Origin of the sequence: Brevundimonas naejangsanensis (assembly GCF_000635915.2) — a bacterium.
GTDB lineage: Bacteria > Pseudomonadota > Alphaproteobacteria > Caulobacterales > Caulobacteraceae > Brevundimonas > Brevundimonas sanguinis.
The window spans coordinates 417,501-474,265 of sequence record NZ_CP015614.1; the positions used below are offsets into that span (position 1 = coordinate 417,501).

Below are 56,765 nucleotides of genomic sequence, written 5' to 3' on the forward strand. Positions count from 1 at the left end.
ACGCGTAACTTCGGAATAAGCGTGACTCACCCTGGGCAACCAGGGCTGAGTGGCACAAGCCAGGGGGTAGCGACTGTTTAGCAAAAACATAGGGCTCTGCGAAGCATCAATGCGACGTATAGGGTCTGACGCCTGCCCGGTGCCTGAAGGTTAAAGGGAGGAGTGAAAGCTCCGAACTGAAGCCCAGGTAAACGGCGGCCGTAACTATAACGGTCCTAAGGTAGCGAAATTCCTTGTCGGGTAAGTTCCGACCTGCACGAATGGCGTAACGACTTCCCCACTGTCTCCAGCACAGGCTCAGTGAAATTGAATTCCCCGTGAAGATGCGGGGTTCCCGCGGTCAGACGGAAAGACCCTATGAACCTTTACTATAGCTTCGCCTTGGCGTTAGCGACCGTATGTGTAGGATAGGTGGGAGGCTATGAAACCGGGGCGCCAGCTCTGGTGGAGCCATCCTTGAAATACCACCCTTACTGTCGTTGACGTCTAACCGAGGGCCGTTATCCGGTCCCGGGACATGGCGTGGTGGGTAGTTTGACTGGGGCGGTCGCCTCCCAAAGTGTAACGGAGGCGCGCGATGGTTAGCTCAGACCGGTCGGAAATCGGTCGTCGAGTGCAATGGCATAAGCTAGCCTGACTGCGAGACTGACAAGTCGAGCAGAGACGAAAGTCGGCCATAGTGATCCGGTGGTCCCGCGTGGAAGGGCCATCGCTCAACGGATAAAAGGTACTCTAGGGATAACAGGCTGATTTTGCCCAAGAGTCCATATCGACGGCAAAGTTTGGCACCTCGATGTCGGCTCATCACATCCTGGGGCTGGAGCAGGTCCCAAGGGTACGGCTGTTCGCCGTTTAAAGTGGTACGTGAGCTGGGTTCAGAACGTCGTGAGACAGTTTGGTCCCTATCTGCCGTGGGTGTTCGAAGCTTGAGAGGATCTGTCCCTAGTACGAGAGGACCGGGATGGACATACCTCTGGTGGACCTGTCGTGGCGCCAGCCGCGCAGCAGGGTAGCTAAGTATGGAATAGATAACCGCTGAAAGCATCTAAGCGGGAAACTAACCTCAAAACAAGGCTTCGCTGAGGATCGTGGAAGACTACCACGTTGATAGGCCAGGTGTGGAAGCGCGGTGACGTGTGAAGCTTACTGGTACTAATAATCCGATCGGCTTGATCGTTTCTCAGCAAAACTCATTCGATTTTTACGTGTCGAAAACAAAAAACGATATCTTCTCATTTCATTCGTGTGTGTCGGGTTGACCTGGTGGCTCTGTCGGAGGTTCCCCACCCGATCCCATTCCGAACTCGGTCGTTAAGCCCTCCAGAGCCGATGGTACTTCGTCTTAAGGCGCGGGAGAGTAGGTCGCCGCCGGGTCTACCCGACACACATGAATGATATCTCGAACCTTCTTCCTTTACACACCGCCTTGCCGCGGGATGGAGCAGCCCGGTAGCTCGTCAGGCTCATAACCTGAAGGTCGCAGGTTCAAATCCTGCTCCCGCACCCAAATACAGTAGTACAATCGTCGTCCTGGTTTCACCAGGGCGGCGATTTGTCCTTTTACGGTCAGCCCATACTGGCCCCATTCCGGCAGCGGCGTCACCACCACCGTCTCGATCAGCCGGCGCACCAAATCCCGGGCCTCAGCGGCTACTGGCAATCCATTCGGCAGAACTTCGTCAACGAGCTAGAAGACGCCAGCCAAGCTGGGCCGTCTCGCGCTATTCGTCGAGCTGGTGAACCACCAGCGCCGCGAGGTTCGAGACTCGAAGTCGGTCCAAGACGCCGAGAGCTTCGCGTTCCTGCAATCAAGTGGGGCGCAAAATTATACCGCCCCAAGAGTCGATACACTTCGCGACACGATCCTTGCCGAGGCCAGTCTCAAGGCGGACTGGCTCAAGTCGGCTCTCGTCGGGCCCTACCGATCCAACTTATTCGCGGACTCCGCGATCCTATCGCTCATCGGGGGTCCTAGCTTCGACAGCGAAGCCTGACCATAGCGTTCGGCTCAGGCTTAGACGAAGCGTCTCCCGCTCGGCTTGAAAGAGATTGGCAGTAAGTGCCGATGCCCTCTAGCGTGGCGTCGGGCTAGGGTCGCGTCTGGAAGTCTGCTTTGCGCGTAGGACTCAATGTCCGCTCGTGGCGCTTTGCGGACTGCCGAAGGGCTGAACCTGACTCAACGCGGTCTTTGGCGACGTCCGCTTTTGGGCAGGGTTCGGCCAGATACCGAGTGCGCAGGTCTGAATCATGGCGGATATCCTGTCCCGCCCGCCGGACGCCCCCCTCGGTTTTTGTCTGTTACCTTGATCGCTCCGCCTCATGCCTTTGGCGACGCGAACCTAGCGAAACAGGAATGCTTCTCCCAGACTACGAAAGGTTATCGGCTGTCTTCTTAGGATTGAAGTTCGCCCCAGCGAAAGGATGCTCCGGATGGATAACTATTTGATCTTCCACATGTGGCGCGGGGTGCGCGAGGGGTTGATCGAACGCCACGCGTTTTTTGTCAACGAGGCCAGGATGCGACTGCTGGCTCAGTTCACCGAGGAGTCGATGAAGGCTGACGCCGACCGGCACGCAGAGACCTGGCTTGCCGAAAGAGCGCAAAACTTCAATCCGGAGCGTGATGATCCGGGCTCGAACTACGAGGCCGCCCATGACGCGGGCGTCGGCTTCTACCTCAGCCTTGAGGATCTAAGGTCGGTAACCCAGCTTAGCATAGTCGCTGGTATGTATCACGAGTGGGAGAAACAGCTTCGGGACTGGCTGGTCCGTGAGCTCATGCGGATTGCGCGCGGAGAACATCTTCGGAAAGCAGTGTGGATGGCTACGGTCGATCAGATTTTCGAATTCCTGGAATCCTGGCAATGGCCGGTGAAGACGCGGGCCTATTACCGGGATTTGCGGCTCTGCCATCTGGTGGTCAATGTCTACAAGCACGGGGGCGGGACGTCGCTCACGGAACTGCGCAAACTGGCTCCTGAGATGCTTGGTCAGCGAGCTGACCAACCCCTCTATCTGACCTCTGTCCTCGACCACACCCATCTGACGCTGGACGACCAGAATATCGATCGGTTCTCCGAAGCGATCCTCGCCTTTTGGCACGATCTGCCGGAAACCGTTAGCGATGGGCAGATCACAAATCCGCCTAAGTGGTTGCTAGCGGCGCTTGGTAAGGATGCGAACGGCAGAAGCTTGCTGACGAGCGCCTCGGGGTGAGGGCGGCGGCGATCGTATTGCAACGGTCGCCATTTGAGAGGCGCGTGAATAGACTCTCGATGAGGGTGTGAGGACGCAGGTTTCGAGGTCTACACGCCCGGGGGCACTGGTATGTTCGAGCGTGCGAAACCGCGGACGAGATTGAAAAACGTCTGGCCGAAGGCGAGCGCAACGAATGGCTCGGTGTCGGACGATGCGATCCCGATCGTGCGAGATGGCGACATGCATCAGATGCGGTTGGCTTGGAACCTCGACTGGATCATGCTCCATCACGGCGAGATCGCCTATTGGATGGCCGCGCAGTACAAGGCGCAACCGTTCTCCGGTGAGGCGCGTGTCATTCTCGATGGCGGGCGGTCGCCGGGGCCGGGCACCGGCTTCTTTTCCGCTGTCGCTGTCAGGCCGCTGTCGCCAGGCGCTTGTAGGCACCGTCACAGGCCGTCTCATCAAGGTCACGGCCGTGAAGGGGGGGCGGACGGGAGCAGCAGTCAATAATCGTAGATGTCGTCGGAGGGGCCGTGCACCCCGACCTCGTCGTCGAGAATTCGGGCCTCCACCACCTGGCCGCTTGATCGGTCCAGATCGACAAGAACCTGGATCCGGACTTCTTCGTCGATCTCTGTCGCGGCCGATCGTGCGCCGTACCAGACGCCGTCCTCTCGATCGTATCGCGCGTCGTCTCGATCCTCAAACTGGATTTCAACCCTAGCGATAGCCATAACGCTGAGGATGAGGGTGATGCGGTTCTGGCTCAGGCCGACGACCGACCAGTCGTCGATGACTTCCACCGAAACCAGGGCACCCTCGTAGGCTTCGCCCTCTGGCAGGTCGCCTGAATAGATGAAGACGACTGCCTTCATCTCCTCGGTCAAGGCGTCGAGGAAGGAGTTGTCGAATCCCGGCAGGTTCAACGCACACCAGAAGAAGTGGCTCAATACCTGCGAGACTTCATCGAGGGCACTGGAGGCGAGTGGGATTGGGATGACTTCGCAAGCGTCACGATCAAGGATCAGGCTCTTGAAAGCATCCGCCATCGGGCTACTCGAGCTGAACCATTGAAGGCTGACATCGAGCAGCTTAGGAAACTATTGGCAGAAGCTGAAACGCTATGCGCTAAGCCTTCTAATGTCCGCTAAGGGTCGTGAAGAGAAGTTCGCCTAAGGGTGGAAAGCGGACTTCGCATTCCAGCGATTTTGCATCATCTTCGCAGAAATGGACCGGTCTCTTCGATGGCGAGCGTTTGTCCGACGGCATGATGTCGTCATGGATGTGGCTATCTGGAACGCAAGCGGCCTCACCTCTCTTCTGTGGGCATGTCTTCTCCCTTGGTCGCTTCTCGCTCGCCTTGGGCTGGGGACCATCGGAATTTTGGCAATAATGGTCGGCTGCAATATAGCTCGTATGCATCGGGCGCGTTGTCGGCGTATCCGATTGGCGGGTCATTCGCCACGCGCGTGGAGCGGCGCCGCTGGGAAACTCCACCCAAAGCATTGAGCCCCCAACGGGTCGCGAAGTGAAGTGCGCTTGAGGGTGGTTAGCGGACATCCGGAGCGATATGATGTCGGGTGACGGGAGACTGCCATGGTCCGCGCGCTTTCGATCATCGGCTTCTGGGCCTTGGCTGCGTGCTCGGGGTCGGGAAGTGATACCCAGTCGACCTGCAATCTGCCCACCACGAATGAATGGCTACGAGATAACCATCAAACCGATAGGATCGGTTGGAAGGACATAGACCCCTCGTTTGTGCAAACGGTTTCCAATGACATCCCGGCTGCAACTGCGCTGCTCGCGACCGAAGGCGCTGTTGGGCTAACTACCGAACAGGTGCGATGGTTCGCTGGCGAGCCCGCGCGGCCTCTTGGCTCTGAGACGGCACCCTACCTAATTCGTGCAGTGTATCCGACAGCGCACCCCAGCATTAGTGTCGGCTGGCATCGTAATGATCTCTATGTCTTCGCCGGTGGGCTGGGGTGCGCTCGATACGTCCAGCACCCAATCATCGTCTATCTAGATCGACCGCCAGCGTCCGTATTTGTGTCTGCGTCCGCCGCGCTTTGATTTCTTCGTGGGCGAGTTCCGCAATGGGTCGAAAGCTGACTTTGACGTTCGCCAGCGCTGAATGTCAGGTCTCGGGCGACGAGCCAATGTCTGCTGCTGGCGCATTGCTGACCGTTCCTAGGTGGTCGTCATGGGTGCCGAGATTCAGCGCCTTCGGGCTATGCAGGAATGTCCATTGTGCTGCTGATGCTATGGTGAGCGTTGCGAGCTCCCGCAGCCAAATACAAAAACCCCCGAAGCTCATGCTCCGGGGGTTTTTGCTGATCCATGCCCTCTCTAGACCAGACAGATTCGAACACAGGGCAGCGCCGCAGGGCTATTCCGCAGGCTGTCCCTGAAAAAGTTCGAACTGCGGTGAAGCCTGTCAGGGTGCAGCCGACCCCGGCCCGGCCTTATCTCGTCGTGGCCCGCTTGCTTAAGCAGGCCGCAGTCCGTCCTGTTGCTCACCCCACGCGGCCAGGCGTAACTAATCTAAGGACGGGCGCCGCTGAATGGAAACTCAGAGGCAAGTCGCTAGCAGATCAAATTCGGCACGGAGCGTGATTCCCTCTTCGTCAGCCAATGCGGCGTAGCGGAGGGCTGCTATGTCGTTCGCGGCGGGGGTGCTTGAGCGAATGAAGCCTAGGATTTTTGCGTAGCTGGACAGGCCGCGGTCGAAGGTCTCGCCATAGCCCTTGATGAGATTCTGGCATCGCGCGATTTCGAGAGCGACATCCGGTTGCGACGGCGCCCGAGCCTCGATTTCCGCGAGCCATTCCTCTACGCGCTGCTGCTCCTCCTGGTAGCGCAGGGAACTGCGACGCAACGGACGCATGGCGGCCAGCAGGCTTAGCATCAGGAACCAGCGCAGCCGCGTCGTCTCCACATGGCGGCCCTTGGTGAAGAAGCGTCCCAGCAGCTTTTCGGCGGCGGTGCTGTGCAGGAGGCGCCGCCCGATCGGGGCGGGCAGGGTTTCACAGATCTCGCGCAGACGGGGGTGCATGAACTCGGTGACGCTGAGGAGTTGGTCGTTCTTGACGCGTACTTCGCCGCGCACGCGAGCCGCGCGGGAGGCGCGCGTCTTGAGGTCGGCCACCCGGATGGTGTCGTCATAGGCCATCCAAAGCGCCAGGGCGGCGGCCGTCTCTGTGGTCAGGGCGTGCGGCGGCTGGTCCAGCGCCGCGATCCGCTCCAGCCGTTCCAGATAGAGGGCGGCGTAGGCCTGGTCCTGATAGTCCATCAGGCGCTGAACCCCCAGCAGGGCGTTCCTGTGCGCGACGGCGGGCAGTCGGGCGCGAATCCGCGCCGCCAGGGCCTGGCCGAAGGGCGTGGTCGGTTCAGGCGTCGGAACCGCTGGCTCGTCGGGCGCCGCGACCGGCTGACGGGCGGCGTCGAACCCCTCGGCGAAGCCCTTCAGGTTGCTGTCGACCGCGACGCCGCTGGCGCGGATGGCCTCCTCGAAGGCTTCGCGCGGGAAGGGCAGGGCGCCGCTGCCCGCCAAGGCGCCGAACATGATCGAGCTGATGACGCTGCCGGAGCGAGCGGAGGCGGCGTCCATGTCGAAGCCGACGAAGCGGCGCGCCCGCTTGGCGGCGGCTTCGAGAATCTTGCTGCTGTCGGCGCGTCCGTCGCCCATCGCCGACTTCTCGGAGATGGCGTAGATGCGATGGGTCGAGCCGATCAGCGTCGTGCGTTCGGCGCTGACGAAGCCGCGCACCATCGCGCGCCCGACCTCCATCAGCTCGGAGGCGATGACCACGTCGACGTCGCCGGGGGTCGGCATTTGCGCCAGGACAGGGGCGCGCCCGTCGGCGGGCATGGGCGCCAGTTCGACATAGTACACGGTCGAGCCCGTGCGCTGGGCCACGCCGGGGACCGAGGTGCCCTGGGCCAGTCGCCCCTGGCTGCGGGCGACGCTTTGAATCCAGTCGGCCAGCACGCCGCCGCCCTGTCCTCCGAGCGCCAGAATGGCGATGCAGAGACGATCTCTTTGCTGTGTCATGGTCTCAGAAAGCTCGTGCCGCCAGGCGGCGCTCGGCGCCGCGCTGGAGAGTCGTGATGATGCGTTGGCGCAGTTCGTTGACGAAGCGCTCCCAGCGTCCCGGGTTGGTCACCACCCGCGCCCGATAGAAGCTGGGGCACAGGATTGCGGCATGGCTGACCTCGCCGCACAGGCCGCAGCCGACGCAGGAGTTGTCGACATGGGCCACCGGGTCGCGCCGCAGCGGATCGGGATTGGGTTTGATCGACAGGGAGGGGCAGCCGGACAGCCGGATGCAGCTGTGATCGCCGGTGCAGGTGTCGGGGTCCACGCCGAAGCGGTCCTGAGAGACGCGCCGTCCCGCCTGGGCGGCCTTGCGCAGCAGGGGTTTCTCGCGCCGCTGCTTGTTCAGCATGCATTCGGACTGGGCGATGATGACCTTCGGGCCCTTTTCCGGGCTGGTCAGCGCCTCCTTCAGCGCGCCCTTCATGCGTTTCAGGTCGTAGGTGCGGTCGATGGAGCGCACCCATTCCACGCCGACGCCGCGCGCCGCCTTCTCGATCGGGTTGCGGGTGCTGCGCGCCTTGTTGTCGGCGCGCGAGGACAGCACGTCCTGGCCGCCGGTCGCGGCCGAATAGCCGTTGTCGACGACCAGGGTGACGGTGTCGTTCTTGTTGAACACGGCGTTGCCGACGCCTGAGGTCAGGCCGTTATGCCAGAAGCCTCCATCGCCCATGATGGCGATCGCGCGCTTGTCCTTCGGCTTGAAGGCCGAAGCCCCGGCGGCGCCCAGGCCGTAGCCCATCGTCGTATTGCCGATGTTGAACGGCGGCAGGATGGAGAACAGGTGGCAGCCGATGTCCGCCGACACGTGCGACGGGCCCAACTCGCGCTCGACCATCTTCATGGCGGTGAAGATCGGGCGCTCCGGACAGCCCGTGCAGAAGCCGGCGGGCCGGGCAGGGACCTCGGCGGCCAGACTTGTGACCGCCGCAGGCGCCGGGGCGGCGGAAACCGGTGCGGGCGCTGGAGCGTGTTTCGGGCTCCATTCCTCCAGGAAGCTCTTCAGCCCCTTCTGGATGACGTGGGCGGCGTATTCGCCCGCGCGCGGCAGAGGGCCCTTGCCGACGATGCGGGTCTCAAGACCTGCGCGCCGGATCAGGGTGTTCAGCTCATGCTCGATGAACTCGGGCTGGCCTTCCTCGATGATCAGCACCGCCTTCTTGCCGCGACAGAAATCCGTCACCTCTTCGGGGATCAGCGGATAGGTGACGTTGAGGCAGTAGATCGGCAGAGCGCTGTCGCCGAAGGCGTCGGCCAGGCCCAGCAGCTCCATCGCCCGGTTCAGGTTGTTGTAGAGGCCGCCCTGGACGATCAGGCCGACGTCGCCCTCGTTCGGGCCGAAGGTCTCGTTGAGTTTGTTGTCGCGCACGAAGGCGATGCCGGCGGGCCAGCGCTTTTCGACCTTCTCGACCTCATGCAGGAAGTTGGCGGGCGGCAGGACGATCCGCTCCACATCGCGCACGGGCGCGGCCGCCGCCTGGGCCACGGTCAGGGGCGGGCGGCGGTTGTCGCGGGCGACGAAGCTTCCGGTCATGTGGCAGGAGCGCACGCGCAGCTCCAGCATGACGGGCGTGTGCGAGGCCTCGGAAAGCTCGAAGCCCTTTTCGACCATGTCGACGATGCTGGTCAGATTGGGGCGCGGGTCGAGCAGCCACATCTGCGACTTCATGGCGAAGGCGTGGGTGCGCTCCTGCATGATGGAGGACCCTTCGCCATAGTCCTCGCCGACGATGATCATGGCGCCGCCCGTCACCCCGCCCGAGGCGACGTTGGACAGGGCGTCGGAGGCGACGTTCGTGCCCACGACCGACTTCCAGGCCACGGCGCCGCGCAGCGGATAGTTGACGGAGGCGGCCAGCATGGCCGCCGCCGTGGCTTCCGAGGCGCTGGCCTCGAAATGAACGTCAAGGCTTTCAAGCAGGTCGTTCGCATCGGCGAAGACGTCCATCAGGTGACTGATGGGCGAGCCCTGATAACCGCCGACATAGGCGACCCCGGATTGCAGCAGCGCCTTGGTCACGGCGAGGATGCCCTCGCCGTGAAAGACGTCGCCTTCACCGGCGGTCAGCTTGCGGACTTCCGACTTGAAGGAACGCTCGGCCATCTTGGATCAGCCCGCGACCAGAGCCAGAACGCGCAGAGGGCTGCCCGATCCATCACGGATCTTCAGCGGCGGCGCGATCACAACGGCGCCCGTAGGCGGCAGGGCGTCCAGGTTCTGTAGGCACTGCAGACCATAGCGGCCGGCCCCGTGGAAAAGGGCGTGGGCGGGGTAGGGCGGCTCCAGCAGGTGAGCCTGACCAGCGTCCGTGCCGATGGTTTCGACGCCGAAGCCCAGAGCGTCGCGCTCTTCGACCAGCAGGCGGACGGCGGCGGCCGACGGTCCGGGGGTGTGGGCGCCGTCTTCGCGGCGGTTCACATAGGCCTCTGGGTCACGCTTGGACCAGTCCGTGCGGAACAGGACCCAGCTGCGCGGCGGGATGCGGCCGTGAACGGCTTCCCACGCCTCGATGTGAGCGGGCTCCAGCAGGAAGTCGGGATCGGCGGCGGCCTCGGCGGAACAGTCGATGACGACGGCGGGGGCGATCAGGTCGGACGGCGGCACCACGTCCACGGTGCCGGCCGGCTGGTCCTTGCCGGTGACCCAGTGGGCGGGCGCGTCGAAATGGGTGCCCGTGTGCTCGCCGACGGTGAAATTGCTCCAGTACCAGGCGACGCCGCGCTCGTCGTAGCGGGATATTTCCTGGCGGCTGAACGGCGCGCATTGGCCGAACGGCGGCGGCAGCACCAGCGTCGGCGTGTCTTCCGACAGGGTTTGCGTCAGGTCGACGACCTTGACATCACCGCTGGCGATGCCTGCCGCGATTTGCGACAGAGCTTGTGCAGATACGGACATTCGTCCCTCCCCTTTTCTTTTTCCTCAGGATCAAGCCTTGCCGAAGAAACTTGCATCTGCAACTAATTTCTTGAGCGTCGACGCTGATCCGGCGTGGGCCCTGTGCGGGCAGGGACGGCGCCGTGGTTGAGCAAACGCGCCGGACAGGCGACCCCGGTTCGGAAGAGTTCCGTCTGGAGCGCTACCCTTTTTACCAGGTGAACAGGGTGCTTAGCCGCTACAACCTGATCATCGAGCGCGAACTGCGAAAGATCGACGTCGACATCCCGACATGGCGGGTGCTGATGATCCTGGGCGAGCAGGCGCCGCGTTCGATCGGTCAGATTTCGCGGGCGGGCGTGGTCAATCTGTCGACGATGATGCGGATCGTGGAGCGGATGACCAACGCCGGGCTGGTTTCGCGCAATACCAGCGCGGCGGACGCACGGGTGATCGACGTCAGTCTGACGCAGGCGGGCCGCGAGCGGTTGGCGCAGGCCCGGGTCCTGATGGCGCCCGTCTATCGTCAGGCGCTGGCGGGATTCTCCGAGCGGGATGCTGAGCGGCTGCTGACGCTGCTTGGACGACTGAACGCCAACCTGGAAGTCATGACGGACTAAGACGCTTCCGCGCGATCCGGCGCCGTGTCGGCGACGGAGATGAACCGCTTGCCTGCCGTCTTCATTTATTTTAGACCTAAAGCAACTGGAGGCGTCTCATGCGTGTTGCTTGTCTTGGCGGCGGTCCCGCCGGCATCTATTTCGCCATCTCGATGAAGCTTCGGAACCCGGAGCACGACATCCATGTCTTCGAGCGCAACCGGAGCGGAGACACCTTCGGCTGGGGCGTCGTCTTTTCGGACCAGACGCTGACCAATCTGACAGCGAACGACCCGGTCAGCGCGGATCGGATCCGGGATAGCTTTGCGCACTGGGACGACATCGCCGTGGCGCTGGATGGCCGCACGGAGGTGTCTTCCGGCCACGGTTTCATCGGCATAGGGCGCAAGCGGCTGTTGCAGATTCTGCAGGCTCGGGCGGCCGAGCTGGGCGTCGTTATGCATTTCGAGACCGAATTCGGCGATGACCTGGCGTCTTACGCCGACTTCGATCTGATCGTCGCCGCCGACGGGGTGAACAGCCGCATCCGCACCCGCTACGCCGACCGTTTCGATGTCGACATCCAGACGCGCCGGAACAAGTTCACCTGGCTGGGCACGCAGAAGCTGTTCGACGCCTTCGCCTTCATCTTCGAGAAGACCCCGGCGGGCTGGATCTGGGCTCACGCCTATCGGTTCGACGAAACCCATTCGACCTTCATCGTCGAATGCTCGCCTGAGACCTGGGCGGGATTGGGCTTCGAGGACATGAGCCAGGAAGAGACGCTGGCGGCGTGCGAACGGATCTTCGCGCGCCATCTGGACGGCCATCCGCTGCTGAGCAATTCGGCGCATCTGCGCGGCTCAGCGTCGTGGATCAACTTCCGCCGGGTGCTGTGCGGCCAGTGGTCTTTCGACAATGTGGTGCTGCTCGGCGACGCCGCGCACACGGCGCACTTCTCGATCGGATCGGGCACAAAGTTGGCCCTGGAGGATGCGATCAAGCTGGCCGAGGTGCTGGACCGGCCGGGCCTCGATAACCGACAGGCGCTGACGCAGGCGCTGAAGGACTATCGCGACGAGCGCCAGGTCGAGGTGCTGAAGATCCAGAACAGCGCGCGCAACTCGACCGAATGGTTCGAGAATATCGACCGCTATGCGGATTTCGACGCCGAGCAGTTCGCCTACGCCCTGCTGACCCGCAGCCAGAGGGTCAGCCACGAGAACCTGCGTGTGCGCGACGGCCGCTGGCTGGGCCGGATCGAGGACTGGTTCGCCGTTAAGGCGGGGGCAGGGGCGGGGACGCCGCCGATGTTCGCCCCCCTGCGCCTGCGCGAGGCGCAACTGTCCAACCGGATCGTCGTGGCTCCGATGCAGACCTATCAGGCCGATGCTCAGGGGCGGGCGACGGACTTCCACCTAGCCCACTATGGCGCGCGAGGGCTGGGCGGCGCGGGTCTGCTCATGACCGAAATGCTGGCCGTGTCCCCTGAGGGGCGGGTCACGCCGGGCTGCGCCGGTCTCTATGACGACGATCAGATTGCGGGCTGGGCGCGCATCAACGCCCTGATCCATGCGGGGGGAGAAACCCTCGTCGGCGCCCAGATCGGCCATGCGGGTCCGCGCGGAGCGTGCGCCGCGCCGCAGGGCGGCCGCCCGGCGACGACGCCTCTGGATCAGCCCTGGCCGCTTGTGGCGGCCTCGGATCGGCCCTGGGCCGAGGGCGGCCTCGTGCCCGCCGCACTGGACGAAGCCGGCATGAGCGCGGTTCGCGACGCCTTCGTCGCCGCGGCGCGCCGGGCGGAGACGGCGGGTTTCGACGTGCTCGAGATTCAGGCCGGGCACGGGACCCTGCTGTCCAGCTTCATCACTCCCCTGATGAACCATCGCCAGGACGCCTACGGCGGCGATCTGGACGGGCGGCTTCGCTTCCCGCTGTCGGTGGTGGAAGCGGTGCGCGCCGTCTGGCCTGAGGCCAAGCCGTTGCTGGTGCGGATATCGGCCGAGGACTGGATGGGGGAGGCCGGTCTGGCGCCGGATGAGGCGGTCGAGATCGCCCGGCGGCTGGCTGCGGCCGGGGCGGACCTGATCGACGTCTCGTCCGGCGAGACGCATCCAGACGCACGTCCTGTCACCGGGCGGATGTACCAGACGCCCCTGTCCGACCGCATCCGCAATGAGGCAGGCGTTCGCACCCTAGCGGTCGGCGCCATCACCGAGGCGGATCAGGCCAACGCCATCCTGGCGGCCGGGCGGGCGGACCTTGTCGCCCTGGGGCGCCCGCACCTTCTGGACCCGGCCTGGACTCTCAAGGCGGCGGCCGCCGCGGGCCGCCGCGAGCATCCGACGCCCAGCGTCTATCGCGCCGGTTTCGACCAGCTTGCGCGACAGGCCCGAAGCGCCGCAGATGGCGTGAGAGCCTGACCGGGGCGGCCGGGCGGTTCGCAGAGGAGTGGCGCGCCATGCGCGAGAAGCATGACGGCGGCGCGGGGCCGATCGACGTTCGGGCGTGGCTGCGGATGCTGAGCTGCACCATGACGATCGAAAAGAGCCTGCGGCGCGGCTTCGCAGAGCAATACGACACCACCCTGCCGCGTTTCGACGTCATGGCGGCGCTGGACCGTCATCCGCAGGGGCGGACGATGGGACAGCTGTCGCGCGCGCTTCTGGTGTCCAACGGCAACGTCACGGCCATCGTGCGCCAGCTTCAGGATGCAGGTCAGGTCGTGGTCAGTCCCGACCCCGAAGATCGCCGATCGTCCATCGTGCGGTTGAGCGCGGCCGGGCAGGCCCGCTTCAATGTACTGGCGAAGGCGCACCATGCGTGGATCCATCAGGCGCTGTCCGACGTGGCGCCCGATGATTTGGAACAGCTTCACGCCCTGTTGGCCAAGGTCAAGGCGTCGATCGGAGAGAACCTTCACACATGAGCTTCACGACGCGGAGCAAGGTGCGTTTCGCACACGTCGATGCGGCGGGCATCGTCTTCTACCCCCGCTATTTCGAGATGCTGAACGGGGCGGTCGAGGACTGGTTCGCCGAAGGCCTGGGCGTTGATTTCGCCGAACTGCACCTGACGCGCGGCCTGGGCGTGCCCACGGTCAGCCTGGACAGCCGGTTTGCGGCGCCCAGCCGCCTCGGCGACGAACTGGACATCACCATCGAGGTGAAATCGGTCGGCCGATCCAGCTGCGCCGTGGCCTATACGGTGGCCTGCGGCGACGAGGTGCGGATGACGGCGCAGGGCGTGCTGGTCTGCATGATCCTGGCTGAAGGGCGCTCGGCGCCCTGGCCGGATGACGTTCGCGACGGTCTGGCGAAGACCTGAGCCTCGCCCTGTTCCTGAAATGAAAAGCCCGCCCCGGCGCTGCGCCGGGGCGGGCTTTTGTCGTCAGGCGGCGACGACGGGGTGGCGCAGCTTGCCGATGCCGACGACCTCGGCCTCGACCGTATCGCCGGGCCACATCCATTCCTGCGGATCCATGCCGGCGCCGACGCCTGCAGGCGTGCCGGTGGCGATGATGTCGCCGGGCTCCAGGGTGATGCCCTTGCTGATGTCGGCGATCAGTTCATCGACCTTGAACAGCATATAGGCGGTGTTGCTGCTCTGCTTCTGGACGCCGTTCAGCGACAGGGTCAGGTCCAGCGTCTGCGGGTCGGGAATCTCGTCCGCCGTGACGATGCAGGGCCCCATCGGGGCGAAGCTGTCCTGGCCCTTGGAGTAGATCCACTGGCCGGCGCGGCGGCAGTCGCGGGCGCTGACGTCGATCAGCACCGTATAGCCGAACACGTGCTTGAGCGCGTCCTCGCGGCTGACGCCCTTGGCGGTCGAGCCGATCACCGCCGCCAGTTCGACTTCCCAGTCCAGCTGCTGGGTGATGGCGGCGTTGTGGACGATGGGGTCGCCCGGTCCGACCACGGTCGTCGGCGGCTTGGAGAAGATCACCGGCTCGCGCGGCAGGTCGGCCGACGTGTCCAGCGTCTTGGCCGATTCCGCGACGTGTTCCGTATAGTTCAGGCCGATGCCGAAGATGTTCTTGCGCGGGCGCGGAATGGGGGCCAGCAGTTTGGCGTTCGACAGAGGCGTGGCGACGCCGACCGGATACAGGCCCTTGGCCTCAGCCATCAGGGCCGACGCCGCCGACACCGCCTGAGGGCCCAGGTCGATGAAGGCCAGCATGGTCGACGGCAGGGCGACGCCGCGCGCCTGACCCAGTTTTTCAAGGTCGACGACCAGGTCGCCGTCGATGGCGCCCAGCCGGGCCTCGGCCTCGACGCTGGCGCGATAGGTAACAAGACGCATGGGTTTTAAGTCCTATTCGGAGAGGATGGGTTGGTGGCCGTCGTTCTCGGCCAGGGCTTCTTCGCGATAGAGGCCCAGGGCGCGCATGACCGGCAGGTCGTGGAAGGCGAACAGGCAGGCGTCCTCGGTGTCCGAGGCGTTGGCGTGCTCGTGATACATCCAGGCCGGGACGACGAAGATGTCCCGCTCGCGCCAGTCGAACCGGCGGCCGTTGATGATGGAATAGCCCTGCCCCTTGGCGCACTGATAGACGAAGCTGCCGGTCTGGCGGTGGGCCTTCGTCCGTTCGCCGGGGCGCAACATCTGCATCGAGGCGCCGATGGTCTGCATGACCGGCCCGCCCGTGTTCGGGTTGACGTAGTCCATATGGACGCCGTCGTAGGGGCTGCCGTCGGTGACGGCGGCGAAGCGTTGCAGGGTTTCGTAGGTCGGCCCCCACTCATACTTCAGCAGCGGCGAATAGGGCTTGTTCCAGGGCGTCGACGCCGGGCGCAGGGCCGCGCCCGCCCACGTCGCCGTGCTGTCGTCGACAGGGAAGGAGACCGCCTGGTTCAGGTCCGGGTGGACCTCGTAGAAGTTGGCCTCCAGCGCATTCATCATCGGGATGTCGAGGCCGTCCTGCCAGATGCAGATCTCGCCGTCCTCGGCCACGCCGTGCTCGTGCCAGGTCCCGTTGGGCGTCAGAACGAAGTCGTTCGGCCCCAGCGTCATCTTGTGCCCGTCGACGTTGGTGAAGGCGCCGCGCCCTTCCATGATGAAGCGCAGGGCCGAGGCGCTGTGGCGGTGACTGGAGGCGCATTCGCCGGGCTTCATCACCTGCAGGCCGGAATAGAGCCAGCCCACGGCCGCGACCACGTCGGCCCGCCCCTTGTTCTCCAGATAGACGACGCGACGCCCCGCCTGTTCCGGCGTGACCAGATCCAGGGCCTTCAGCACGTGGTCGCGCAGGTCGGCGTAGCGCCACAGCATGGGGACGGAGGTCGAGACCGGCTCCCAGGGCTCGATCTTGTTGGCCACCGTCCACAGGGCGCCGGTCCCCAGTTCCGAGAGGCGGCGATAGTAGTCCACCAGTTCGGGGGTGTCGGCGACGTTGGCGCGGCCGATGACGTCCTCGCGGTATTGGTCGAAACGGTTCGTCATGACCCCTCTCCTCCACTAATATTATAGACCTAAAATATCTTCCAATTGCTGTCAAACGCAACTAATCTGCGCTGAGGTTTCAGGGATGAAGAGGGGGCCGTGATGTCTCAGTCCTACAAGGCGGCCGTGGTGCAGGCGGCGTCGATTCCGGGCGATCCTGGGGCGTCGGCGACCAAGGCGGCGGACCTGATCCGTCAGGCCGCCGGCGAGGGGGCGCGGCTGATCGTCTTTCCCGAGGCCTTCCTGGGCGGCTATCCGAAAGGCGCCTCGTTCGGCACGCCCGTCGGGATGCGCAAGCCGTCGGGCCGCGAGGATTTTCGCCGCTACTACGAAGGCGCCATTGATCTCGACGGACCCGAGGTGGCGACCCTGGCCCAGGCGACGTCCGAGACCGGCGCCTTTTTGGTGATGGGCGTCATCGAGCGCGGCGGGGCGACGCTTTACTGCACAGTCCTGTTCTTCGACGGCGAGCGCGGCCTGATCGCCAAACACCGCAAGCTGATGCCGACGGGCGCCGAGCGGCTGATCTGGGGCTTCGGCGACGGCTCGACCATGCCGGTGATCGACACCTCGCTGGGCCGGATCGGGGCCGTCATCTGCTGGGAGAACTACATGCCCATGCTGCGCATGGCGATGTACGATCAGGGCATCGGCCTCTATTGCGCGCCGACGGCGGACGACCGCGACGGCTGGGCCGCCTCCATGCGCCATATCGCGCTGGAAGGCCGCTGCTTCGTGCTGTCCGCCTGCCAGCATATCCGGCGCGAGGCCTATCCGGCGGACTATGACTGCGCCCTCGGCGACGCGCCCGACACGGTGCTAATGCGCGGCGGCAGCATGATCGTCGCCCCTCTGGGCGAGGTGCTGGCTGGGCCCGACTATTCCGGCGAGACGATCCTCTATGCCGATATCGACCTGTCCGAGATCGCGCGCGCCAAATACGACTTCGACGTCGCGGGCCACTATGCGCGCCCCGACGTTTTCCAATTGAGCGTCAACACGGCGCCGCAGCGTCCGGTGCGCCGCATCGGGTCGGAGGACGACCTTGCTGTTTGACCTGTCGCAGCTGGAAGCGGGCGATCGCTACAAGCTGATGGCGTCGTCCATCACGCCCAGGCCGATCGCCTGGGTGACGACCCTGTCGCCGGACGGGGCGCGCAACGCCGCCCCCTACAGCTTCTTCAACATGATGGCGGCCGATCCGCCGCTGATCGCCCTTGGTCTGATGCGCAAGCCGAACGGTGATCGCAAGGACACCTGCGCCAACATCGTCGCGACAGGCGAATTCGTCGTCAATCTGGTGTCCGAGGACGATCTGGACGCCATGAACTGGACCTGCGCCGAGGCCCCGGCAGGCTATGACGAACTGGCCGCCGCCGGGGTGGCGACGGCGCCGTGCGCCGTGATCAGGCCGCCGCGCATCGCCTCGGCGCCCGTCAGCTTCGAATGTCGGGTCGTCGAGAGGCTGGACTTTGCGCCCGCGGCCACGGTGGTGATCGGACAGGTCTTGGCCCTGCACATGGACGACCGCTTCGTCGATCCCAAGCGTCTGCATGTCGATACGCCCGCCATGCAGCTGATGGCGCGCATGCATGGCGCCGGTTGGTACACCCGTTCGACTGACCGGATTCAGCGCGACCGTCCCAGTTTCGCGGATCTGCGCCGCAAGGCGACGGGTTGCGACGTAACCGCCTGATCTTTGATCTTCGTTGCCATGAGCGCAACAGACTGTATCAGCGAACCGCATTGTCACGCTTATCGCATTTCCTGACAGTGCGAGGCTCCGGCGCGCCCGGACTAGAGGGGATTTCACATGTACTCGCTTCGTCTTCCACGTTTCGCGTCTCTGATGGCGGCGGCATCGGCTGCGGCCCTGGCCGTTTTCGGCGCGCAGGCCGCCTTGGCTCAGGCGCAGCCGGACGGAGAGGTCACGGCTCTGGTGGGCGGCTCGGTGGTTTCGGTCGAGGACGGGCGGATCATTCCCGACGCGGTGGTCGTGGTCGAGGGCCAGCGCATCGTCCGGGTCGGTCCGCGCAGCGAGGTCCAGCCGCCGGTCGGCGCCCGCATCATCTCGACGGAGGGCCGTTGGCTGGCTCCGGGGCTGATGAATATGCACGTTCACTTCGGCCTGAAGCTGCCGGGGGCGGCGGGGGCCGAACTCCAGAATGAAACGGACGCCCAGCAGGTCCTGCGCATGGCGCACAACGCCGAGCGTTCGCTGCGCGCAGGCGTGACCAGCGTGCGCCTGGTGTCCGAACTGCATGGCAACGACTTCGCCCTGAAACGCGCCATCCAGCGCGGCGAAGCGATCGGCCCGCGCATCGAGACGGCGGGCGAGCTGATCGTGCCGACCGGCGGTCACGGTTTCCTCGAAGTCGACGGCCCCTACGCCTTCGCCCGCGCCGCGCGCGAACAGATCAAACAAGGCGCCTCCTGGATCAAGATCGCCATTTCGGGCGGCATTTCCGACACCCACGGCGACATCGCCGCCGCGCCGATGACCGATGAAGAGCTCTCTGTCCTGATCGACGTGGCCCATCGCAACGGCGTGCGCGTCACCGCGCACAACGGCTCGCCCCAGGCGGCCATGCAGGCGCTGGAATACGGCATCGACGCCTTCGAGCACGGCTATCACCTGACCGAGCCGGTGCTGCGCCGCATGGCCAAGGACGAGGCCTGGCTGATCCCGACCATCGTCGTCAGCCAGCCCGGCGCGCGCGCCTTCTACCAGCGGATCGGTTCGCCGGACTGGTATCTGGCGCGGGTCGACAGCGTGGGCAAGGATCACTGGGCCGTGCTGCAGCAGGCGATCCGTCTGGGCGTGCCGATCGCGCTGGGAACGGATCAGTTTCCGTTCGAGGACAATGAAGGCACGACCGCCACGGTGCGCGAAGCCGAGCTCTATGTCGATGCGGGCATGACGCCGCTTCAGGCGCTTCAGGCCGCCACCATCCAGCCCGCGCGCATGATGCGCCGCGACACCGATATCGGCAGCATCACGGTCGGCAAATACGCTGACATCGTCATCCTGGACGGCGACCCCACCAAGGACATCGGCGCCCTGCGCTCGCTTAGCTTCGTCATGAAGGGCGGAGCGGTCGTGCGCGATGACCACGGCCTGTCCGGCCAGGCGCGCTGAGCCTGCCGCGGAAATCTTGACCATGTCTCAGTACGCTTCGTTCCGCGCGATGCACCGGCGGTATGTTCACCGCTGGCTGCTCGTCATCCCCTTCATCTGGCAGATCGGCCTGACGCCGCTGGTCAATACGGCGTCGGTGCGGGTCTTCTCTCTGCCCCTGCCGATGGCGTGGCAGATGGCGGGCATCCTGGTCGCCACCGCCGTGATCGGCTTCGTCTTCTGGCGCGACGAGCGCATCGAGAAGGAACTGGGTCTGACCGATGATCGGGACGCGGAGGGTCTGTCGTGACCCTGGTTCTGACCTTCGGCATCGTGCTGGCGACCATGATCGGCGCCATGCTCTACGGACATCAGAAGTCCAAGGCCAAGACGGTGAGCGAATGGGCGGTCGGCGGCCGTAGCTTCGGCACCCTGATCTTCTGGTTCCTGAACGCGGGCGAGATCTACACGACCTTCGCCGTCTTGGGCATTTCGGGCTACGCCTGGGCCTATGGGGCGCCCGCCTATCTGGCCTTCACCTCCGTCTCCCTGGCGGCGACTCTGGGCTATTGGTTGATGCCGCGCATCTGGCAGGCGGGGCGTCAGGGCGGTTTCATCACCCAGGCGGACTTCTTCGCCGCCCGCTATAAGGCGACCTGGCTGGGGTGCCTGGTCGGTCTGGCGGGGATCGCCGCCATCGTCGTCTATGTGCAGATCCAGATCACGGCCCTGAGCCTGATCCTGCGCCTGACGCTGGGGACCGAGGTGTCGGGGACGGCGGCGGCGATCATCGCCGCAGGCATCATGCTGGCCTTCGTCTATGTGGCGGGGCTGCGCTCGGCCGCCTTTGCAGCCGGGGTCAAGGACGTGCTGATGATCGTTCTGGTCGTCGGCCTGAGCGCCACCGTCGCGGGCAAGGTCGGGGCCTCGTCCATTCTGGACGTGTTCGCGCGGGTTCAGGACCAGCATCCCGGCATCGGCGTCTTTCCGGGCATGGTCCCCGAAGCGGGCCTGACGGTGACCTGGATGATGACGGCGGCCCTGAACGTCGCCCTGGGCACCTGGATCTTCCCGCACATGTTCCAGCTCTGCTACGCGGCCGGCAGCCGTAAGGCCATCCGCCGCAATGCCGTGCTGCAGCCGATCTATTCCCTGTCTTTCTTCTTCATCATCCTGCTGGGCTTCGGCGCTCTGCTGGCCGGGGTTTCTCCGCCGGGCGGAGACGTCAACGCCGCCCTGCTGCAGTTCGTGTCAGACGCCTATCCGGCGTGGATGATCGGCCTGCTGGCCGGGACCGCCTGTCTGCTGGCGCTGGTGCCGGGTTCGGTGCTGCTGCTGACGGCGGGATCGATCTTCAGCCGCAACGTGGTCATGCCGCTCAAGCCGGACCTGAGCGACAGGGCCAGTCTGCTGGTGTCGCGGCTGTCGATGGTGGGCTTCGCGGCGGTGGCCGTGTGGCTGACGATCGGCGCGACCTCTTCCCTGGTCGAGATCGGCCTGGCCGCCTATGCCGCCATCGGCATGTTGGCACCTGGCGTCTTCCTGGCCTTCCTGTGGCCGCGCGCCAATGCGATCGGCGTGGCGGCGGGCATCGGCGCGGGCTATGCGGCCCTGCTGCTGCCGTCCGCCCAGTCCCTGTGGGCGGCGCTGCTGCCCGGGTGGGACAAGGGGCTGGTGGCCATGGGCGTCAACGCCATTGTCGCGATCATCGTCGTGCTGCTGACGACGCGTGGCCGCCCTGAGGAAGGCGGGCGTTAAGCCCGCCTCCAGTTCGCGTCAGTCGCGCCCTGTCTCGGTCTCGTTCCAGCCCTTGATGCGGGTTTCGAACGCGGCCAGCAGGCGGGCGGGCGCGCCGTCCAGCTGACGGCCCAGTCGGTGGATCAGGCTGATGGTCGTGTCTTCGAGGTTGGCCTCGTTGAGCGGGCGGACCACCAGGGTTCCTTCTTCCAGTTCGCTCGTCACCGCGATGCGCGGCAGCACGGTAACCATCCGGCCCGCCCGCGCCGCCTCGCGCATCACATACAGGGAGGTTGTGGTCAGGGCGGGCTCCAGCCACACCTGCTCACGCCGCTCGGCCTCGCGCAGGATCTGGCGGATTCTCAGGCCGATGTCCGGCAGGCACAGGTCGAAAGCGCTCAGCTGGGGCAGGGACACGCTTTTCAGCCGCGCGGCCGGGTGATCGGGGGCGCACACCACCATCAAGGGCTGGGCCGCCACGGCGCGCACGCGGATCTTGGGCTCGGCGCAGTCGTTGAAGATCAGGCCGAAGTGGGCGTTGTCGTCGAGAACCGCCCGGACGATTTCCGTCGTCGACTGCACCGACACGGACGCGGCGATGCCGGGGTGCTGGCCCTGGAATTCCTCAAGGACCTTGGAGAAGAAGCCGCCCAGAAAGCCCTCGCCGACAGCGATGCTGACCTTGCCCGCTTTCATCTGCCGATGCTCGTGAAGCCTGTTCATGAAGGCTTCTTCGTTGGCGACGCAGCCTTGATAGTATTCGTAGGCCAACTGGCCCGCCTCGGTCATGCGGATTGAGCGCCGTCCACGTTCGATCAGGGCCACGCCCATGTCGCGTTCCAGTTGTGCGATCTGACGACTGATGGAGGAGACGGCGACGCCGATCTTGTCGCTGGCCAGCCGCATCGAGCCCAGCCGCGCGGCCTCGTGAAAGTAATAAAGCGCGTTTCCCTGCATGGCGTCCTCCTAGGACGCAGAGGCTAGCGCGTGTTGCGTGAAACGCAATGATATTGATCATTTGTCCCGTATTGTGAGACCAAACGAAATGCTCGAGACAGGGCCATTCTGTCGCACAGTATTGATCTAGAGGTGTTTGTGACTGGCAAGAGAATGCGCGTCGGCTGGCGCGGCTACATCCCCGCGATCACGACGCCCTTCGACGTCGATGGACAGCTTGACCTGCCAGGCCTCGGGACGTTGCTGGAATGGCTGCACGCTGAGGGCATGCACGGTCTGGTGGTGGCCGGAACCACGGGTGAGTGGACCAGTCTGGCCCCTCAGGAGCGCAAGGCCCTGATCACCGCCGTCGGCAAACAGATGAAGGGCAAGATCTCTCTCATCGCCGGTTGCACCGCCTTTACCGCGCAGGAGGTTGTCGATTTCGCCGAGACCGCCCACGCCTGCGGTTACGAAGGCGTGCTGGTGACGCCTCCGCCCTATATTCGCCCGTCAGCCGATGAGATCGTCAGCTTCTATCAGACGGTGTCGGACGGGTCGGCCCTGCCGATCTGCGTCTACAACTGGCCTCCGGGCACGGGCGTCGACATGGACTTCGACCTGTTGCGCCGTCTGGCCAACATCGAGAACGTCGTCGCCATCAAGCAGTCGACGGGCGACCTGCGCCGCTTCGTCCAGACCTATTTCGGGCTGTGCGAGCAGATCCGCGTTTTCGGCCACAGCATGGACGACGGCGGTCTGGCCTTGTTAAGGGGCGGGGGCGGCGACGGCACCATGGGGGCCGGCGGCGTATTGGGGCGGACCCAGCCGGATTTCTACAATCACGTCTGGGCCGGGGATTTCGAGGCGGCGCGCGCCTGCGGCCGTCAGGACCGGGTCATCATGGACGCTTGGTATACCTCTGAGCTTGTCGGCCGCTTCGGGTCGGGGCCCGCCATTCTGAAGGCGGCGCTCAACATTCAGGGCCTGCCGGGCGGCTATGTGCGCCGTCCGCTGCTGGACGTGCGCCAAGCCGATCTGGAGCGCATTCGCGAGACCCTGGCGTCGCTCGGGCGCGCCTGATCAATGGAGCGTCTGGACGTCGTGGTGATCGGCGGCGGCCTGGTCGGCGCCGCTACGGCGTTCAGGCTCGCCCAGGCCGGGGCCTCGGTGGCCGTCGTGGAGGCGGGCTATCCTAATGTCGGCGCGTCCGGCGCCAATGCGGGGTCTCTGCATTTTCAGCTGGAGCGCCGCTTCCTGGAGAACGGCGAGGCGCTGGCCGATCAGGCCGCGCAGGTGTTGAGCCTCAACCGCCTCGCGATCGAGGAGTGGCAGGAGCTGGACGCCGAAATGGGGCCGGATCTTCATATCCACATGCGCGGGGGCCTGATGGTCGCCGAGACGGCGGACCAGGTCCGCACGCTGGAGCGCAAGGTCGCCCGCGAGGTCGAGGGCGGTCTGGACACCCGGCTGATCGACCGCGCCGAAGCGCGAAGCATTGCGCCGGGATTATCCGAAGCCGTGACGGCGGCGGCCTATCTCGCCTCGGAAGGCCATGCAGACCCGAAGGCCTTGACCCCGGCCTTCATGACGCGCGCCCAGTCGGCGGGCGTCCAACTGCTGCAGGGCGCGCGCCTGACGGCTGTCGGTTCGGATGCGCAGGGCTATCGGCTGACCGTGCGCCGCGGCGAGGCGGACATCGAACTTGCGACCCGCAAGGTGTTGATCGCGGCGGGCGCCTGGACCGGTCGGATCGGCGAACTGTTCAACCTGCATCTTCCCATCTATCCGGTCGCGCTGCTGATGAATGTGACGGAGCGCGCGCCGCCCATGCTGGAGCAGTTGATCCAGCACGTCGGTCAACGGCTGTCGATGAAGCAGGCGCACGCCGGAAACGTGCTGATCGGCGGGGGGTGGCCGTCTCGTATGCAACTGGACGCCATGGGCCGGTTCGACCTGGACCGACCGGCGGAGCTGCTGACGTCGTCGCTTGCGGGCAATCTGGGGGTCGCCTCGCGCATCTTTCCGCCGGTCGCCGAGCTCAATCTGATCCGCAGCTGGACCGGGATCACCGCCATCACTGCGGATCAGAGCCCGTTGGTCGGCGAAGTGCCTCAGGCGCCGGGCGTCTATGTGGCGGCGGGCGGTTCGGCCTTCACCCTGGGGCCGGTGTTCGCCCGTCTTCTCGCCAGACTGATCCTGGATGAGCGCGAGGATCGCCTGTCGATCTTCTCTCCGGCGCGCTTCGGCCACCTCAACAGCTTCATGGGAGGTAGGCTTGCGTAAGACCGAGGGCGTGTCGCGCGGGGAGCCCTTCGCCTTCAGCGTCGACGGCGACATGATCCGGGCCTATCCGGGAGAGACCATTGCGGCGGCCATGCTGGCCGCTGATGCGGTGGGGTTTCGGCGTGATCGATCGGCGCGCGCGCGCGGCCTGTTCTGCAACATGGGCGTCTGCGGCGAATGTCTGGTCCATGTGCGGGACGGCGACGTTTCGCGACGCCTTCGCGCCTGCCTGGTTCCGGCTGAACCCGGAATGACGGTCGAGACGGGGATCGGCGAATGAGTTCGTCCCTCAGCGGCGCGAGTCCAGATTACGACCTGGCCGTAATCGGCGCAGGACCGGCGGGGCAGGCGGCGTGCCTGAGCCTCAACGGGGCCTTGCGGATCGCCGTCATCGACGAACAGGCGCGGCCGGGCGGCCAGATTCTGCGTCAGCCGCCGCGCGCGTTTTCGGTCGCCGACTGGATGAGGGGCGGGGCCTATCGCGGACTGAAGGCGCGGCTGGCCGCCTTTGAGGCCTTATCGAACGTCGACTTCATGGGCGGGCGCTCGGTGCTTGGCCTGCGCGAGGCGGGCGGCGCGTGGACGCTGACCCTGTCCGGCGCCTCGGGCGTCGAAGAGGTTTCGGCGCGCCGGGTGCTGATCGCCGGCGGCTGCTACGATCTTGCCGCGCCCATCCCCGGCTGGACCCTGCCGGGCGTCATGAGCGCGGGCGGGACGCAGGCCTTCATCAAGAGCCAGCAACTGGTCCCCGGCAAGCGCCTGGCGTTCGCGGGCAGCCACCCGCTGCAACTGCTTGTGGCTGAGCAGGCTCTGGAGGCGGGCGGCGAGGTGGCCGTGGTCGCCTTCATCCAACCCTTCTCGACGCTCGTGCGGCGCGCCCTCGCCCGGCCCTGGACGGCTCTGACGCATTGGCCCGTTCTGCTCTCGGCGCTCGGCAGCGCCTGGCGCCTTCTCAGGGCGGGCGTTCCCCTGCGTTTCGGCCGAGCGGCGCTGAGCGTCGAGGGGCAGGGCAGGGTCGCCGCCCTGCGTCTGAGCGAGACGGAGCGGTTCGACTGCGATGCGGCCGCTCTCTGTTTCGGCTTCATGCCCCAGGCGGACCTTCCGCGCGCGGCGGGCCTGCAGGTGACGCCCGCCAGACCCGGGGGCTGGAAGACGAGCCACGACGAATGGATGCGGGCCTCGCGCCGGGGCGCCTATGTCGCGGGCGAGACCACAGGCGTGAAGGGCGCCGAAGCGGCGTCGGCCGAAGGCGCTCTGGCCGGTCTGGCGGTCGCCCTGGACGAAGGCCTTATCGATCAGGATGAAGCGCGTCGTCGCGCCCGGCCCTGGCGCAAGGCGCGCGAGGCGGCGATGCGGTTTTCGGCCCTGCTCGAGGCCGTCGCCGACCCGGGGCCGTTCAGCGCCCGCCTGCCTGATGCGGACACGATCATCTGCCGCTGCGAGGATGTGGTTCTGGGCGATCTGCAGGCCGCGCTGGCGCGCTGCGACGAGGTCGGTTCCGTCAAGCTGGCGACCCGATGCGGCATGGGCGCGTGCCAGGGCCGAAACTGCGAGCATAGCCTTTTGAGCCTGGCCGGAGAGCCGCATTCCGAACGCTCAGCGTTCACGGCGCGCTTTCCTGCAAGGCCTGTCAGAGTCGGCGATCTCGCCGCTCGTTGATTGCGTTCAGCGCAACGATTTTTCCAAAAGCAGTCATTGTTTGCGGCGGCAGAACGCCACAAAACTGTCTTCATCAAAAGTCGGAACACGTTGCAATGGAGGGGAGCGTGGCCGGAAATACTCGCGATGAGGGGAGGCCCTTGTTCACGGTGGACCATGTGTCCAGGACCGTGCCTGACCTCGATCAGGCGCTGGCGTTCTACTGCGGCGTTCTGGGGGCGGACGAGCTTTACCGCATGGGTCCGATGGACGCGGCTGAGATGCCGACGGGCCCGGATGGGCGCGACTGGATGGAGGCCCACGTGGGCGTCCGGGGCGCGCGTCTGACCCTGGCGATGATCGCCTTTACGGGCGGCGCCCGCGTCCAGCTGGTGCAATACGACAGCCCGGATGGGCGACGGATGGAGCCGCCGCTCAACTGCGACATCGGCGGGCATCACATCGCATTCCGGGTCGATGACGTTCCCGCCGCCGCCGCCTGGCTGGCGGAGCGGGGCTGCAAGCCGCTGGACCCCATCGAGATCGACGCCGGGCCGCTGGCGGGCAAGACCAACCTCTACATCCAGGATCCTTTCGGGCTGCAGCTCGAACTCGTCGACTAGCCGGGAGGGCGACATGGCGACCACGAAAATCAATCCATCAGAGCTCTACGACAGCACGCCTTTCGGCTTCTCTCATGCGGCCGTTCAGGACGGGGGCAGGGTGCTGCATCTCGCCGGCCAGGTCGCCTGGGACGCCGATTGCAATGTCGTGGGCGTCGGCGACTTCGCCGCCCAGGTCGACAAGGCGCTGGCCAACATCGCGGCGGTGCTCGCACATTCCGGTCTGGGTCCGTCGGATGTCGTGCGGCTGCGGACCTACATCGTCGATAACGACATGGAGCGCCTCGGCGCCGTAGTCGGCGCCCTGAAGCGCTTTTACGGCGACGAGACGCCGGCGCCCAACACGGTGGTCGGGGTGCAGTCCCTGGCCCTGCCGGACTTCCTCGTCGAGATCGAGGCCATCGCCCAGTTCCGCGATTAAGGCCGCGTCCGCGCGCGCCTGATCGCTCATTCCTTCACGCTAAATTCCCTTGGAGTTCCTTCGTTGACTTCTCCCAACACGCGTCAGTGTTTGCTGACATCCACTGTTATCGGCGGTGTCGCCGCCCTGACGGCCTTCGCCGCCCAGCCTGCCGCCGCCATGGTTCAGGACGAACCCACCTCGGTCAGCGAGATCGTCGTCACGGGTTCGCGGATTGTCCGAAAGGACTATAATTCGACCAGCCCCATCGTGACTGTCGGCCAGGAAGACCTGCAGGCGACCGGATCGGTGACGGTCGAAAGCCTGATGAACGATATGCCGCAGTTCATGCCCGGCAACAGCCACGGCTCGGTCAACCCGGGCAATGGCGGTCAGGCGAACCTGAACCTGCGCGGTCTGGGCAGCAACCGGACCCTCGTTCTGATGAACGGTCGCCGTATCGTGCCGTCGAACGCGGACGGCACGGTCGACGTCAACCTGATCCCGGCGGCCCTGATCAAGAACGTCGAAGTCATCTCGGGCGGCGCCTCGGCCACCTATGGCTCGGACGCCCTGGCCGGCGTGGCCAACTTCACCCTGAACGACAGCTTCTCCGGCGTTCAGATCGACGCCCAGTACGGTCAGACGGAACGCGGCGACGGCACGACCGAGAGCTTCACCATCACGATGGGCGGCAACCTGGACGACGGTCGCGGCAATGCGGTGCTGTCGATCGGCCGTTCGACCCGTTCGGCGATCATGAGCAATGCGCGCGGCTTCTCGCGTGTTTCGGGCCGCAACAGCGTCTCGCCGCTGGGCGTCACGACCTTCGACTCGACCAACCTGCCGAGCCAGGCCTTCATCAACAGCTATCTGAACTGCGCCAGCTGCGTCACCCCGACCGGCGAGTTCGGCTACAACACCGACGGTTCGCTGTTCAGCCACGTCGGCGCCTACAACTTCAAGAGCCCCGGCGGCGCCGAGTGGGACGCCTATCACCAGCCGGGCGTGGCCTGGGCCTACAACACCGGCGCGACCGGCATGCTCAGCATTCCGCTGGAGCGCTGGAACGCCTTCTCGGCGGTCCGCTATGATCTGACGGACTCGGTCGAGCTGTACGGCAACGTCCTGTACACCCAGTACAGCTCGGACGTGATCCTGGCGCCGACGCCGATGCCGGGGCCGTCGCCGACGTACGGTTTCCGCGTGCCGACGACCAACCCGTTCATCTCGCCCGACCTGCGCGCCTTCCTGGACGCGCGTCCGAATCCGACGGCCTCCTTCGGTCTGAACAAGCGCTTCAACGCCATCGGCGGCCGCCTGGCCGAGGACAGCACCACGGTCTATCAGGTGACGACCGGCGTGCGCGGCGCTCTGCCGTTCGGCGACTGGCGCTATGACGTCAGCGCCCAGTACGGCCGCGTCGACAACCAGACGCAGCAGTCGGGCAACGTCTCGCGTTCCGCCGTTCAGCGTCTGCTGGATGATCCGGCCGGCGGCGCCAATCTGTGCGAAGGCGGCTTCAACCCGTTCGGCCTGACGCAACTGTCGCAGAGCTGCATCAACTACATCAACCGCAACAGCAAGAACGCGACCCTCAGCGAGCAGAGCGTCGTCGAGGCGACCATGCAGGGCGGTCTGTTCCAGCTGCCGGCCGGCGAAGTCCGCGTCGCCCTGGGCGCTCAGTATCGCGAAGACACCTTCGCCTTCCGTCCGGACGCCGGCCTGTCGCAGAGCAATCCGATCGTCGACCACCTGGGCGCGGACGGCCTGCCTGACGGCGGCAAGATCGGCGGCGTGGAAGTCGCCGGCTTCAACCCGGTTCAGCCCCTGACCGGCTCGACCAACTCGACCGAAGTCTTCATCGAGGCCCTGATCCCGATCCTGGCCGATCAGCCGTTCGTCCAGTCGCTGGACCTGAACCTGGGCTATCGCTACGCCGACTACAGCACCGTCGGCGGGGTTTCGGCCTATAAGGCGGACATCGACTGGGCCGTTGTCGATGGTCTGCGTGTTCGCGGCGGCGTCCAGCGCGCCGTGCGTGCGCCCTCCATCGGTGAACTGTTCGGCAACCGCGACATCAGCTCGCCGCAGATCGGCAGCCCGGTGAACGCCGCAGGCCAGGCCGTCTATGGCGGCGACCCGTGCGACATCCGCGGCGCCTACCGCAAGGGACCCGATGGGGCCAAGGTCCGCGACCTCTGCATCGCCCAGGGCCTGTCGGCGGCCGCTGTCGACAGCTATGTCTTCAACAGCACTCAGATTCAGGGCTTCGTCGGCGGCAACCGCAACCTGAAGGAAGAGACGGCGGACACCTGGACGCTGGGCTTCGTCTATCGTCCGCAACTGGAAAACCCGCTGTTCTCGCGCCTGTCGACCTCGCTCGACTACTACAGCATTGAGATCACCGACGTGGTCGGCACCATCACGGCGGCGAACCAGCTTCAGGGCTGCTTCAACGCCACGGGCGTGACGAACACCAGCTATGACGCCAACAACGGCTACTGCCAGCTGTTCCGCCGCGACGCCATGACGGGCAACGTGGTGGACAGCCTGGGCCTGCAGCAGAACCTGGCCACGCTGAAGACCTCTGGCGTCGACCTCCAGGTCGACTGGGGCTTCGACCTGATGGACGCTGGCATGCCCGACTGGGGCGCCCTGAACCTGAACTTCGTGGTCGGCTGGATGGATAGCTGGCAGCGCCAGGATGCTGCGGGCGGTCCGTTCAACGAGCGCGCAGGCACCATCGACTCCACCAACGGCTTCACCTTCCCGGAATGGAAGTTCCTGACCTCGGTCAACTATTCCAAGGGGCCGTATGGTGTGGGCGCCCGCTGGCGTCGGGTCGGCGAGGTGGATATCTACCGCACTGATAACAAGCTGGATGCGATCAACTACTTCGATCTGCTGGGCACCTGGGAAGTGAGCGACCGCGTCGTCCTGCGCGCGGGCGTGAACAACCTGACCGACCAGGACCCGCGCACCTGGTCGCCGGGCATCCAGGCCAACACCGATCCCTCGACCTACGACATCCTGGGACGGCGCTACTTCGTGGGTCTGACGGCTAAGTTCTGACCCCGATCAGGCGCGGCGGCGACGGTTCGGCCATCCTCCTGAGGCCGTCGTCGTCGCGCTTTGAATTCTGAGCGGGACGTATGAGTTGAGGGAACCGAGTATGAGAAGACGTGAACTCCTTTTGGGCGTGGCCGGTGCGGCGGCGCTCAGCATCGCCGCCGCATCGCCCGCTGCGGCGGCATGGCGCCAGACGGACGCGCGCGAGCGGTTCGCGGCCCTCGTCAAGGAGAGCCAAAAGGCGGACGACGCCCTGAATCCGCTGCGCCTGGCGCGACGGGGGCAGCGGCCGACCGGCGACGTCTTCATCGACCCTCAGGGCGAGGCCTACGCCCGGCAGTTCGGCACCCAGAAGCGGGCGGAGCTGAACGCCCTGTCGGCCATCGACCGTGCGTCCCTGCCTGAGGGCGATCAGATCGCCTATGACGTCTTCCGCTATCAGGCGGAAAAGGCGGTCGAAGAGATCGACAGCGGCCTGCATGCGATCCGCAACAAGGCGCCGCTGAACGCCTCGTTCGGCCTGCACGTCGAATTCCCCGACTATATGACCAGCGCCCAGTTCAAGTCGGTTCAGGACTATGAGCTGGGTCTGGCCCAGCTTGAAGGCTTCACCGCCTTCATGAACGACACGGTGAAGCGTCTGGAGCAGGGGATGGCCGAGGGCTATCACCAGCCGAAGATCGTGGTGACCAATGTCCTGGCGCAGGTCGAGGCCTTCCTGGCCCTGCCGGTCGAGGACAATCCCCTCTATGCCCCGGCGACGCGCTTCCCCGACGCGATCGGGGCGGCCGACCGCACGCGACTGGAGGCGGCCTATCGCAAGGCGGTCCAGGACGGCGCCTATCCCGCTTATGACCAATGGCGCGTCTTCCTGCGCGAGCGGTATCTGCCGACCGCGACCGACGGAGCGGGCCTGTGGGCGATGAAGGACGGCGCGCGCGTCTATGCGGCGGATCTGGTGCGCCACACCACGACCACCATGAGCGCGGAAGAAATTCACCGTCTCGGCGTGTCGGAAGTAGCCCGTATCCGCGCCGAGATGGAGGAGTCGCGCAAGGCGGCGGGCTTCACCGGCGATCTGCCCGCCTTCTTCGAACACATCCGCACCGAGCCGAGCTTCTACTACACCGAGCCGAAGGACCTGATCGACCACTTCGAGCGGATCGAGGCCAAGGTCTGGCAACGGATGCCCGAACTGTTCTCGCGCCGCCCGCGCGCCGAGTTCGAGGTCCGTCCGCTGCCCGCGCTGGGGGACCAGCGCGGCACGGGCTATTACCGCTCGGGTCCGCCGGACGCTTCGGAGCCCGGCGTGCTATATTTCAACATGGCGATGCTGAACACGCGCCCCATCCCGACGCTGGAGACCCTGGCGCTGCACGAAGGCGTGCCGGGGCACCACTATCAGTCGTCGCTGGTGCAGGAAGACGAAAGCCTGCCGGATCTGCTGCGTTTCCGCCTGGCGCCCGCGACCGCCTATACCGAAGGCTGGGGCCTCTATGCGGAGTCTCTGGGCAAGGACCTGGGCCTGTTCACCGACCCTTATCAGTGGTTCGGCCATCTCGACATGGAGATGCTGCGCGCCGTGCGTCTGGTGGTCGACACCGGACTTCACGCCCTGCGTTGGGACCGCCAGCAAGCCATCGACTACATGCTGGCCAACACCTCGATGGCGCAGCGCGACGTGGTGGTCGAAATCGACCGCTACATCACCAACGCCGGTCAGGCCTGCGCCTATAAGGTGGGCGAGCTGAAGCTTCAGGAACTGCGCGGCCGGGCGACCCAAAAGCTGGGCGACCGGTTCGATATCCGCCATTTCCACGATCAGGTGCTGGACACCGGCGCCCTGCCGCTGGACGTGCTGGAAGCCAAGATCGACCGCTGGCTGGCCGCCGCCGCCTAAGCGGGCGGGACTGAAGGGGAGCAGGGCATGAACAGACGGCAGATGCTGACGGCGGCGGCTGGGACGGCCGCCCTGGCGGCGGCGCCCGCGGCCGCGGCTTTCGACAGCGCCGACGGTCGGCTGGCGGCGTTGTTGGAACGGCACGCCCGCTCCCTTCAGGCGTTCGACGGAGGCAGCGAGGCGGATCCGCTGGGCGACCGCTCCGTCGCCGGACGCGCCCGTTTCCGGGCTGAGAACACGCAAAGGATCGCCGAGCTTCAGCGCGTCGATCGCGCGGCCCTGTCGCCCGCAGCCCGCATCGACCGGGATACGGCTGCCTTCGTCTACGGCGTTCTGGACGATCATCTGGCGCGGCCGGGGACGGTGGACCTGGATCTGCGGCCCAGCCCCTATGTCGTCAGTCAGATGAACGGCGCCTACTACTGGTCGCCGCCGCGGATCGGCGCGCGGGCGATCAAGGGTAGAGAGGTCTATCTGGACGGCGTCGCCGCCCTGGCGCGCGGCATCGAGCAGGAGAGCGAACGCATCGTCCACGACGCAGGCCAGGGCGTCATTCCGCCGGACTTCATTCTGGCGATGACAGCGGCGCAGGTGAGGGCTCTGCGCGACAGCGCGCCGCAGGCCAACCCCGTCCTGGCCCCGGCGTACCGCACCGACGAAGCCCTGGGCGAGGAAGGGGCCGCCCTGTTCCGCAGGATCGTCGCCCCCGCGCTGGACCGTCAGGCGCGGGCGCTGGACGCCCTTGTCGGGCGCGCGTCGGACAAGGCCGGGGTCTGGGCGCAACCGGACGGCGAGGCGCTCTATACCTCGTCGCTGTACGCCAACATCACCATTCGGCGAGAGCCGGGCGAGTTGCATCGTCAGGGTCTGGAGTGGGTGGCGGCCCTGTCGGCCGAGATCGACGCCGATCTGAAACGACTGGGGATGAGCCAGGGTTCGGTCGGCGAACGCATCGCCGCCCTGAACCTCGATCCGCGTTTCCTGCAGCCGAACACCGACGCCGGGCGGGCCGAGGTTCATCGTCAGGCCGAAGCCTATCTGGCGGCGTCGCGGGCGCGGGCGTCGCGGGCCTTTACTCATCTGGTCGATACGCCGGTCGAGGTTCGCCGCATGTCGACGGCCACCGAGGACAGCTCTCCCGTCGCCTTCTACAACGGGCCGTCGGGCGGCGCGCCGGGCGGGGTGCTGCTGAACCTGAAGACGCCCAGCGATCTGCCGTCCTGGCGCCTGCCTACCTTGATCCATCACGAAGGCGTGCCGGGCCATCACTCTCAGGCGGCGGTGCTGGACGAGGTCGGCGGCTTGTCGGCCTTCCGGCGCGCAGCGCGCTTCTCGGCGTGGACCGAAGGCTGGGCCCTCTACGCCGAAGCCATGTCGGACGAGATCGGCGCCTATGAGGCCGATCCCTACGGCCGGATCGGCTATCTGCAGGCGCAGCTCTGGCGCGCGGGTCGCGTGGTGGTCGACACCGGTCTGCACCACGAGCGCTGGGACCGCGAACAGGCCGTCGCCTATATGGTCGACACCGTCGGCGAACTGCGCGGACCGACCGAGCGCGAAGTGAACCGCTACTGCGTCTACCCCGGCCAGGCCTGCTGCTTCATGGTCGGCAAGCAACAGATCGTCGCCTCGCGCGAGGCGGCGAGACAGGCCATGGGCGGTCGGTTCCGCCTGGGCGACTATAACGATCTTGTACTGCGTTCCGGCCCCTTGCCGATGGAAGTCCTGGACGCCCTTGTTCAGCAATGGAGCGCCGCCTGATGCGTCGTCGTGATCTCCTGGTCGGCGCTGCGGCGCTCGGCATGGCTTCTCCTCTGGCGGCCTGCGCTACGGGCGCCGCTTCGACCGTTTCGCCCGGCGCGACGATGGGCGCGGCGATGGGCGGGGGGGCCGACGACGCCCGTCTGGCCGCCATGCTCGAACGCCATGCCCAGGCTCTGCGGGCCGAGGAGGGCGGCGGGGACCGTCTGGCCGATTATTCGCTGGCGGCCCGCGCTCGCCACGGACAGGCGACGGCCCAACGACTGGCGGAACTGGGCGCGGTGAACCGCGCGGCGCTCTCGGCCGCTGCAGCTCTGGACTACGACACGGCCCGCTTCGTCTATGAGGCGATGGCCGATCAGTATGGACGTTACGGCTTCTCGGACATCAATCTGCGGCCCAGCCCCTATGTCGTCAGCCAGATGAACGGCGCCTACTACTGGCTGCCGGACGGCATCGGCGGCCGCTCGCCGATGAAGGACGCGGCCGACGCCGATCGTTATCTCGACAAGCTGAATCAGTTCGCTGTCGCCCTGGATCAGGAGACCGAGCAGATCGGCCATGACGCCGGGCTCGGCGTCGTTCCGCCCGACTTCATTCTGGCCAAGACCCTGGCGCAGATCGCGGCTCTTCGGGATTCTTCGCCGACGGGCAACGCATTGACGGCGCCCGCGCTGGAGCGTGCGCACGAAGCTGGAATCGCCGGTCTGGACACGCGCGCGGCGGCGATCTTCGTCGAGCGGATCCGGCCCGCGCTACAGCGCCAGAGCGAAGCCCTGGCCGCCTTGCAGCCCCGCGCCGACGCCCGCGCCGGCGTCTGGGCCAAGCCGGACGGCGAGGCCTATTACGCCTCTGCGCTTCATTCCAACACCACCGCCAGCTACGCGCCGGGCGAACTGCATCAGCTGGGCCTGTCATGGGTCGCCGAACTCTCGGCCGAAATCGACCGGCTGCTCAGAGCCGAGGGTCTGACGCAAGGGGAAGTCGGCGCTCGCATGGCGGCTCTGGATCGCGACCCGCGCTTCCTCAAGCCGGATACGGAAGCCGGGCGTCAGGAAATCATCGACTACGCCAACCAGCGGCTGAACCGCGTCAAGGGCCTGTTGTCGCGCGGTTTCACCGTGACCCCGGATCGGCCCGTCGAGGTGCGCCGCGTCTCGCCCGCCATCCAGAACGGCGCGCCCGGCGGGTTCTACAGCGCCAGCAGCGATCCCGCCCAGCCGTCGATCATCTACATCAACCTGCGCTCGGTCGAGGAAAACGCCCTGTGGCGCATTCCGACCCTGCTGCACCACGAAGGCGTGCCGGGGCACCATTTCCAGGACAGCGTCCTGCGCGAGGCGGGCGAGCTGTCGCTGTTCCGGCGGACGGTCCGTTTCTCGGCCTGGACGGAAGGCTGGGCGCTTTACGCCGAGCAGTTGGCCGACGAAATCGGCGCCTATGAGGGCGATCCGGTCGGCCGGATCGGCTATCTGCAAGGGCAGCTTTTCCGGGCCTGCCGCGTGGTCGTCGACACCGGCATCCACCATGCGCGCTGGACGCGAGAGCAGGCGATCGACTGGATGGTGACCCACGCGGGCGAGCATCGCGACGCCGCCGAGCGCGAGATCGACCGCTACTGCGTCTATCCGGGCCAGGCCTGCAGCTTCATGGTTGGCAAACAGCAGATCGCCGCCTCGCGTGAGGAGGCAAGGCGTCGCCTTGGGGCGCGCTTCGACCTGCGCCGGTACAATGATTTCGTCCTGGCCTCCGGGCCTCTTCCCATGGATGTTCTGGCAGCAGCGGTGCGCTTGACCTAGGCCGTCCAGGTTCGGATCAGGCGTATTGGTCTTTGCACATCGATGCTGTTCTCGTTGCCGGTAGCTTGATCGAGGGGGCGCTGGCGACGGAACGTGCGCGCTCGGTAAAGGCTGGCGCACTCGCCGCGTGACGTGAATTCTCACCATTACCCGAGCGGTAGCGCGCGGCGCGGCGGGCCCCTTCCTAATGACGCCGTCACGTGCGCTATGCAGGCATCGCTCATGGGCCTGTCAGGCAACGGTTTCGCCGTGGGCGGGTTAGTTTTTCATGCGCGGCGAACTGAAGACCTATCAGGCCAAGCGGCGGTTCGAGCAGACGCCCGAACCGAAGGGCGCTCAACGCGCAGGCGAAAAGGACGCGCGGCGTTTCGTGATCCAGCGCCATGCGGCCACGAGGCTCCACTACGACTTCCGCATCGAGGCGGATGGGGTGCTGAAGTCCTGGGCGGTGACCAAGGCCCCGTCGCGTGATCCGGCGATCAAACGCCTGGCGGTCGAGGTCGAGGACCATCCGCTAGATTACGGCGACTTCGAGGGGACGATTCCGGCGGGCAATTACGGGGCCGGGACGGTGCAACTGTGGGACGTCGGCAGTTGGGAGCCGCAGGAGGCGGACCTGGAGGCGGCCTGGGCGCGCGGCCAGATCAAGATGATCTTGCACGGCGAGCGGCTGAAGGGGAAATGGGCGTTGATCCGGTTGAAGAGCGATCGGGGCAAGCCGTCCAAGCGCAACAACTGGCTGCTGCTGAAGGAGAAGGACGAACACGCCGTCGCCGGCGAAGGCGACGCCCTGGCGCAGATCGACGCCTCGGTGACGACCGGACGCTCGCTGGTCCAGATCGCCGAGGGCGACGCGCAATGGACGTCGTCCAAACCGACCCGCCGCAAGGCGCCGCCCAAGCCTGCGCCGTCCAAGGCGACGTCCAAGGCGAAGCGGCCGCACGCCTTTGTCCCGATCCAGCTTTGCAAGGCTGTCGATCATCCGCCCTCGGCGACGGGTTGGGCGCATGAGATCAAGTTCGACGGCTATCGGTTGCAGATCGGTATCGGCGGCGGCCAGGCGGTGCTGAGAACCCGAAAGGGTCTGGACTGGAGCGACCGGTTTCCCGAGTTAGCGACGGATGCGGCGGGCTGGCCCGATGCGGTGATCGACGGCGAACTGTGCGCGCTCGACGATGATCACATGCCCGACTTCAGCGCGCTTCAGGCGGCGATATCCGAGGGAGAGACGGACCGGCTCGTCTACTTCGCCTTCGACCTGTTGTTCGAGGGGGCGGAGGATCTGCGCAAGCTGCCCCTGTCGCACCGCAAGGCGCGGCTGCAGGCCTATATCGACCGACTCGGCGCGAAGAAGGCCGCGCGTCTTCGCTATGTCGAGCATTTCGCCTCGACGGGGCAGGCGGTGCTGGAAAGCGCCTGCCGGATGCATCTGGAAGGCGTGATCTCCAAGAAGCTGGATGCGCCCTATCACGCGGGCCGGTCGTCAAGCTGGGTGAAGTCCAAATGCCGGGGCCGCGATGAGGTCGTCATCGGCGGCTGGTCGTCCGAAGGCGGCAGCCGATTCCGCTCGCTGCTGGTCGGGGTGCGCGAGAAGGGCGGCATGAAATACCTCGGCCGGGTCGGCACGGGTTTCGGCGAGACGGCGACGCGGTTGCTCATGCCCGCACTGAAGGCCGAGGCGGCGGACAAGAGCCCCTTCGTCGGTCCCGGCGCGCCCAAGGGGGGAAAGGACATCCACTGGGTAAAGCCAAGGCTGGTGGCCGAGATCGAACACGGCGGCTACACTGAATCCGGCGCCTTACGGCACGCGGCGTTCAAGGGGCTGCGCGACGACAAGACGGCCGAGGACGTCACGGACGCGCCGCAAGCGCCGGCCGCGCCGCAGGCCCCGAGAAAGAACGGCAAGGTCTCGGTAGCGGGCGTGGCCATATCCAGCCCCGACAAGGTGCTGTGGCCGGGCTCGGACGGTCGACCGCCCATCACCAAGGCCGACCTGGCGCGCTATTACGAGGCGGCGGCCGAGCGGCTTCTGGCTCATGTGGCGGACCGGCCCGTCTCGATCATCCGCGCCCCCGACGGCATAGAGGGCGAGACCTTCTTCCAGCGTCACGCCATGGCCGGGTCCAACCCCCGGCTGAAGCTGATCGACGTCAAGGCGCGCACGCCCTACGTCGCCGTGGTCGATGTCGGCGGTCTGGCGGCCGTGGCCCAGTCCGGTGGACTGGAGCTGCACCCCTGGGGCTGCAAACCCGGCGATCCGGAAACGCCCGATCAAATCACTTTCGATCTGGACCCCGACGAGGGGCTGGACTTCGACGACGTGATCGCCGCCGCGCTGGTGGTCAGAGCCAAGCTGGAGGCGCTGGGGCTCAACCCCTTCGTCAAGACGACGGGCGGAAAGGGGCTGCACCTGGTCGTGCCGATCCGCGCCGACGGCCGCTCGCGCGTCACCTGGGATCAGAACAAGGCCTTCGCCAAGGCCGTGTCCGAGGCGATCAAGGTCGAGGCGCCGGACCGTTTCACCACCACCCTGGCCAAGAAGGCGCGGGGCGGAAAGATATTCATCGACTATCTGCGCAACGGCCGGATGGCGACCGCCGTGGCGCCCTGGTCGCCGCGCGCCCGGCCAGGCGCGGGGATCGCTTTTCCGCTGTCGTGGGAACAGGTGACGCCGGGGCTGAACCCGGCCGACTATAATCTGTGGGTCTGGCCCGAACTGCTGCAACGACCCGACGCCTGGTCGGGCTTCCGCGACAGCGCCGTCAGCCTGAGACCCGCGCTGCGCAAGATGGGCGTGGAATGATCCTCAGGCGGTCTTCTTGCGCGGCGCCGACTTGGAGGTTGATTTGGAGGCGGGCTTCTTGGCCGCCGGCTTGCGGGCGCCGCTGGCCGAGCCTTTCAGGCTGTTCTTCAGCGCCGCCATCAGGTCGATGACGTTGGTGTCGTCCGGCTCGGCCACGTCGACCAGACCCTTGCCCCCCTTGGTCTTGGCCTTGATCATCTCGCGCAGGGCGTCGTCGTAGCGATCCTTGAAGGCGGTCGGGTCGAAGTCGGCTTCCTTCTGGGCGATGATGCGGGCGGCGATCTCGACCATGTCCGCGTCGGCCTTCACCTTGGGAATGTCGTCGAAATAGTCGTCGGCGTCGCGCACCTCGTCATGGGCGCGCAGGGTGTAGGCCACCAGGCCCTTGCCGCGGACCTCCAGCGCCAGCTGGCGCTCCTTGCCGCGCAGAACGAGCTGGCCCAGCGCCACCTTGCCCTGCTTCTGCATGGCGTCGCGGATCACGGCGAAGGCCTCGACGCCCGCGCCCTTTTCCGGAACGACGAAGAAGGGATCGTCCCAGTAGAGGCGGTCGATGTCGGACTCGTCGACGAACTTGTCGATGGAAATGGTCTTGGTGCTGTCGAGCCGCACCTTGTCGAAGTCAGCGTCGTCGAACAGGACGTATTCGTCCTTGGACACCTCATAGCCGCGCACCAGATGGCTGCGCTCCACCGGTCCCGCGTCGGGATCGGTCGGCACCATGCGGATGCGGTTGTGCGTGTCGGGGTTGATCAGGTGGAAGCGCACGTCGGAGGCGCTGCTAGTCGCGGTGTAGAGCGCCACCGGGCAGGTGACGAGCGACAGCTTCAGATGTCCTTGCCAGGTCGGGCGAGCAGCCATGTGATCCTCCATCGGCAAAAGGAATGCGCGGCGAGACGATCCGTTCGCCTCGAGGCCAGCATCAACGCTGCGTCGCGGTAGAGACGAGCAGCGCGAACCGCTTCCATGGGACGCTCCGCCAGCCCGCAGTCGCCTGGACTGAGGCGAGGGCGGGATCTGCGCGGGAGCCGAAACCGGACGGCGGCGTTGCATGGTCATGACGACGATCCAGGACGCCGCCAGGGCCGACGACAGCGCCTACCTCCGCGATCTGGGCCGAGCCTTCGGCGGCGCCCTGCTGTTCAGCCTGCCGCTGCTTATGACGATGGAGATGTGGGCGCTCGGTTTCTCTGCGGAACCGGAGCGGCGTCTCGTCTTTCTGCTGGCGGCCCTGCCGGTGCTGTTCGGGCTGGCGCACTATGCCGGGTTTTCGGCGCGCCGCGGTCTGGTCAACACTGCGCTGGACACCCTGGTGGCACTGGCGGTGGGCTTCGTCACCGCCGCTGCGCTTCTGATGATCTTCAATGTGCTGGATTTCAGTTCACCGGCGTCCGCCGTGGGGCAGATGTCCCTGCAGGCGGCGCCCGCCGCCTTGGGCGCTCTGGCGGCGCGACGCCAGCTGTCGGGCGATCCGGACGAGGGCGATGAGGATGAGGCATCCTATCCGGGCGAACTGTTCCTGATGCTGGTCGGCGCCCTCTACTTCGCCCTGAACCTGGCCCCGACCGAGGAGATGCGGCTGATCGCCTATATGGCGTCGCCGCTGGGCGCCCTGGGCGTGCTCGTTCTCTCGGTGGTCCTGCTGCACCTGATCGTCTTCGAAGCGGGTTTCGCCGGACAGGAACAGGCGGAGACGCCGATCCGGGCGTTCTTCGACTTCACCCTTCCCGGCTACGCCCTGTGCCTGCTGGCCAGCCTCGCCATGCTGTGGGTGTTCGGAGGAGCGGACGGCCATGGCCTTCAGGCCCTTATGGCCAATGTCATCATCCTCGCTTTTCCGGCGGCGATCGGCGCTGCGGCAGCGCGGCTTCTGGTGTAGCCGTGACCGACAAGAAGAAGCAGAAGACAGGAAGAAGGGGCGTGTCGCGGCTGCAGCGCGCCTGCGCCTTGGCTGGATTTCTGATCACGCTCGCCGCAGCGGCTGTATTGGCGCGAGCGGCCTTCACCGTTCCGGCGCCGGCGACGCTGACGATCAGAAGCGAGGCGGTGCGACCTTCGTCCGGCGGGTGGGTAGTCGACGTCGTTGTCGCCAATCACGGCGACCTGGCCGCAGCCGCCGTGGACATCGAGGGCCGGGTCGGCGACGAACGGTCCGGCGCCTCGCTCGACTATGTGCCGGGGCGGGGAGAGAAGAAGGCGAGCCTGGTCTTCTCGCAGACGGACAAGCCCGATCCGGCCCTACGCGTGCTGGGCTGGTCAGAGCCCTGACGCGCCGGCCGGCGTTGTTTGCCGCGCCCGGTCGCCGCCCTCGTCAGTGCGTCGCGCCGCAACGACATGACCCGGCGGTCAGCTTGGGCACATCGAGAATCGAAGCTTTGCCGCGGGTAAACCGCACGCCGCCCATCGCCTGCAGGCTGCGCGCCGCCGCATTGATGCTGGTGCGCTGGACGCCAAGCATGGCCGCCAGCTGGGCCTGATTCAGGCGAAGCGGTGCGCCGTTTCCGCCGAGATGCAGGCGAAGCAGCCATTTCGCCAAGCGTTCCGAGACCCGGTGGGAGGCGTTGCAGGCGGCTTCCTGTTCCAGGAAGGTCAGGCGCTGGACTGCCTGCAGCGCCACGAAACGCGCCAGCCAGTCATAACCCAGCGCCTCGCGGGCGGCTGTGGCGGGAACGCGGAACACCCGCACGTCCAGCACCGGTCGCACCTGGGCTGCGCTGCCGCTGAAGCCGAGGGCGTGCTCCCAGCCGTAGACGGCGCCGGATACGACCTGCGCGACGCAAACCTCGCTATCGGCCGGGAAGGCGCCCAGTACGCCCGAGAGCACAAACCAGAGATGGTCTCTGTCCAGGGGCTGAGGCGCATCGCTCCGGAGCTCGATTTCCGTCCCTTCCGCGAGCAGGCGCCGCCGCGTGTCCGGCGGCAAGGCGCGATACACCGGATGATCGCCGATATGCGCGCGCGCACGCCCGTTCAGCGGGATGGATGGGGACGGCGTGGCGGCCGAATCTGCAGGCATGGGCCCTCCTTGGAGGGAGAGCCCTGCCATGAGTGGCGAAGGGACCGCGCTTACATGGGTTAGTCGCCGAAGCTCCGCGTGTCCGCGAGAGCGTCGGCCAGTTTCAGCGGTGCTCCAGGCCTGCCAGGTCCGCTTGAGGCGCGATAATAGGAATCCGCGCACAACGTCCGCAGCTGGCGCCAGGTGGCCTTGCCTTCCAGCTGGAACAACTCAGCTTGGGTATAGCGGTCGGTGATCATAGCCTTGCGGATCTCGCTCGGGATGCGGAAGCGACCGCTGCGCGCCAGCTCAAAAGCCCGCTCGATGACTGGTGTCCTATTCACAATGCAAACTCCCCTGTGGCGCGAACTCAATGCGGCTGGCCGCAGGCGGTTCGATCTGTCGCCTTTGCGGCTTTGTGGAACCGGAGGCGGCCTAGCTTTGCGGCAACATTCGCCGCGCCGCAGCGTTGAGCATCGGCCAAGCGTAAGCGGAGCCATACCATGCCTGACCATAGCCGCCTGTTGGAGAAGAAGCTGGAGCGTCGCGACGACCTCGGCGAGGGCGAGCGGGAGGCCTTGCGAAGCGTATTGACCCATGTCGTGGCGAAGCCGGCGGGTTGCGACATCGTCTCCCAGGACGCCTTGGTCGATCATTCCAGCTTGGTCATCAGCGGGTTCTGCGCGAGGTATCGCGACCTGAGCGATGGGCGGCGTCAGTATACGCAGATCAATATTCCCGGAGATTTCATCGACCTACATGGCTTCGTGCTGAAGCGGGTCGATCACGGCGTCCGCGCGCTGACCGATTGTCTTGTCGCAGAGGCCCCTCACAATCGTTTGCGAACCCTGACCGAGCAGCATCCGCATCTGGCGCGACTGTTGTGGCTGGAGACGGTGGTGGACGCCGCCATGCACCGCGAATGGCTGCTGGCGCTGGGCCGGCAGGAGGCGTTGGAGCGGGCCGCCCTGCTGGTCTGTGAAATCTACGCCCGCCTTCAGACCGTCGGCCTCGCCCGCGACGGGGCGTTCCATTTTCCGATCATTCAAGCGGAGATCGCAAATCTGCTGGGCATGTCGGCGGTGCATGTGAACCGCACGCTGAAGGTCATGCGGGAGGCAGGGTGGCTGGAATGGACCGGCCCTGAGGTGCGCATCCTCGCCTGGGACCGACTGGCCGAGGCGGCCGAGTTCAATCCCGCCTACCTGCGATTGGAAAAGCTGCCGGTCTGAAGCCGGGTTCGCCCCGCCGACGACGCGGCGGGGCGGTCGGCCGTCAGGCGGCTTGCATGGCCTCCGCGTTGACCGCGGCGTCGGCGATGGCGGTCAGGTCCTCGTCCGTCTGGCTTTCCTCCTGGAGAGTCTCGTCCAGCAGTTTGACGGCGTCCTTCAACCCCAGCACCTGCGCCCACCGCTTCAGCGTGCCGTAGCGGGTGATCTCATAATGCTCCACCGCCTGCGCGGCGGCCAACAGGCCGGCGTCGAGCGCTGCCGTGCCCTTGTAGTCATCGGCGATTTCGTCGCCCTCGGCCAAGATGCCCTCGATGGCGTCGCAGGTCTTGCCGCGGGCGGGCTTGCCGATGATCTCGAACACTTGCTGCAGGCGTTCGATCTGCCCTTCCGTCTGCTCGCGATGTTTCTCGAACGCCGCCTTGAGCTCAGGAGATTGAGCCGCGCGGGCCATATTGGGCAGAGACTTCAGGATCTTCCGCTCGGCGTAATAGATGTCGCGCAGAGTGTCGTGAAACAGGGTCTGCAGTGTTTTCTCGGCCATGAGTGTCTCCTAAAAATGAGTGGGGGATCTTCGAAGCGGCGAATACGTGAGAGTGTTCCGGCGTGTCTGCATTTAGACAGAGCCTCTGCGGACGCTCTGCTTCCGCGACGGGTTTGACGTCAGCCGGCCAGGCTGGACTGCACCTGCTTCGCGCGCTGCAGGTGCGCTTCGATCTTGGGCAGGACGGTGCGGGCGTGTTCAGAAAGCGCCGGGGCGTCCGTCTTGTCCGAAAAACCGCGATGAAGCGTGACAGCTTCCTCGTGGGCGGCGACCTGTTGGTCGATATAGGTCTTGTCGAAATTCGCCGCATCGGCCGAGCGGAGGTTATCGATCAGGCCTTGGCGACGCTGATCCAGTGCGCTCGGCACGGCGGTGTCAGGCGCGGCCTGCGCGGCGGCGGTTTTCAGGGCGGTGGCGGCGGCCGTATGATCCGCCTTGATCATCTTGGCCAATTCCTTGACCTGGGCGTTCTGCGACCGTTCCAGGGCGATGTCGGCGGCCTGGATTTCGTACATGTCGCCCATGGCGGCGTTCGGAACATAGGCGCTGACCATGTTGGCGCCCATGGTGGCGGCTGAGGTCTGACCCACCGGTTCGGAAACGGCGTCCTGAACCTTGTCGACGGCGTCAGAGCCCTGTTGCTGGTTGCAGGCCGCCAGGGTGAGAGCGGCGGCCGAAACGGCCACGACGGCGACGGCTTGTTTGATCATAAGTGTCCTCCTTGCGATGGATCAGGATTTAGCGGCCATCCCCGGGGAGCCGGGGGCCAGTTCTTCGGCCTGAGTTCTGGGCGGCGGACCATCGGCCTGCTGCAGCCCATCGTCAGGCACGTCTCGAATGGACAGAATGGCTTCGTGCGCCCGCATCAGGGGCGCGGCGGCGTCGGCGGCCTGTGCGTCCGTGGGCGAGGCCACCCGCAGGGTCCGCTGGGGTCCGCTGTCGCTGCCGACGACGACTTCATAGAAGCGCATGACGGCCTCCCATGACGGCGGCGGCGGGCAGGCGAGTGCGAAGTCGGTTCATTCTTTCCTCCCTGTGACAGAACGTTAAGCGGCGAGGCGCGGGGCTGTTCCAAACGGTCAAGCTCGCAACCGCCGTCACATGGCGCGCTCCAGGGGCGCCTCCGTCCCCGTCATGCGCGGATCTGGGACCTTGGTCTGAGTGCGAAGAAAGCCGGTGGCGGCTGTAGCCAGATACACGACGATCAACAGCGCCAGGACGGCGCCTATAACCATCAGCAAGCGGCGCGGCTGTCGCAGGATCTGAGGCTTTTCCTTGTTCGCGAGGGGCAAGAGGGGACTCCTTTCGTCGCGAAGAGAAAGGAAAAGACGCGCCCCCTGTTCCGTATGGCGCCGGTCGCTTCTGGATTTTCGGGCGCTACGGATGAGAGCCGTCGTCACGCTGGCGAGTTGAACTGGGCGGGGAACGCTCGCCGCGGGTGCGACTTAGGTTGGCACGCCTTCAGTCGTTAAGAGGAGCCGCAATGTCCGACCGCCTGACCATGCAGGACCCCCGTCATCAGTATCCGCGCCCGCCGTTTCCGCGTCAGCCCCAGTCTGCGCCAGGCCTGGTCGCCAGTATGGAGCCCAAGCCGGATCACGGGGAGAAAAGCTATCAAGGCCACGGGCGGCTGAAAGGGCGACGCGCCCTGATCACCGGCGCGGATTCCGGCATCGGACGCGCAGTCGCTATCGCTTATGCTCGTGAGGGCGCCGACGTGGCGATCTCCTATCTGCCTTCGGAAGAAGCCGACGCGCGGGAGGTGATCGCCCTGATCGAGGCGGAAGGCGTCAAGGCGCTGGCTCTGCCCGGGGACGTACGCGACGAGGCGTGGAACGCCACCATGGTCGCGCGCACGCTGGACGCTTTCGGAGGCTTGGACATCTTGGTCGTTAACGCGGGCCGACAGCAGTTCCGCGAGAATGTCGAAGAGGTGTCGACCGATGATTTCGACGCGACCATGAAGACCAACCTCTACGCTTTGCACTGGCTGTGTCAGGCGGCGGCGCCCCATCTGCCTTCGGGCGCGGCGGTCATCACCACGGCTTCGATCCAGGCCTATGAGCCGTCGGACATCCTGCTGGACTACGCCACCACCAAGGGCGGGATCGTCACCTACACCAAGGCCCTGGCCAAGCAGTTGATCGAGAAGGGGGTGCGGGTGAACGCGGTGGCGCCGGGGCCCTTCTGGACGGTTCTGCAGCCCAGCGGTGGCCAGCCCCAGGAGAAGGTGGAGAAATTCGGCGCCCACAGCGCCTTCGGTCGCCCAGGCCAGCCGGTCGAGATCGCGCCCGTCTATGTGCTGCTGGCCTCGCAGGAAGCCAGCTTCGTCACAGGCGAGGTCTGGGGCGTGACCGGCGGGGCCGGGATCGCCTGAGCCTTCAGACCTCGAACACGCGATACGGGGTATCGCCCAGCGTCCGCAGCACGGGCAGGGCGACGTTGTAGACCGGGACGCCGCGCGCCGTGCGGCCTTCCGGGGCCCCACGATGAGCGTGGCCGTGCAGCACCAGCTTGACGTTCTCATAGCGGTCGACGACCTCGGCCAGGCGCGACGAGCCTAGGAAGGCGTGAATCTCGGGCGGCTCGCCGATCACCGTATCCACGACCGGGGCGTAGTGGAGCAGCACGACGCTCCGCTCGGTGCGTAGGGTGCGGATCGAATTCTCGATGAGGTTGGCGTCTTCCACCGCCTCATTGACGAAGGTCTTGACCGAGGCCTCGCCGAAGGAGCTGAGCATGTAGCGGCCGAAACCGCCGACGAAGCCCTTGCCCCCGGCGAAGCCGACGCCGTCGATCTCATAGGCTTCGCCGGTCAGCATCTTGACCCCTGCGTCGGTCAGCATGCGGCTGACTTCCAGCGGCTGGCCGCACTCATGCTCGTGATTGCCCAGGACGCCGACCATGGGGATGCGGCAGGCGCGCAGGTCTTCCAGAAGGTTCTCAACCTCGACCGTCTTGCCGAAGTTGACCAAGTCGCCGCACAGGCACAGCACGTCTGCGTCCTCATGCACCCGGTCGAACAGGTCGCGATAGGCGCGATGCGAGGTTTCGCCGACGTGCAGGTCGGCCACGGCGGCGACGCGCAGCTTCTTCTTCGGCCCGGACTCCATGCCCGGCTGGGGCGTCTGACCCTCGACGGGAGGCGCTGCTTCAGACGTGTCAGGCGACGGGGTCATGGCGCTCCTCAAGGCCCTTGCCCACCACGTCGCCGAAGCCCCATTCGGAGATGTCGGCGATATAGTCGCGCGGGCTGAACAGACGCCCGCGACACACCTTGACGCGCGGCGGCGGCAGATCGACCTGGGCCTGCAGGCGGCCGATCAGTTCGGTCATCAGCCAGGCGGGCACCAGACCGCGCTCGGTCGGATAGGCGAAGCGGAAGTTGAGCAGGTGCGCCATCAGCACCTCCCAATAAAGGTCCATCTGATCCAGCAGCGACTTCCAGTCGATGGCCTCGGCCTGCTTCAGGATGACGTGGTTCACGTCCGCGCCGTCGTAGCGATAGCGGTCCTGGATAAAGGCCTTGGACAGGATCAGGGCGGTCGGCGGGGTGATCGTCACCTCATGCCCGTAGACGGTGATGCGGTCCGGTCCGAACCAGCTGTCGGACACGGCGATGGTGCCGTTCGACATGGCGAAGATGACGTCGAAGAAGTGCTTGTCATCCTTCCAGACCTTGGCGATCCAGCGTTCGTCCTCCACGTCGGTGCGATAGCCGCGCGCCTGGAAGAAGGCGAGGATTCGAGGGTAATCGCCAGGCTTGCAGAAGACATCGAGATCCTTAGTCGGCCGACGGATTCCCGTATAGGCGGTAACCGCATAGGTGCCCGACAGAAGGAAGGGCACGCCGGATTCCTTCAGCAGGCGCAAGGCCTCCTCGTAGAAGGCCTGGGCTTCGGGCGGTGGTTCAAAGGCCGGGTCGGCGATCGTGTCGGACATGGGATGCGGTTCCTAAACAGGGCAAGGGAACGGCGCATCGCCAAGCCGGGTTCCGCCCGGCCCTCGCGGTGACTGCGCGGTTGCTGACAAGCGCCCCGTCTTGGGCTCGTTGGTCTTCATTTGCGCGGGCAGGAAGTCTGGCGACCCGGTTGGCCCGGGGCGCCGGTGCTCGAACTTCCACACAGGTTGGGTTTCGATGTCCTGGCGTCCGAAACGGAGTCGCCTGGGCGGGAACCTGGCGGAGATTTAGGCTTTGCCAGTTCATGGCTTCCGGCATCATCTATGGGCGCATTCCAGCCTCTGCGGTGCATCTATGCGTCGACATGCAACGGATGTTCGCAGAGGAAACAGCCTGGCGGACGCCGTGGATGCCCCGCGTGCTGCCGGTCGTCGTGCGCCTGTGCGAGCGCCGTGCTGATCGCACGTGCTTCACCCGCTTTATCCCCGCCCGCTCGCCGGGCGATGGTCGAGGAGCCTGGCGGCGGTATTGGCGTCGATGGGAGTCGATCACCCTCGAAAACCTGGGGGAGGAGGGCGTTGAGCTCTTGCCCGAGCTTCAAACCTTCACTCCACCCGCCCGTGTCTTAGACAAGGCGCACTACTCGCCTTGGATGGGGACAAATCTGGCGTCAGCCCTTGCGGCGGGACAGGTGGACACGCTTGTGGTGACGGGGGCCGAGACGGATATGTGCGTCCTCGCAGCCGTACTGGGCGCCGTGGATCTGGGCTTTCGCGTGATCGTGGTCTCCGACGCGGTGTGCAGTTCGTCAGATCAGGCGCACGAAGCTCTGCTCAACCTCTACCATGACCGCTTCAGCCAGCAGATCGAAACGGCCGAATGCGATGAGGTGCTGGACGCCTGGACCTAGCCGCCTTTCCGCCCATCTTGGTCGGGATCCCAAATCCAATCGCCGTGCGTGATCGTATATCATCAGCAGTGCTGCTGGAGGTCGTCTATGAATATCGCGATTGCCTATCTTTCCACCCTGATCGTGTTCGCCATCATCGACACCGCCTGGTTAGGCAGTATGGGCGACCGGCTCTATCGTCCTTTTATCGGTTCGATGTTGGCCGATAACTTCAGGCTGGCGCCCGCGATCGCCTTCTATGCTCTCTATGCGGCGGGATTGACCCTCTTCGCCGTCTGGCCTGGTTTGGCTGAGGGCGGCTGGAAGAAGGCGCTCTTGTGGGGCGGCCTGTTCGGCCTGTTCGCTTACGGGACTTATGACCTGACGAACCTGGCGACGCTGAAGACCTGGAGCCTGAAACTGTCGTTGATCGACATGGCCTGGGGCGTATGCGTCAGCGCGGGCTCGTCGGCGATCGCCTGCGCCTTGGCCGCGCGACTGTTCCGCCTGCTTTAAGGCCTTGGCGGCCGGGGAAAGAAGACGCTGGTGCGGGCGGCGTAGGCCGCGAAGGCCTCGGGGCGCGAGCGACGCATGTGGGCCTCGAGCAAGGGCACGCCCGACACCCGGGTCAGCAGCCAATAGATGTAGGCCGGTCCGCTCAGCGCCAACCACCCCCACGGCCAGCCGCCGCTCAGGTTGAGGGCGAAGATCGGCCAGGCGCACCAGCCGAGCCATTCGAAGAAGTAGTTGGGATGCCGGGACCAGGCCCAGAGGCCGGTGTCGCAGACTTCGCCGCGATTGGCCGGATCGGCCTTGAAGCGGCTCAGTTGGCGATCAGCCAGAGCTTCGCCGCACAGGGCGGCCACGAACACGAGGGTCGCAAGGGCGTCCTGGAAATTCAGGCCCGGCGCCGGATTACGGGCGGCGACCAGGATGCTGAGCGCAAGGAGGGCGGCGGCCCCCGCCTGCAGCATCAGGAAGCCGAACATCCGGGGCTGAAAATGCGGCCCCCAATCCTGTCGCAGGCGGGCGTAGCGCGGGTCTTCGTGCGACGAGCGGGCGCGGGCGGCGATGTGCAGGCTCAGACGCAATCCCCAGGCGCCGATCAGACAGGCCGCGAGGGTCTGGCGGGCGGACGGCGCGGCGCTGTCGAGCGGGAACAGGGCCACCAAGACCCCCGCCGCGCCCAAGCCCAGCGACCAGAAGGCGTCCGCCCATCCCCCCTGACCTGTACGGCGTTGAACCAGCCAAGCGGCCGCCATCACAAGAACCAGGAACAGCGCCGCCCCGGCCCAAAGCGCCAGCAGGGCGCCGATCACAGCCGCACGAAGGGCTGCATCAGGCGGCCCATCCAGCCGTCGAGCTGTATCTGGCCGTCCAGAGCCACCACGCAGAGGCAGGGCTCGTCCGAAACCACGCGCGGCCGGTGCAGCACGTCTTCATCAGCTTCTTCCAAATCCCCGACCCCGAACCATTCCTTCTCGGTGGCGTAAGCGCCGGACAGAACGCAGGTCAGCTCGACCCCGCCGTGGGTGTGGCGGGGCGTTTCACGGCCCGGATCGATTTTCAGCAGGATGACGCGGCAATCGCCGTCGCGCGGCGCATGGACGTCGCGCATCCGCATCCCGGGTCCGATCCAGCGCCATGGACCCAGGGCATACCGCCGCAAGGGTTTTGGCAGTTCAGGCATGTCGTTCAGCGGCGGCTGAACCCGGACTTCGCCGGCGTCGGTTTCAATCCGCGCCATGGCTCGGGACAGAGCGCCGTCCGACAGGACCGAGGGGGGCGTCTCTTCCAGAAACTCGCCGCCGACGGACTGCAGTCGTCGGACCCAGGCGTCGTTGGCGGGGCGCAAGGCCAGGTGGGCGGCGACGACCACCGCTTCAGGCGGACTCAGCGTTCCGGCGGCATAGGCCAGCAGGCGCTCTTCAGAAGGGTTGCGGGCGGGAATCATAGGGAGGCCTCCTCGGACGGTTCGAGGAGCGCGCGCAGCTTGATCATGGCGTTGCGGATGCGGGACTTCACCGTGCCCAGCGGCAGGTTCAGCCTTTGCGCGATTTCCGAATGGGGGCTGTCCATGAAAAAGGCCAGGCGCAGGACCTCGACCTGATCGGGCTTCAGCAGCGTTAAGGCCTCGCGCACTCGGCGGGCGTCGTCACTCATGACCAGTATGGCGTCAGGCCGCATTGATTCGTCTTCGTGGGGCTCGATTTCAGGCATGGGCAGGGCGCGAGCGTCGCGTCGAAGCATGTCCAGCCGGCGGTTGCGGGCGATGGTGAAAATCCAAGTCGCGGCGCGCGCCTTGCGGGCGTCGAACAAGTCCGCCTTGCGCCAGACCGTCAGCATGGCGTCCTGGGCGAAGTCTTCGGCCGCCGCCGCGCTGGCGCCGGATTTCATCAGCCAGGCTTTCAGGCGCGGGGCGAAATGTTCAAACAAAAGGGCGAAGGCCTCGCGGTCGCGGCGGAGGGCCACTGCCTCGATCAGCCGTTCGTGCGCAAGCGGATTCTCGGCTCCGTCGCTCATGGCGCCGACGCGCTTTTCAGAGGGTGCGAAAGACGAAGCCTCGACATGCATGGATCCTAATACGCTTTGCGCAAAAGTTTGGATCAATCGTCATCCGTCCGACCGCTCGGCTCGTATCTGTCGCCGAACCTGCATCGCTTTTGATCGTGGGCCGGAGCTCTTATGTCCTTACCGACTGCTGTCCCTTCTAACGCGCCGCTGAAGGTCGCCGTCGTGGGTTCGGGCGTGGCCGCCTTGTCTTCGGCCTGGCTGCTGTCTCAGAAGCATCTCGTCACCCTCTACGAGAAGGCCGAAAGGCTGGGCGGTCACTCCAATACGGTGACGGCGGGCGCGCTCGGCGCCGAGGTTCCCGTAGATACAGGCTTCATCTGCTTCAACGACGCCACCTATCCCAACCTGATCGCGCTATTCCAACATCTTGGAGTGCAGACCCGCGCGACGGATATGTCTTTCGCCGTGTCGCTGGAGCAGGGGCGGTTTGAATATGCGGCGCCGGGACTGTTCGCCCAGCGTCGCAACCTGTTTCGGCCGCGCTTCTGGTCGATGCTAGGCGAAATCCTGCGCTTTTACCGCCAGGCCCCAGTCGATCTGGCCGGGTTGACGGATCCCCGGTTGACCCTCGGCGATTATCTGAAGCGGCAGGGCTTCAGCGAAGCTTTCCGTGATGATCACCTGCTGCCGATGGCGGCGGCGATCTGGTCATCCCCGGCGCACACTTTGTTGGACTATCCGGCCGAGGCTTTCATACGCTTCTGCGGCAACCACGGCCTGCTGAAGCTGGTCGGACGGCCGCTTTGGCGCACGGTCGAGGGCGGCAGCCGCGTCTACGTCGAGCGTCTGGCGCGGGCGATCTCCGACATTCGCCTGGACCGCGGCGTGACGGCGGTGCGGCGCACCAGCGAGGGCGTCATCGTCCACGACAGCCAAGGCGGGGCCGAGCGGTTCGACCATGTAGTGATCGGCGCCCATGCGGATCAGGCACTGGCCATGTTGGCGGACCCGACGGAGCGTGAAACCCAAGTGCTGGGCGCCTTCCGTTACAGCCGCAACCTGACGGTTCTCCATACGGATCAGACCCTGATGCCGCGCCGCCGACGGGCTTGGGCCAGTTGGAACTATATCGGGGCCGACGACGGTCTGTGCGTCACCTACTGGATGAACCGTCTTCAGGGGCTTCAAGGCCAGGACCTGTTCGTCACCTTGAACCCGCCGCGTCCGCCGCGCACGGGCTCCTTGCTGCGCAGCGAACTTTACGAGCACCCGATCTTCACCCCAGAGGCCATCCAGGCTCAGAAGCAGCTGTGGGGCCTGCAAGGGCAGGGCGGCGTGTGGTTCTGCGGCGCCCATTTCGGCGCTGGCTTTCACGAGGACGGCCTACAGTCTGGACTCGCCGTCGCGGAGCAGTTGGGCGGCGTTCGCAGGCCCTGGGCTGTCGAGAACGAGAGCGGACGCATCCATCTGCCCATGTCCGCGCCCAGCGTGCTTGAGGCGACGGCGTGACCTATGGTTCGGCCCTTTATCGCGGAGTTGTCGCCCACAGGCGGCTTCGGCCGCGCGAGCATCGGCTGAACTACCGCGTGTTCTGGCTGCTGCTGGACCTGGCTGAGATCGACGCCCTGGATCGGCGGCTGCGTCTGTTCTCGCGCAATCGCTTCAACCTGCTGTCCTTTCATGACCGGGATCACGGCGATGGCGCGGGCGGGCCGCTGCGGCCGCAGATCGAGGCCTATCTGGGCCGGGCCGGGATAGACATCGAGGGCGGGCCGATCCGCTTGCTGACCATGCCGCGTGTGCTGGGTTATGTCTTCAATCCGATCAGCCTCTATTACTGTCACGGGGCCGACGGTCGGCTCGCGGCGGTGGTCTATGAGGTCACCAGCACCTTCGGCGTGCGGCACGCCTATGTCATTCCCGTCCCGGCGGAAGATCAGGCGGCCGGCCGGATCCGTCAGGGCGCGGCCAAGGCCCTGTACGTCTCGCCCTTCATGGGGATGGAGATGGATTATGAGTTTCGCGGCCATGCGCCGGACGAGCGTCTGAACCTGACCATCGACGGCCTAGACGTCCAAGGCGTGTTGATCACGGCGGCCATGTCGGGAGAGCGTCGCGACCTGACCGACGCGAACCTGTTGTCGGCGGCCGCCGCCATGCCGTTGCTGACGTTCAAGGTCATGGCCGCCATCCACTGGGAGGCGCTGAAGCTCTGGCTCAAGCGTATTCCTCTCACCCGGCAACCGCCGCCGGCCTGGGATCCGGTCACCATTCAGCGTAAGGCGCGAGAGAGTCGTCTTGGCCGGTGACGCCGCGACCCCCGTCATCCTGTGGTTTCGCCGCGACCTGAGGCTGGGCGATAATCCCGCCCTGGCCGCCGCGCTTGCCGCGAAACGGCCGATCCTTCCCGCTTATATTCTTGACAAGAGCGGGGAGGGGCGTGGTCCCGGCGGCGCCTCCCGGTGGTGGCTGGACAAATCCTTGCGCGCCCTCGACGCCGCGCTGCGCCAGCGCGGAGGGCGGCTCATCCTGCGGCGCGGCGACAGCGAGGCTGAACTTCGCCGCCTGATTGACGAGACCGGCGCCGACCAGGTCTTCATGAACCGCCGGTTCGAGCCAGAGGCCTTCGTCCGCGACGCCGACATCGCCCACGACCTGCAGGAAGCGGGCGTCGCCTGCCACGGTTTCAACGGCAGCCTGCTGACACGCCCGGGCGCTGTCCTGACCGGCGCGGGAAAGCCGTGCCGGGTGTTCACCCCCTTTATGAAGGCGCTGCTTCAGGCCGCGCCCGAGCGACCCTCGACGCCCGCGCCGGAAACCCTGGTCACGCCCGAAGGGCCGGCCGGCCAGGACATCGACGCCTGGGGGCTTCATCCCTGCGCGCCGGACTGGTCCCGAGGCTTTGACTGGACGCCCGGAGAGGCCGGCGCTGCCGCCGCCTTGGCGACTTTCATCGAGAGCGGTTTGGCGGACTACGCGGTCGGCCGTGACGTGCCGGGGCGCCGGGGCACGTCGCGTCTGTCGCCGCACCTGCACTGGGGCGAGATCAGCCCGCGCGGGGTGGTGCGGGCCGTCCGCGCGGCGGTCGCCGACGGCCGCGTGGCCCCCGCCCAGGCGGACAAGTTCATCGCCGAGATCGGTTGGCGCGAGTTCTCGGCCCATCTGTTGCATCAGTTTCCCTACATGGCCCAGCGCGCTTTTCGGCCCGAGTTCGACGCCATGCCCTGGCGGGCCGATCCCGAGGGGCTTCAGGCGTGGAAGCAGGGGCGCACCGGCTACCCGTTGGTCGATGCGGGGATGCGTGAGTTGTGGGCGACCGGCTGGATGCACAACCGCGTGCGGATGGTGGTCGCCTCCTTCCTGGTCAAGCATCTGCTGATCGACTGGCGCGAGGGCGAGGCCTGGTTCTGGGACACCCTGGTGGACGCCGACCAGGCCAGCAATGTGCAGAACTGGCAGTGGGTCGCAGGCTCTGGCGCCGACGCCGCGCCCTATTTCCGTATCTTCAACCCGGTGACCCAAGGCGAGAAGTTCGACCCTGCCGGGCGCTATGTGCGTCGTTGGGTTCCTGAGATCCGGGCACTGCCGGATCGCTGGCTGCACGCGCCCTGGTCGGCCCCCGCCGCTGTCCTGGCCGAGGCCGGGGTGAGGCTGGGCCGCACCTACCCGCGCCCGATCGTGGATCACGCGGCGGCGCGAGCGCGGGCGCTGGACGCCCTGAAATCGCTCGCCGCGCGACCCTTGGATGAAGAGCCGACATGATCCTTTTTGCCCACAAAGGCCTTATGACGCCATGACTACGACCTTCTACGGCGGCCAGGACGAGAAGAGGGGGGCTTCGCCCGTTCTCGATCTGCTGCTGCGCCTGCTATCCTCGAACTGGACCTGGGGACGCCTGACGCTCGTCCTGCCGGACGGGACGAACCGACAACTGAGCGGTCGATCCACGGGACACGCCGCAGTTCTGGTCATCCGCGACCCGCGCTTCGCCGCTCGGGTGTTGAGAGGCGGCGATATCGGCTTCGCCGAGGGCTATATGGCGGGCGAGTGGGACACCCCCGACCTCGCGGTCCTGCTGGAGACCCTGGTCAACAATTACGACCACATCCGCCGGCTGTTCGACGGAAATCCGCTGATGAACGCCGTAAACTGGGTCGGGCATAGGCTGAACCGCAACAGTCGACGCGGCTCGCAACGCAACATCCACGCCCACTACGATCTGGGCAACGCCTTCTACGCCGCCTGGCTGGATCCTTCGATGACCTATTCCTCGGCGCGGTTCGAGCGGCCCGACCAGCCGTTGCAGGAGGCGCAGCAGGCCAAATACGCCGCCCTGGCGCGCCTGATGGACCTCAAGCCCGGCCACCGCGTGCTGGAAATCGGCTGCGGCTGGGGCGGCTTCGCCGAGTTCGCAGCGCGCGAGGTCGGCGCCCTCGTCACCGGCGTGACGATCTCACGGGAACAGCATGACTACGCCCGCCGCCGCATGTTCGAGGCGGGGCTGGCCGAACGCGCGGACATTCGCCTGCTGGATTATCGCGATGTGCAGGGACGCTTCGACCGCGTCGCGTCAATCGAGATGTTCGAGGCTGTAGGCCGGGAATACTGGCCGACCTATTTTCAGAAGATACACGACGTTCTTGAACCCGGCGGACGGGCGGGCCTGCAGGTCATCACCATTCAGAACAGCCTGTTCGAGGAATACGACGCGCGCACGGACTTCATCCAGAAATACGTCTTTCCGGGCGGCTCTCTTCCGTCCGAGGACCGGATGGCCCCGGTGATCGAGAAGGCAGGGCTGAAGCAGACGGCGGTCGATCGTTTCGGTCTCGATTACGCCGACACTCTGGCCGAATGGACGCGCCGGTTCGACGCCGCCTGGACGGACATTCGGAGCAAAAGCGAGGCGTTCGATAGTCGTTTTCATCGTCTTTGGCGTTTCTACCTGGCCTATTGCGAGGCCGGGTTCCGTTCCGGTCGAACCGATGTCATCCAAATCGCCCTGGATCGGGCGGTCTGAAATCTTTTGAGCGCGGAGCCAGCCATGAACCTGAAACGAACCAGCCTCGTTGTTCTGTTCGCCGTCGGGACCGCCGCCCCCTTGTCGGCGTGCGCCACATTGCAGCGTGGTCCGGTCGGCAACTCGGCCGTGCCCCAACCGGCTAAGGCGGTGGACCTGAACCGCTACGCAGGGCTGTGGTACGAGATCGGTCGCTACGAGAACGGCTTCGAACGCGGCTGCGAAGCGGTGACGGCGGAATACGGTCTGCGTGACGACGGCCTGGTCAGCGTGCTGAACACCTGTCGCCAGGGCGCTGTGGACGGACCCGTCAAGACGGCCGAGGGCAGGGCCAAGGTGACGCCCGGTTCCGACAACGCCAAGCTGAAGGTCTCGTTCTTCGGCCCCTTCTATCTGGGCGATTACTGGGTGCTGGATCGGGCGGACGATTATTCCTGGTCGATCGTCGGCGAACCCTCGGGTCGATACCTGTGGCTGCTGAGCCGTAATCCCCAGCCGGACCAAGCGACGCGATCCGCCATCATGGAGCGGACGAAGGCGCTCGGGTATGATCTTTCCCTGGTCAGAGACGTTCGACACTAGGCCAGGCGCGATCCGACGACCCTTCTGCCGCGTAATGGTCTAAAGCAGGAGAAGACGCATGGATTTCAGGATTGCGCGGCTCGCCGTCGCAGCAGCGGGCCTGTCGGCCGCGCTGGGCGCTTGCGCGACCACCGAGGTCAAGCCGGGATCGGGCTTCCTGTCCTCCTACGAAGGACTTGAGCCTCGCACCGACGTGGTGAGGGCTTCGGTTCTGCAGCGTCGCGATGAAGCGTTGACCGCGACGGTCGACCGTGTCTGGGTCGCGCCGGCCGAGGTGTTCGGCGTTTCAGACCCGGTGCTTTCGCCGGAGGAGCGGCGGCTGGTCTTGACGGAGGTCGATCGTCAGCTTTGCTATGAACTGAGCGAGCGATACCAAATCGCTGAACAGCCGGATCCAGGCGCCGGGACCGTGCGGGTCGGGGTGACGCATATCCGGCCAACGCACCAGGCGGGTTCTGCGGCTGCAGCGGTTGCGAACTTCTTTATTCCAGGGCCGATCAAGGTCCGAGCGCCCGGCGGACTGGGCGGGCTAGGGGCCGAGGCCGAGCTGTTGACGCCGGACGGGCGGCAGGCCGCGGCGATTGTCTGGCGACGCGACGCCATGCTTGTGGGCACGGACAAGCCTTCCCTTTCTCGAGTCGGCGATGCGCACCAACTGGCCGAGCCCTTGGGCGACATGGTTGCTGACGCCCTGGCGCCGGAAAATCGCGAAGCACGCCCGGCGCCCACCCCTGATCCGTGTCGACGGTTCGGTCCGCGAATTCGGCCCGAAGGCTTCATCGCCGGCATAGCAACGGGCCTGTAT

The 56,765-nt window shown here is 65.9% G+C and carries 53 protein-coding genes, 1 tRNA gene and 2 rRNA genes (2 of these 56 cut by a window edge); 37 read left to right on the forward strand and 19 right to left on the reverse strand.

Going from position 1 to position 56,765, the window contains the following annotated elements; translation table 11 throughout:
• From DA69_RS02000 to DA69_RS02020, 5 genes are all read left to right on the forward strand, one after another.
• Positions 1-1,177 (forward strand): 23S ribosomal RNA (locus DA69_RS02000) (it extends 1,604 nt beyond the left edge of the window).
• 82 nt (positions 1,178-1,259) lie between these two features.
• A 5S ribosomal RNA gene (gene rrf, locus DA69_RS02005) occupies positions 1,260-1,374 on the forward strand.
• Between the two features lie 56 nt (positions 1,375-1,430).
• A tRNA-Met gene (locus tag DA69_RS02010) sits at positions 1,431-1,507 on the forward strand.
• A 923-nt stretch (positions 1,508-2,430) separates the two neighbouring features.
• Positions 2,431-3,216, forward strand: a complete 786-nt coding sequence (locus DA69_RS02015; RefSeq protein ID WP_025977716.1) for a hypothetical protein — start codon at positions 2,431-2,433, stop codon at positions 3,214-3,216.
• A gap of 111 nt (positions 3,217-3,327) precedes the next feature.
• Positions 3,328-3,711, forward strand: coding sequence for a hypothetical protein (locus DA69_RS02020; protein WP_167349625.1), 384 nt, complete (start codon positions 3,328-3,330; stop codon positions 3,709-3,711).
• Here the strand turns inward: DA69_RS02020 and DA69_RS02025 are convergent.
• The 4 genes from DA69_RS02025 to DA69_RS02040 form a co-directional block, all read right to left on the reverse strand.
• Positions 3,705-4,250, reverse strand: a complete 546-nt coding sequence (locus DA69_RS02025; RefSeq protein WP_025977714.1) for a hypothetical protein — start codon at positions 4,248-4,250, stop codon at positions 3,705-3,707. The genes DA69_RS02020 and DA69_RS02025 overlap by 7 nt on opposite strands.
• 1,523 nt (positions 4,251-5,773) lie before the next feature.
• Complete coding sequence (locus DA69_RS02030) at positions 5,774-7,255, reverse strand: indolepyruvate oxidoreductase subunit beta family protein (RefSeq protein ID WP_025977713.1); 1,482 nt, start codon at positions 7,253-7,255, stop codon at positions 5,774-5,776.
• Between the two features lie 4 nt (positions 7,256-7,259).
• The gene (locus tag DA69_RS02035; protein WP_025977712.1) at positions 7,260-9,401 is read right to left on the reverse strand and encodes an indolepyruvate ferredoxin oxidoreductase subunit alpha; all 2,142 of its coding nucleotides are present in this window, start codon (positions 9,399-9,401) and stop codon (positions 7,260-7,262) included.
• 6 nt (positions 9,402-9,407) lie between these two features.
• A complete protein-coding gene (locus DA69_RS02040) occupies positions 9,408-10,193 on the reverse strand; it encodes a cyclase family protein (protein ID WP_025977711.1) in 786 nt (261 codons plus the stop codon).
• 122 nt (positions 10,194-10,315) lie between these two features.
• Between DA69_RS02040 and DA69_RS02045 the strand changes: the two genes are divergently transcribed.
• The 4 genes from DA69_RS02045 to DA69_RS02060 all read left to right on the forward strand — a co-directional run bounded on the left by DA69_RS02045 (position 10,316) and on the right by DA69_RS02060 (position 14,098).
• On the forward strand, positions 10,316-10,792 hold the full coding sequence (locus tag DA69_RS02045) for a MarR family winged helix-turn-helix transcriptional regulator (RefSeq protein WP_025977710.1): 477 nt from the start codon (positions 10,316-10,318) through the stop codon (positions 10,790-10,792).
• A 98-nt stretch (positions 10,793-10,890) separates the two neighbouring features.
• Entirely contained in the window at positions 10,891-13,194 is a 2,304-nt protein-coding gene (locus DA69_RS02050) for a bifunctional salicylyl-CoA 5-hydroxylase/oxidoreductase (RefSeq protein WP_025977709.1), read from the forward strand.
• 38 nt (positions 13,195-13,232) lie between these two features.
• Positions 13,233-13,700: a MarR family winged helix-turn-helix transcriptional regulator gene (locus DA69_RS02055; protein ID WP_025977708.1), complete on the forward strand. Its 468-nt coding sequence runs from the start codon at positions 13,233-13,235 to the stop codon at positions 13,698-13,700.
• Positions 13,697-14,098: an acyl-CoA thioesterase gene (locus tag DA69_RS02060; RefSeq protein WP_025977707.1), complete on the forward strand. Its 402-nt coding sequence runs from the start codon at positions 13,697-13,699 to the stop codon at positions 14,096-14,098. Before DA69_RS02055 ends, DA69_RS02060 begins: the two co-directional genes overlap by 4 nt.
• Positions 14,099-14,161: 63 nt before the next feature.
• On the opposite strand, the gene DA69_RS02065 is transcribed toward DA69_RS02060, so the two are convergent.
• Both DA69_RS02065 and DA69_RS02070 read right to left on the reverse strand, forming a co-directional pair.
• A complete protein-coding gene (locus tag DA69_RS02065; RefSeq protein ID WP_025977706.1) occupies positions 14,162-15,073 on the reverse strand; it encodes a fumarylacetoacetate hydrolase family protein in 912 nt (303 codons plus the stop codon).
• A gap of 12 nt (positions 15,074-15,085) precedes the next feature.
• The gene (locus DA69_RS02070; RefSeq protein WP_025977705.1) at positions 15,086-16,213 is read right to left on the reverse strand and encodes a cupin domain-containing protein; all 1,128 of its coding nucleotides are present in this window, start codon (positions 16,211-16,213) and stop codon (positions 15,086-15,088) included.
• Between the two features lie 102 nt (positions 16,214-16,315).
• Here DA69_RS02070 and DA69_RS02075 point away from each other — a divergent pair, with 102 nt between their 5' ends.
• The 5 genes from DA69_RS02075 to DA69_RS02095 all read left to right on the forward strand — a co-directional run bounded on the left by DA69_RS02075 (position 16,316) and on the right by DA69_RS02095 (position 21,089).
• Complete coding sequence (locus DA69_RS02075; RefSeq protein ID WP_025977704.1) at positions 16,316-17,269, forward strand: carbon-nitrogen hydrolase family protein; 954 nt, start codon at positions 16,316-16,318, stop codon at positions 17,267-17,269.
• The gene (locus tag DA69_RS02080; protein WP_025977703.1) at positions 17,259-17,909 is read left to right on the forward strand and encodes a flavin reductase family protein; all 651 of its coding nucleotides are present in this window, start codon (positions 17,259-17,261) and stop codon (positions 17,907-17,909) included. The genes DA69_RS02075 and DA69_RS02080 overlap by 11 nt, the downstream gene beginning before the upstream one ends.
• 153 nt (positions 17,910-18,062) lie before the next feature.
• Positions 18,063-19,352, forward strand: a complete 1,290-nt coding sequence (locus DA69_RS02085; RefSeq protein WP_025977702.1) for an amidohydrolase family protein — start codon at positions 18,063-18,065, stop codon at positions 19,350-19,352.
• Between the two features lie 22 nt (positions 19,353-19,374).
• Positions 19,375-19,641: a DUF3311 domain-containing protein gene (locus DA69_RS02090; RefSeq protein ID WP_201105631.1), complete on the forward strand. Its 267-nt coding sequence runs from the start codon at positions 19,375-19,377 to the stop codon at positions 19,639-19,641.
• On the forward strand, positions 19,638-21,089 hold the full coding sequence (locus DA69_RS02095) for a sodium:solute symporter family protein (RefSeq protein ID WP_025977700.1): 1,452 nt from the start codon (positions 19,638-19,640) through the stop codon (positions 21,087-21,089). Before DA69_RS02090 ends, DA69_RS02095 begins: the two co-directional genes overlap by 4 nt.
• Before the next feature lie 18 nt (positions 21,090-21,107).
• Here DA69_RS02095 and DA69_RS02100 read toward each other — a convergent pair whose 3' ends face one another.
• A complete protein-coding gene (locus DA69_RS02100; protein WP_025977699.1) occupies positions 21,108-22,025 on the reverse strand; it encodes a LysR family transcriptional regulator in 918 nt (305 codons plus the stop codon).
• Positions 22,026-22,163: 138 nt separating this feature from the next.
• Between DA69_RS02100 and DA69_RS02105 the strand changes: the two genes are divergently transcribed.
• The 11 genes from DA69_RS02105 (at position 22,164) to ligD (ending at position 38,286) form a co-directional block, all read left to right on the forward strand.
• The gene (locus DA69_RS02105; RefSeq protein ID WP_025977698.1) at positions 22,164-23,087 is read left to right on the forward strand and encodes a dihydrodipicolinate synthase family protein; all 924 of its coding nucleotides are present in this window, start codon (positions 22,164-22,166) and stop codon (positions 23,085-23,087) included.
• Between the two features lie 3 nt (positions 23,088-23,090).
• A complete protein-coding gene (locus DA69_RS02110; RefSeq protein ID WP_025977697.1) occupies positions 23,091-24,290 on the forward strand; it encodes an NAD(P)/FAD-dependent oxidoreductase in 1,200 nt (399 codons plus the stop codon).
• A complete protein-coding gene (locus tag DA69_RS02115; protein ID WP_051582093.1) occupies positions 24,283-24,570 on the forward strand; it encodes a 2Fe-2S iron-sulfur cluster-binding protein in 288 nt (95 codons plus the stop codon). Before DA69_RS02110 ends, DA69_RS02115 begins: the two co-directional genes overlap by 8 nt.
• Positions 24,567-25,949, forward strand: a complete 1,383-nt coding sequence (locus DA69_RS02120) for an NAD(P)/FAD-dependent oxidoreductase (RefSeq protein WP_035302284.1) — start codon at positions 24,567-24,569, stop codon at positions 25,947-25,949. Before DA69_RS02115 ends, DA69_RS02120 begins: the two co-directional genes overlap by 4 nt.
• 149 nt (positions 25,950-26,098) lie before the next feature.
• The gene (locus DA69_RS02125; protein ID WP_235599238.1) at positions 26,099-26,551 is read left to right on the forward strand and encodes a VOC family protein; all 453 of its coding nucleotides are present in this window, start codon (positions 26,099-26,101) and stop codon (positions 26,549-26,551) included.
• Between the two features lie 13 nt (positions 26,552-26,564).
• Positions 26,565-26,972: a RidA family protein gene (locus tag DA69_RS02130; RefSeq protein ID WP_025977693.1), complete on the forward strand. Its 408-nt coding sequence runs from the start codon at positions 26,565-26,567 to the stop codon at positions 26,970-26,972.
• 90 nt (positions 26,973-27,062) lie between these two features.
• On the forward strand, positions 27,063-30,026 hold the full coding sequence (locus DA69_RS02135) for a TonB-dependent receptor domain-containing protein (RefSeq protein WP_235599191.1): 2,964 nt from the start codon (positions 27,063-27,065) through the stop codon (positions 30,024-30,026).
• A gap of 100 nt (positions 30,027-30,126) precedes the next feature.
• Complete coding sequence (locus DA69_RS02140; protein ID WP_025977691.1) at positions 30,127-31,923, forward strand: DUF885 domain-containing protein; 1,797 nt, start codon at positions 30,127-30,129, stop codon at positions 31,921-31,923.
• Positions 31,924-31,950: 27 nt separating this feature from the next.
• On the forward strand, positions 31,951-33,684 hold the full coding sequence (locus DA69_RS02145) for a DUF885 domain-containing protein (RefSeq protein WP_025977690.1): 1,734 nt from the start codon (positions 31,951-31,953) through the stop codon (positions 33,682-33,684).
• Positions 33,684-35,483: a DUF885 domain-containing protein gene (locus tag DA69_RS02150; protein ID WP_025977689.1), complete on the forward strand. Its 1,800-nt coding sequence runs from the start codon at positions 33,684-33,686 to the stop codon at positions 35,481-35,483. Before DA69_RS02145 ends, DA69_RS02150 begins: the two co-directional genes overlap by 1 nt.
• A 268-nt stretch (positions 35,484-35,751) precedes the next feature.
• Positions 35,752-38,286, forward strand: a complete 2,535-nt coding sequence (gene ligD, locus DA69_RS02155; RefSeq protein WP_025977688.1) for a DNA ligase D — start codon at positions 35,752-35,754, stop codon at positions 38,284-38,286.
• Between the two features lie 3 nt (positions 38,287-38,289).
• Here ligD and DA69_RS02160 read toward each other — a convergent pair whose 3' ends face one another.
• A complete protein-coding gene (locus DA69_RS02160; protein WP_025977687.1) occupies positions 38,290-39,147 on the reverse strand; it encodes a Ku protein in 858 nt (285 codons plus the stop codon).
• 196 nt (positions 39,148-39,343) lie between these two features.
• Here DA69_RS02160 and DA69_RS02165 point away from each other — a divergent pair, with 196 nt between their 5' ends.
• The gene (locus DA69_RS02165; protein WP_029972584.1) at positions 39,344-40,165 is read left to right on the forward strand and encodes a TIGR02587 family membrane protein; all 822 of its coding nucleotides are present in this window, start codon (positions 39,344-39,346) and stop codon (positions 40,163-40,165) included.
• A gap of 2 nt (positions 40,166-40,167) precedes the next feature.
• Complete coding sequence (locus tag DA69_RS02170; protein ID WP_029972583.1) at positions 40,168-40,554, forward strand: hypothetical protein; 387 nt, start codon at positions 40,168-40,170, stop codon at positions 40,552-40,554.
• A gap of 43 nt (positions 40,555-40,597) precedes the next feature.
• Here the strand turns inward: DA69_RS02170 and DA69_RS02175 are convergent, their stop codons facing one another.
• Both DA69_RS02175 and DA69_RS02180 read right to left on the reverse strand, forming a co-directional pair.
• On the reverse strand, positions 40,598-41,302 hold the full coding sequence (locus DA69_RS02175; protein WP_025977684.1) for a Crp/Fnr family transcriptional regulator: 705 nt from the start codon (positions 41,300-41,302) through the stop codon (positions 40,598-40,600).
• Between the two features lie 59 nt (positions 41,303-41,361).
• Entirely contained in the window at positions 41,362-41,625 is a 264-nt protein-coding gene (locus DA69_RS02180) for a hypothetical protein (protein WP_145915883.1), read from the reverse strand.
• A 159-nt stretch (positions 41,626-41,784) separates the two neighbouring features.
• On the opposite strand from DA69_RS02180, the gene DA69_RS02185 reads away from it, so the two are divergent.
• A complete protein-coding gene (locus DA69_RS02185; protein WP_025977682.1) occupies positions 41,785-42,513 on the forward strand; it encodes a Crp/Fnr family transcriptional regulator in 729 nt (242 codons plus the stop codon).
• Between the two features lie 43 nt (positions 42,514-42,556).
• Here the strand turns inward: DA69_RS02185 and DA69_RS02190 are convergent, their stop codons facing one another.
• From DA69_RS02190 to DA69_RS02205, 4 genes are all read right to left on the reverse strand, one after another.
• The gene (locus DA69_RS02190; protein WP_025977681.1) at positions 42,557-43,054 is read right to left on the reverse strand and encodes a ferritin-like domain-containing protein; all 498 of its coding nucleotides are present in this window, start codon (positions 43,052-43,054) and stop codon (positions 42,557-42,559) included.
• A 119-nt stretch (positions 43,055-43,173) separates the two neighbouring features.
• Positions 43,174-43,764, reverse strand: coding sequence for a DUF4142 domain-containing protein (locus tag DA69_RS02195; RefSeq protein ID WP_029972582.1), 591 nt, complete (start codon positions 43,762-43,764; stop codon positions 43,174-43,176).
• A gap of 21 nt (positions 43,765-43,785) precedes the next feature.
• The gene (locus tag DA69_RS02200; RefSeq protein ID WP_025977679.1) at positions 43,786-44,025 is read right to left on the reverse strand and encodes a hypothetical protein; all 240 of its coding nucleotides are present in this window, start codon (positions 44,023-44,025) and stop codon (positions 43,786-43,788) included.
• A 126-nt stretch (positions 44,026-44,151) separates the two neighbouring features.
• Positions 44,152-44,346, reverse strand: coding sequence for a hypothetical protein (locus tag DA69_RS02205; protein ID WP_134581387.1), 195 nt, complete (start codon positions 44,344-44,346; stop codon positions 44,152-44,154).
• Between the two features lie 191 nt (positions 44,347-44,537).
• Between DA69_RS02205 and DA69_RS02210 the strand changes: the two genes are divergently transcribed.
• Positions 44,538-45,431 (forward strand): SDR family oxidoreductase, encoded by an 894-nt coding sequence (locus tag DA69_RS02210; RefSeq protein ID WP_025977677.1) that lies wholly within the window; start codon positions 44,538-44,540, stop codon positions 45,429-45,431.
• A 4-nt stretch (positions 45,432-45,435) separates the two neighbouring features.
• Here DA69_RS02210 and DA69_RS02215 read toward each other — a convergent pair whose 3' ends face one another.
• Both DA69_RS02215 and DA69_RS02220 read right to left on the reverse strand, forming a co-directional pair.
• Positions 45,436-46,233 carry a metallophosphoesterase family protein gene (locus tag DA69_RS02215; RefSeq protein ID WP_025977676.1) on the reverse strand — a complete coding sequence of 266 codons (798 nt, stop codon included), beginning with the start codon at positions 46,231-46,233 and terminating at the stop codon, positions 45,436-45,438.
• Positions 46,217-46,996 (reverse strand): nucleotidyltransferase family protein, encoded by a 780-nt coding sequence (locus DA69_RS02220; RefSeq protein WP_025977675.1) that lies wholly within the window; start codon positions 46,994-46,996, stop codon positions 46,217-46,219. Before DA69_RS02220 ends, DA69_RS02215 begins: the two co-directional genes overlap by 17 nt.
• Before the next feature lie 263 nt (positions 46,997-47,259).
• On the opposite strand from DA69_RS02220, the gene DA69_RS02225 reads away from it, so the two are divergent.
• On the forward strand, positions 47,260-47,865 hold the full coding sequence (locus tag DA69_RS02225) for a cysteine hydrolase family protein (RefSeq protein ID WP_025977674.1): 606 nt from the start codon (positions 47,260-47,262) through the stop codon (positions 47,863-47,865).
• Between the two features lie 87 nt (positions 47,866-47,952).
• The gene (locus DA69_RS02230) at positions 47,953-48,360 is read left to right on the forward strand and encodes a DUF2177 family protein (protein WP_025977673.1); all 408 of its coding nucleotides are present in this window, start codon (positions 47,953-47,955) and stop codon (positions 48,358-48,360) included.
• Here DA69_RS02230 and DA69_RS02235 read toward each other — a convergent pair.
• The 3 genes from DA69_RS02235 to DA69_RS02245 are packed head-to-tail and all read right to left on the reverse strand — an operon-like array spanning position 48,357 to position 50,367.
• A complete protein-coding gene (locus DA69_RS02235) occupies positions 48,357-49,163 on the reverse strand; it encodes a DUF1295 domain-containing protein (protein WP_201105634.1) in 807 nt (268 codons plus the stop codon). The two genes, DA69_RS02230 and DA69_RS02235, sit on opposite strands and share 4 nt — an antisense overlap.
• The gene (locus DA69_RS02240) at positions 49,160-49,798 is read right to left on the reverse strand and encodes a ChrR family anti-sigma-E factor (RefSeq protein ID WP_025977671.1); all 639 of its coding nucleotides are present in this window, start codon (positions 49,796-49,798) and stop codon (positions 49,160-49,162) included. The genes DA69_RS02235 and DA69_RS02240 overlap by 4 nt, the downstream gene beginning before the upstream one ends.
• Positions 49,795-50,367 (reverse strand): sigma-70 family RNA polymerase sigma factor, encoded by a 573-nt coding sequence (locus DA69_RS02245; protein WP_235599192.1) that lies wholly within the window; start codon positions 50,365-50,367, stop codon positions 49,795-49,797. The genes DA69_RS02240 and DA69_RS02245 overlap by 4 nt, the downstream gene beginning before the upstream one ends.
• A 162-nt stretch (positions 50,368-50,529) precedes the next feature.
• On the opposite strand from DA69_RS02245, the gene DA69_RS02250 reads away from it, so the two are divergent.
• The 6 genes in view from DA69_RS02250 to DA69_RS02275 are tightly spaced (at most 58 nt apart) and all read left to right on the forward strand, a layout consistent with a single transcriptional unit that may run on beyond the window.
• Positions 50,530-51,867: an NAD(P)/FAD-dependent oxidoreductase gene (locus tag DA69_RS02250; RefSeq protein ID WP_025977669.1), complete on the forward strand. Its 1,338-nt coding sequence runs from the start codon at positions 50,530-50,532 to the stop codon at positions 51,865-51,867.
• The gene (locus DA69_RS02255) at positions 51,864-52,667 is read left to right on the forward strand and encodes a DUF1365 domain-containing protein (protein WP_025977668.1); all 804 of its coding nucleotides are present in this window, start codon (positions 51,864-51,866) and stop codon (positions 52,665-52,667) included. Before DA69_RS02250 ends, DA69_RS02255 begins: the two co-directional genes overlap by 4 nt.
• The gene (locus DA69_RS02260) at positions 52,657-54,120 is read left to right on the forward strand and encodes a cryptochrome/photolyase family protein (protein WP_025977667.1); all 1,464 of its coding nucleotides are present in this window, start codon (positions 52,657-52,659) and stop codon (positions 54,118-54,120) included. The genes DA69_RS02255 and DA69_RS02260 overlap by 11 nt, the downstream gene beginning before the upstream one ends.
• Positions 54,121-54,151: 31 nt before the next feature.
• Positions 54,152-55,378 carry an SAM-dependent methyltransferase gene (locus DA69_RS02265; protein WP_025977666.1) on the forward strand — a complete coding sequence of 409 codons (1,227 nt, stop codon included), beginning with the start codon at positions 54,152-54,154 and terminating at the stop codon, positions 55,376-55,378.
• 24 nt (positions 55,379-55,402) lie between these two features.
• Positions 55,403-55,960: a lipocalin family protein gene (locus DA69_RS02270; protein WP_025977665.1), complete on the forward strand. Its 558-nt coding sequence runs from the start codon at positions 55,403-55,405 to the stop codon at positions 55,958-55,960.
• A 58-nt stretch (positions 55,961-56,018) separates the two neighbouring features.
• Positions 56,019-56,765: the 5' portion of a DUF3313 family protein gene (locus DA69_RS02275; protein ID WP_025977664.1), read on the forward strand. 48 nt of this gene lie beyond the right edge of the window; 747 of the gene's 795 nt are visible here — the first part of the coding sequence; its start codon is at positions 56,019-56,021; its stop codon lies off the right edge, out of view.

Coding starts and splice junctions, on each gene's coding strand:
- DA69_RS02210 (WP_025977677.1), top strand. CDS start 44,538: ATGTCCGACCGCCTGACCATGCAGGACCCCCGTCATCAGTATCCGCGC.
- DA69_RS02090 (WP_201105631.1), top strand. CDS start 19,375: ATGTCTCAGTACGCTTCGTTCCGCGCGATGCACCGGCGGTATGTTCAC.
- DA69_RS02050 (WP_025977709.1), top strand. CDS start 10,891: ATGCGTGTTGCTTGTCTTGGCGGCGGTCCCGCCGGCATCTATTTCGCC.
- DA69_RS02030 (WP_025977713.1), bottom strand. CDS start 7,255: ATGACACAGCAAAGAGATCGTCTCTGCATCGCCATTCTGGCGCTCGGA.
- DA69_RS02230 (WP_025977673.1), top strand. CDS start 47,953: ATGAATATCGCGATTGCCTATCTTTCCACCCTGATCGTGTTCGCCATC.
- DA69_RS02150 (WP_025977689.1), top strand. CDS start 33,684: ATGCGTCGTCGTGATCTCCTGGTCGGCGCTGCGGCGCTCGGCATGGCT.
- DA69_RS02035 (WP_025977712.1), bottom strand. CDS start 9,401: ATGGCCGAGCGTTCCTTCAAGTCGGAAGTCCGCAAGCTGACCGCCGGT.
- DA69_RS02245 (WP_235599192.1), bottom strand. CDS start 50,367: ATGAGCGACGGAGCCGAGAATCCGCTTGCGCACGAACGGCTGATCGAG.
- DA69_RS02200 (WP_025977679.1), bottom strand. CDS start 44,025: ATGCGCTTCTATGAAGTCGTCGTCGGCAGCGACAGCGGACCCCAGCGG.
- DA69_RS02015 (WP_025977716.1), top strand. CDS start 2,431: ATGGATAACTATTTGATCTTCCACATGTGGCGCGGGGTGCGCGAGGGG.
- DA69_RS02250 (WP_025977669.1), top strand. CDS start 50,530: ATGTCCTTACCGACTGCTGTCCCTTCTAACGCGCCGCTGAAGGTCGCC.
- DA69_RS02055 (WP_025977708.1), top strand. CDS start 13,233: ATGCGCGAGAAGCATGACGGCGGCGCGGGGCCGATCGACGTTCGGGCG.
- DA69_RS02160 (WP_025977687.1), bottom strand. CDS start 39,147: ATGGCTGCTCGCCCGACCTGGCAAGGACATCTGAAGCTGTCGCTCGTC.
- DA69_RS02140 (WP_025977691.1), top strand. CDS start 30,127: ATGAGAAGACGTGAACTCCTTTTGGGCGTGGCCGGTGCGGCGGCGCTC.
- DA69_RS02185 (WP_025977682.1), top strand. CDS start 41,785: ATGCCTGACCATAGCCGCCTGTTGGAGAAGAAGCTGGAGCGTCGCGAC.
- DA69_RS02020 (WP_167349625.1), top strand. CDS start 3,328: ATGTTCGAGCGTGCGAAACCGCGGACGAGATTGAAAAACGTCTGGCCG.
- DA69_RS02240 (WP_025977671.1), bottom strand. CDS start 49,798: ATGATTCCCGCCCGCAACCCTTCTGAAGAGCGCCTGCTGGCCTATGCC.
- DA69_RS02190 (WP_025977681.1), bottom strand. CDS start 43,054: ATGGCCGAGAAAACACTGCAGACCCTGTTTCACGACACTCTGCGCGAC.
- DA69_RS02060 (WP_025977707.1), top strand. CDS start 13,697: ATGAGCTTCACGACGCGGAGCAAGGTGCGTTTCGCACACGTCGATGCG.
- DA69_RS02085 (WP_025977702.1), top strand. CDS start 18,063: ATGGCGGCGGCATCGGCTGCGGCCCTGGCCGTTTTCGGCGCGCAGGCC.
- DA69_RS02025 (WP_025977714.1), bottom strand. CDS start 4,250: ATGGCGGATGCTTTCAAGAGCCTGATCCTTGATCGTGACGCTTGCGAA.
- DA69_RS02120 (WP_035302284.1), top strand. CDS start 24,567: ATGAGTTCGTCCCTCAGCGGCGCGAGTCCAGATTACGACCTGGCCGTA.
- DA69_RS02070 (WP_025977705.1), bottom strand. CDS start 16,213: ATGACGAACCGTTTCGACCAATACCGCGAGGACGTCATCGGCCGCGCC.
- DA69_RS02100 (WP_025977699.1), bottom strand. CDS start 22,025: ATGCAGGGAAACGCGCTTTATTACTTTCACGAGGCCGCGCGGCTGGGC.
- DA69_RS02165 (WP_029972584.1), top strand. CDS start 39,344: ATGACGACGATCCAGGACGCCGCCAGGGCCGACGACAGCGCCTACCTC.
- DA69_RS02175 (WP_025977684.1), bottom strand. CDS start 41,302: ATGCCTGCAGATTCGGCCGCCACGCCGTCCCCATCCATCCCGCTGAAC.
- DA69_RS02075 (WP_025977704.1), top strand. CDS start 16,316: ATGTCTCAGTCCTACAAGGCGGCCGTGGTGCAGGCGGCGTCGATTCCG.
- ligD (WP_025977688.1), top strand. CDS start 35,752: ATGCGCGGCGAACTGAAGACCTATCAGGCCAAGCGGCGGTTCGAGCAG.
- DA69_RS02225 (WP_025977674.1), top strand. CDS start 47,260: ATGGCTTCCGGCATCATCTATGGGCGCATTCCAGCCTCTGCGGTGCAT.
- DA69_RS02265 (WP_025977666.1), top strand. CDS start 54,152: ATGACTACGACCTTCTACGGCGGCCAGGACGAGAAGAGGGGGGCTTCG.
- DA69_RS02215 (WP_025977676.1), bottom strand. CDS start 46,233: ATGACCCCGTCGCCTGACACGTCTGAAGCAGCGCCTCCCGTCGAGGGT.
- DA69_RS02195 (WP_029972582.1), bottom strand. CDS start 43,764: ATGATCAAACAAGCCGTCGCCGTCGTGGCCGTTTCGGCCGCCGCTCTC.
- DA69_RS02110 (WP_025977697.1), top strand. CDS start 23,091: ATGGAGCGTCTGGACGTCGTGGTGATCGGCGGCGGCCTGGTCGGCGCC.
- DA69_RS02065 (WP_025977706.1), bottom strand. CDS start 15,073: ATGCGTCTTGTTACCTATCGCGCCAGCGTCGAGGCCGAGGCCCGGCTG.
- DA69_RS02130 (WP_025977693.1), top strand. CDS start 26,565: ATGGCGACCACGAAAATCAATCCATCAGAGCTCTACGACAGCACGCCT.
- DA69_RS02270 (WP_025977665.1), top strand. CDS start 55,403: ATGAACCTGAAACGAACCAGCCTCGTTGTTCTGTTCGCCGTCGGGACC.
- DA69_RS02220 (WP_025977675.1), bottom strand. CDS start 46,996: ATGTCCGACACGATCGCCGACCCGGCCTTTGAACCACCGCCCGAAGCC.
- DA69_RS02040 (WP_025977711.1), bottom strand. CDS start 10,193: ATGTCCGTATCTGCACAAGCTCTGTCGCAAATCGCGGCAGGCATCGCC.
- DA69_RS02145 (WP_025977690.1), top strand. CDS start 31,951: ATGAACAGACGGCAGATGCTGACGGCGGCGGCTGGGACGGCCGCCCTG.